The organism is Streptosporangium sp. NPDC053982 (genome assembly GCF_055585205.1).
In genome coordinates this window covers 394,192-438,356 of record NZ_JBVJKQ010000006.1, presented here as the reverse complement: position 1 = coordinate 438,356, position 44,165 = coordinate 394,192, and the positions used below count along the sequence as shown (strand labels likewise).

Sequence of the window (44,165 nt, the reverse complement as noted above, 5' to 3'; positions counted from 1 at the left end):
GTTGACGCGAAGGACCGCTCATACCCCGTTAGATATCCCGGCCGCCACCGACGACACAGACCGTGAATCCTCATGTGCGAAGAACAGGGCTAGAGGAGCGGACCGCCGGGGACCGCCGCCGTGGCGGGGACGGGTCCGGCGGGAACCCTCGGAACGGCGGGGCCCGGTTCGCCGGAGACCGCCGGGCCGGCGGGGACGGTCGCCGCGCCGGGTTGCGGTCCGCGGCCGGTCAGCCATTCGATGACCCCGCGGTGGCCGCGGCGGGCTTCCTCGAAGTGCCGCCACCGCCAGTAGCGGGGCTGGTCGCGCACCCCGGTGACCCACGTGCTGTAGGACACCGGGGCGGGCGTCCCGTCCCGGCCGACGGGCGAGGCCACGCCGTAGGTGCGGATCACGACGCGCCCGCCCGGTGCGAACAGCACGTCGTCGGCCACGGGATACAAGGTCATCTGGTCGAGCACGGTCGAAGCCCCCTATCAGCTGTGGGCCCCACTCTCGCCCCCCGGGCCGCGTCCCCGGTTACGCCTCCGGCGCGGCCGGGTTAACCAGATGAGCCGGGTGTAAAAACACTGTTACACGGTGAGGCTGTCGAACTCCCCGTCCTTCACCCCGAGTACCAGGGCGCGGATCTCGTCGCGTGTGTAGATCAGGGCCGGGCCGTCGGGGAAACGCGAGTTGCGGACGGCGATGCTGCCGTCCGACAGCTCGGCCAGCTCGACGCAGTTGCCCGTCGAGTTGCTGTAGCGGCTCTTGCGCCACCTGGCTCCCGCCAGATCGGTGGCGGGCATGCCGTTGTAGGTCTTCTCCATTTAGATCTCTCCGAGAAGGTCGCCGAGGATCTCGGCGGTGCCCCCGGGCGTGGTGCTTTCCACGCACAGCTGCTCCATGGCCGTGAGGTAGGGGTCGACGTCCTCACGCTTGTCCAGGTAGAGGGCACCCCAGAGCTGCTCGACGTAAACGACGTCCGACAGGTCGGACTCGGGAAACCGTAAGATGCTGAACGCGCCCCCCTCGGCCGCGTGCATGCCGAATCTGAAGGGCATCACCTGGAGGGTGATGTTGGGCAGCGCGGCCACCTCCAGCAGGTGCTGGACCTGCTCGCGCATGATCTCCTTGCCCCCGATGGGCCGGCGCAGAGCCGCCTCGTCGATGACCGCCCACAGACGCGGGCCGTCCTTGCGGGTGAAGCGCTCCTGCCGCTGCATGCGCATGTGCACACGACGCTCGATCTCCGCCTCCGGCGCGTCCGGGTAGCCGAGCCGGATCACGGTGCGCGCGTAGTCGGACGTCTGGAGCAGGCCGGGCACGAACTGCACCTCGTAGGTGCGGATCACCCTCGCCGCCTCCTCCAGCCCCACGTAGGTGGTGAACCAGTTCGGCAGCAGGTCGCCGTACTTGTGCCACCATCCGGGGGTGTTCGCCTCGCGGACCATCTCCAGCAGGCCGCGCCGTTCCGCGTCGTCGAGCACGCCGTACAGGGTGAGCAGGTCCTCCACGTCCCGGGTCTTGAAACCGACACGGCCGAGTTCCATCCGGCTGATCTTGGACTCCGAGGCGCGGATGTGGAATCCGGCGGCCTCGCGGGTGAGCCCCTTCTCCTCACGCAGGCGGCGCAGGCTGGCGCCGAGCATGATGCGCCGAACGGTGGAACCGGTACCGGGCGGGTCCATGGCCACGTGGTGCTCCTCGCTCGCTTTCCTGATCGACAGTTTGTCACTTCGCGGCCCGTGACTTCCTTGGCCGCGGAAAATCCCCTTTCCGCGTTGGTCGACCGACTTACGGGTAACCGTAGCGCTTGCACACGTCCAATGCACGTGCATTCGCTCTTGCACCTGCACAGGAGTTTGCATCATGATGATCCGTGTGCAGTCCGCCCGAACCGCTCCCCCCAGAACGTCGTGGACGGCGCTCGACTGGTGGCCGCCCGTGGGCTGGTGGCCCGAAGCCGCGCGCGACCTCCTGTCCGGCTCCCCGGCTCCGGCCAGCGCCACCTTTGTGCTTCCCCCGAGCGCGGAATCGGTCCACTCGGCGCGCAGCTTCGCCACCGGCACCCTGACCGGCTGGAACCTCGGCGACCTGAGCGAGAGCATGGAACTGGTCGTCTCGGAACTGGCGACCAACGCCTTCCGGCACGGCCTGCGGCTGGCCGAGACGCGCGCCAGGGAGCCCATCAGACTCTCCCTGCTGCGCAGGAACGGCCTCGTGGTCTGCGCGCTCAACGACCCCGGCGCCGGTTTCCCCTCGCTCCGCGATCCCTCCCCGCTGGACGTCGGCGGCCTCGGACTGCACATCGTCGACTCGCTCAGCCTCCGCTGGGGCTGGGCGCCGCTGGCCCCCTACGGCAAGATCGTCTGGGCCGTCCTCGGCTAGGTCCCCGTTTCCGTTGACCGCCCGCCGCGCCGCCCGGCCGGAGATCCACGGAGCGGAACCGGAACGGCCCGTCCCCGAAGCCCGCACACCCCGCACACCCCACAGACCTTCCTGGAAGGCGCCGCCTCTTCCCCTCATCTGGCGCCGGCCCGGTTCCGGGGCCGCCATCCGACTCCCCATCGGGCGGCCCCGGGACCCGGCCAGAGAACAGATGGTCACCGGCGGGGAACTCATTGCATTCTGCGCGGTGCATGCCTCCCGGGATGCCCTCTGCATTACCGTGGATGCCTATGGCTCACGGAGAGTCCCCGCGCGAGATTCCTGAGAGAGCTGCGAGATGGACGATGACCTGCTCGGCTGGCTGAAGACCCTCGACGAAGACCGGCTCACCCGGCTGCTGGCCAACCGGCCGGACGCCATCGCCCCGCCGTGGCCCCGCCGCCTGGACACCCTCGCCCAGCGACTGGGCAGCGGCTTCGCGGTGATCGGGGTCATGCGGGGCCTTCCGCTGCCCGCCGTCGAGGTGGCGCAGGCGTCACTCGCCCTCGGCGGCCGGGTCGGGCTGGAGGAGCTGGCCCGGTTCATGGGCGCGCCCGAGGCCGAGGTGGCCCCCTGGATCGATCGGCTCTTCGACCACGCCCTGGCCTGGCCCGACGCCGAGGGGCGCATCCGCGTCGCCGAGGGGGTGGCGCGGTGGTGGACCGCCCCCTGCGGGCTCGGCGAGCCGCTCACCCACTACCTGGACTCCTGGACGGTCAGCGCCGACGCGCTGCGGGCCCTGGCCAGGACGCTCGGCCTGCCGCAGGGCCCCAAGCGCCGCACCGTCACCCGGATCATCGAGATGCTGTCCGACCCCGGCCGGGTCACGTCCATGGCCGGGCGGGCGCCGGAGGGCACCCGGGCGCTGCTGGAGGAGTTCGCCTGGGACGGCCCGGTCCGCGACGTCGACGGCGGGCGGTTCGTCACGCCGGGCACTCCGGAGAAATGGGCCGGCGACCACGGGCTGCTCTTCCGGCCGAGCTGGAACGTCGCCGAGATGCCCCGGGAGGTGGCGCTCGCCGTGCGGGGGCCCGGCTACCACCCGCCCTTCACCCCCGTCCCGCCCGACCTCGCGGGTGTCCCGGTCGATCCCGAGACGGTCGACCACCTGATGACGCTCGCCGCCCCGCACGTGGTGGAGCGCTGCTCGGCGATGCTGGAGAACACCGCCAAGGTCCCGCTGCCGCTGCTGAAGGCCGGCGGGATCGGCGTGCGCGAGGTCAGGCGGCTGGCCAGGGACACCGGCTGCGACGAGGACGAGACCCGGCTGCTGCTGGAGGTCTGCGCGGTGGCCCGGCTGCTGTCCTGGGACGAGCCGGCCGGCGGCCTGGTGCCGACCGAGAAGTTCGACCGCTGGCGGCTGGACGACTCCGCCGCCCGGCTGCGGGTGCTGCTGTCGGCGTGGTGGCGCATGGAGCGCTCGTCGCTGCGCCGGGTGGACGGCAGGTACGGCACCGTGCTCGGCGACGACCTCGCCGGGGCCTCGGTCGCCCGTGCCCGGCGCGCCGTCCTCGGCGTGCTGGCCCGGCTGCCGGCGAGCACCGCGTGCACCGACATGGACGGGCTCGTCAGGGCGGCCCACTGGCACGCCCCGCTGCTCGACCTGCCGCTGCTCGCCGAGTGCGCCCCGGCCGTGCTGGAGGAGGCGCGGATGCTCGGGCTGGTCGCCTGCGACGCCGTCACCGACCTCGGCCGCGCTCTGGCCTCCCTGGACTCCGTCGCCGGGGACGAGAACGACGACTGCGCGCCGGCGGTGGAGCACGACCCGATGCTGGTGGAGTGCTCCGTCCGGGCGCTGGCCAGTGTGCGCCGCAGCGCGCTGTTCGGCGCCGACCTCACCGCCGTGGTGACCGGCCCGCCCTCCGCCGAACTGGCCGAGCTGCTGGACCGCGCCGCCGACCGCGAGTCGCGCGGCACCGCGTCGGTGTGGCGGTTCACCCCGGCGAGCGTGCGCCGGGCGATGGACGCCGGGCACACCGCCGACGAGCTGCTGGCCGACCTGGCCGGGGTGGGCTCGGTGCCGCAGCCCCTCGACTACCTCGTGCGCGACGTGGCCAGGCGGCACGGCGAGGTCACCGTCACCACGGTCGCCTGCATCGTGCAGGCGTCCGACCCCGGACTGCTGGCCGAGATCGCCGGGCACCGGAGGCTGTCCCGGCTGGGCCTCCGGCTGCTCGCGCCCACCGTGCTGGCGAGCGGGCAATCGGCCGACCGGACCCTCGCCGCACTCCGGGAGAGCGGCTACGCGCCGGTCCCCGTCGAGGACACCGGGGAGATCACCATCCGCCGCGCCCGCATCGACGAGCCGCAGAACGGGCGGCTGATCCTGCTGCCCGGTGGCCGGGTCGCCGAACTGGAGCAGCCGCACCCGCTGGTCGAGCCGCCGCCGGACCCCGGCGAGCACGCCCGGCGGCTGCTGTCCGCCGAGAACCACGTCGCCCAGGCCGGCGGCCGGACGTGGGCGGTCATCGGCCGGATGGCCTCCCGGCTGCCGACGGCCCAGCAGTCGCTGCTCGGCTTCGTGGTGGACCGCGGCGTCCGGGCCGCGATCACGCTCGCCGACGGCCTGACCGCCACCATCAGCCACGGGGAGCTGCGCAGCGGCGTGCTCGACGCGTGGTGCGAGGAGGCCGGCGACTACCTGGAGTTCCCGCTGGCCGACATCATCGAGGTCCGCGGCGCCTACGCCTGATCCCGCCTGCGGCAACAGCGAGGCGGTGGCCCGGCGGCTGACCGGCCTCGGCTACGGCAACGTCCGCAAGTACCGCGAGGGCATCCAGGACCGGGTCGAGGCGGGGCCGCCCGTCGAGTCGGGCGTCGCCGTCCGCTGACGACGGTCAGCCGCGCACCCCGCAGCGACGCACCGCCAGCAGGGCCAGCACCCGGGTGACGTCGCGCAGCTCGCGCAGGCCGACCAGCTCGCGCGGGGCGTGGGCGAGGCGGACGTCCCCGGGGCCGTAGTGCAGGGTCGGCACCCCGCCCGCGGCGTAGAGGCGCAGGTCGCTGCCGTACGGCGCCGCCGTCTCGGCCGGCCGGGCCCCGGTGACGTCGGCCACCGCCGCCGCGACCTGGGCCGGCAGCTCGTGCCCGGCGGGCATCCGGCCGCTCGCGAACCGCCCGCCGGGCCAGGTCACGACCGGCGGGTGCGCGCGCAGCCACGGGTCGTCGATCCCGGCGACCGCCTCCTCCAGGGCGCGGCGGGCCTCGGCCGGGTCCTCGTCCAGCCGCACGCCCATCCGGCCCTCGGCGACCAGCAGGTCGGGCACGCTGCTGGCCCAGTCGCCCGCGCGGACCGTGCCGACCTCGATCGGGTAGGGGAGCGGGTTGCCCGTGAAGATCGGATCGGGGTCGCGGTTGCGGCCGGCCTCCAGCCGCCGGAGCGCCACCAGGACGGGCCAGAACGCCTCCAGCGCGTTGACGCCCTCGTAGCGGGTCGCGCCGTGGGCGGCCCGGCCGGCGACCTCGACGCGGAACGTCAGCGCGCCCGCCGTGGCGGTGACGACGGCTCCGCCGGTCGGCTCGGTGATCACCGCCGCCTCGCCGCGGTGGCCGCGCGCCAGGGTGGCGAACGCGCCCAGGCCGCCGTCCTCCTCGCTCACGACGCAGTGCACGGCCAGCGGCCGGGCCAGCCGTACGCCCGAGCGGTGGACGGCGGCGGCGACCGCGAGGTTGGCCGCCAGGCCGGCCTTCATGTCGCAGGCGCCCCGGCCGTGCAGGACGTCACCGGTGATCCGGGCGCCGAAGGGGTCGCCGCCCTCCCACTTGGCCAGGTCGCCGGTGGGGACCACGTCCACGTGCCCCTGCAGGATCAGGGCGGGCTCGCCCTCGCCCCCGGTGACGGCCGCCACGCCGTAGCCCTCGGTGCGGGGGGCCTCGGTGCCGGGGAAGCCGGGGTCGGCGCGCAGGGCGTCCAGGTCGAGCTTCCAGACGTCGACGTCCATGCCCGCCTCGGCGAGCAGCCGCCCGCAGCGGTGCTGCAGCTCCGACTCGGCGTCGGTGCCGGTCACACTGGGCGTCCGCACCAGCTCGGCCAGCAGCCGGACCGTCTCCGCCTCGTCGATCGCAGCGAGCACCCTCGCTTCCTCGGAGGACACCCCGCCCGTCTCGCCCGCGCCCATGCCGTCAGCCCTCCATGGCGACCCGGCGAGCCAGCCCGAGGGGCAGGCCGCCGGACCCGGCGAGCGAGTCGTGGAAGGAACGCAGGTCACCGCGGCCCGCGGCGAGGTAGTCGGCGCGGATGCGGTCGATCTCCAGGGCGCCGGTGAGATACGACGGGGCCTGGGTGGGCCAGGCGCAGTAGCGGTTGACCTCCCCCTTGGCCGTGCCCGGGGTCAGCGAGGTCCGCTCCGTCATGAAGGTCTCGGCCTCCTCGACGGTCATCTCGCCGCAGTGCAGCGACACGTCCACGACGATGCGGGCCGCCCGGAAGAGACGGAACTCCAGGTGGGCGAGCTCCTGGGCGGGGGTGGTGAAGTATCCCTCCTCCCGCATGACCTTCTCCACGTACAGGGCCCACCCCTCGGTGAAGTACGGCGTGCGGAACAGCCTGCGGGCCCGGCGCGGGTTGCCCGCCATCCAGGACAGGTGCCAGTGGTGGCCCGGGTAGGCCTCGTGGACGGCGATGGAGGGCATCTGCGCCCTGGCATTGGTGCGCAGCCGCTGGCGCACCTGCTCGTCGGTGAACGAGTCGGGGGTGAACGGCACGAAGAAGTGCCCGAGCCGGGAGGCCGACAGCGGCGGGGGCATCATGTACGAGGCGACGGCGAGGATGGGCCGCTGGAACTCCGGCGACGGCACCACCCGGCACTCCTCGCCGTCGGCGAAGGTCACCAGGCCCCGCTCGCGCACGAACCTCCTGGCCCGCTCGGTCTCTGCCTCGTACTCGGCCCGCATGTCCTCGAGGGTCGGCGGGTGGTCATCCTGGAGGGCCGAGATGGCCGCGTGCCAGTCGCCGGAGCCGCCGGGCAGCCGCCGGGCGATCTCCCGCATCTCGGCGTCCAGCTCCTCGTACGCCTTCTGCCCCCGGCGCAGCAGCTCGTCGGCGCCGTAGCCGAGCATCTCCCGGTCGCGCAGCAGCGTGGAGTAGAGCTCCTCGCCCATCCGCCAGGTCCCGGTGGCCCGGAACCCCTCCAGGAAGGCGGCCAGCTCGTCGAAGGCCGCCGCCGCGGGCTCGGCCGCCGCCGCCAGCCCGGCCCGTAGCGCCTCGTCGGCGACCTGGCCGGGGATCGTCTCGGTGAGCAGGCGCCGGGCGGTCCGCGCCTGACCCAGGCCCCGCTCGATCAGCAGGGGGCTCGCCAGCTCCGGGTCGAGGTTGGCCCGGCAGGCGGCGAGGACGCCCGGCACCTCGGCGAGCCGGGCGACGGCGGCCTCGACCAGTTCGGCCTCGGGGGCCAGGCGGTGCATGAACGGGGTGAACATCGAGCTGAGGACGGGCCCCGTGTAGACCGACGGATCGCGCCGCCAGGCGGGCCAGGACTCCTGGGCCAGCCCGCCCCGCAACCCGGACATCACCAGCTCGCGGTCGATGCGCTCCTCGAAGCTCCCGCCGGGGACCGCCTGGAGGAGCTCCAGCCGGCGACGGGACTCGCGCTCGCGGGTGAGGATGCCTCCCTCGCTGAAGTCGCCGAGGGTCCTGTCATGGCCCTCGGCGCCCACGAGGGCGGCGAAGATGGGGTTGGCGTCGAGATACCAGTCGATGTAGTCGCCGACCGGGTCCGGGGAGAGCTCCGTCATGCTCCGTGAGCCTACTGCCGCGGACCGGCTCCGGGGTTCGACGGGCGCCGCCCCGCCCGTCCCATAAGCTTCATGCTGTGGGTGACCCGAAGTTCGAGATCCAGATGCTCCACGACCGCGTCATGGTGAGGGTGGAGCAGGAGTCGGAGGAGCGGCGCAGCACGGCGGGCATCGTCATCCCTGCGACGGTGAAGATGGCCAACCGGCTCGTCTGGGGCCAGGTCTGCGGCGCGGGCGCGAACGTCCGCGTGGTCAAGGTCGGGGACAAGGTCCTGTTCAATCCCGAGGACCAGTACGAGGTCGAGGTGCACGGCCAGGTCTACCTCGTCCTGCGCGAGCGCGACCTGCACGCCATCGCCACCCAGCAGACCGACAACGGCACCGGCCTGTACCTCTAGGCGCTTCCCGCCGCCCCCGAGGCGTTCTCCGCCGGTCCCGCTGACGCGTCCTCACCTCCGGCGCCGGCGGCGCTGACGGCTGCCCGCCCGCCTCGGCCGACCGTCCCGTCACGCGTCCGGCCGAACGCCGATACCCTCCGCACCCCTTTCCTCCTGGCACGTGCGCGAATCGGCAAGGAACCGGGCGCGTGACGTCAATGACGGCCTATGTCCGCCTCATTACTGTGATTTTCGGCCGCTGGCAACCCGGTCATAAGCCAGGCCGATTCGCCTCGGCCCACCGGTCCCGGCATCCGCCCGGACACGGTCACCCGCCGGAACGACCGGACACGGTCACCCGCCGGAACGAGAGGAGACGTCCCATGAGCATTCGCCGCGACGTCATCTGGGCCTGATCCCAGGATCCCTTGCCCCGCCGGACACGAGAGAGGCCGACACCCCGTGAGCATTCGCCGCGACGTCGTCTGGACCTGATCCCAGGATCCCTTCCCCGTCCGAAACGAGAGGAGGTGTCCCATGAGCATTCGCCGCGACGTCGTCTGGACCTGATCCCAGGATCCCTTCCCCGTCCGAAACGAGAGGAGGTGTCCCATGAGCATTCGCCGCGACGTCATCTGGAACTGATCCGCGCGTGATCGTCCAGGTGTCATGATCACAGCCGGTCACACCGCCGTCGGCGGCGTGGCCCGCCGTACGAGGGGCCGGCGGCGAACCCTCCCGTCGCCGGCCCCTCCACGCACCGGCGAGGAGAACGGTCAGGGGCGGGTGTAGCTGAGGTAGACCTTGGCCTTCCAGTCGGCGGCGGGGATGTCGGCCAGCACCCGGGTGCTCCTCCCGGTGAGGTCGGCGACGACCGCCCGGTAGGCGCCGCCGGACGGGACGACGGCGATGAGGTGCCTGTCGTCCCACCAGCCCAGCAGGGCCTGGGCGCGGATGTTCACCCTGGCCGACAGCCTTCCCGTGGCGCGGTCCCGGACGCAGACGGGCTCGGTGTAGGTCAGCGGGCACCAGGTCAGGAAGTCCTTCCCGGAGGGCGAGAAGGCGTCCTCTCCCCCGGCGGGCGCGCCCGTCCCGGCGAAGGTGCGCCGGAGACCGCCGTCGAGGCCGTAGAAGCGGGTGCCGCCCTGGTGCCCGGTCACCACCTCGGTTCCGCCGGGCCCCCAGCGGAACCTGGCGGCCCTGTCCGCCCCCTGCACGGTCACCGCCCGCGCGGTCTTCGCGGCGGCGTCGACGACCGCGAACCCGACGGTGTCCCAGCTCGTGCCGTTCTTCCGCTGGACGGTCAGCACCGCCTTGGCGCCGTCGCGCGACCAGTGGGCGAACTTGGCGATGAGCGGCCTGGCGACGGTCTGCACCTTCGAGCCGGTGTTCGCGGTGAGATCGGCGAGGAGCACCGAGTCGTGGTCGTTGACGTAGGTGGTGGGCACCGCGACGGCCCTGCGCCCCTTCGGGGCGACCGTGATCTCCTGGTAGCCGGTCTGCTTGGCGAACCGGCCGTCGCGGCGGAGGTAGGCGACGTTGCCGAGGGTGTAGGAGGTCACCTTGACCGGGTCGGCCGCCTTCTCGTGGACGGTCACGCCCGTCCCGGTCAGCTTGACGTCGACCACCACCGCCGCCGCGGCCGGCGCCGCGTGCGCGGCGGGCGCGAGGACGGCGGCCGGAGCCACGGCGGCGGCCAGGGCGGCGGCATGGCGGGCCGTACGGCGGACCGTTCCGCGGGCCGTACGGCGGGTCGTTCGGCGGAGACCAGCGATCATGGGCACGGCCGCAGCCTAAGCCGGATACACCTCATACTTCGTGATCTATAACGGATCGGTTGGCGTGACAAGGGTCGTCTCAGCGCTCCTCCCCGCCCCTGTCGGCATCTCCCTCGGTGTCTCTCAGTGCTCCTCCCCCACGAGCTCCCCGCACCGGGCGCACCCGGCGGCCGGCGCCGCGCGGTGCCGCCGCTCCTCGTAGAACCGGTGCCCGAGGGCCGCGACGACGAGGACGACGCCGAGCAGCACGAGCATCACCGGCCCGAACCTGTCGTGCCCGATCAATCCGATGACGAGATGGGCCATCCCCGCGGCGACGATGATCGCGCCGACGTTGGTCAGTTCTCTGTTGAGCGTCCACCGGGAGGCGGATCGTCTCCGTTCCGTCTCACTCATGTCCTCAAGGCTCGGCGGCGCCGATTACGGGCCGTGACCGAGCCTGTCACCGACATGTAAAAGATGGCGTGCCTCCGAGCACCGGGGTCCGGCGTCTCCCGGGCGCCGGAACCGGGACTCAGGGCAGGGACTCAGATCGGGGCTCAGGGCAGGATCGCGTCGACGTAGCCGCCGTCCACCCTGAGCGCGCCGCCGGTGGTCGCGGACGCCTGGGGCGAGCTGAGGTAGACGACCATGTTGGCGACCTCCTCGGGCTCGATGAGCCGCTGCAGGAGCGACTGCGGGCGGTGCAGGCGCATGAACTCGCGCTGCGCCTCCTCCCAGGGCAGGCTCCGGTCCACCAGTTCGTAGACGAAGTCCTCCACTCCCCCGGTGTGGGTCGGCCCGACGATCACGGAGTTCACGGTGACGCCGGTCCCGGCGGCGGCCTTGGCGAACCCACGGGACACGGCGAGCAGCGAGGTCTTCGACATGCCGTACTGGATCATCTCCGCCGGGATCGCGACGGCGGAGTCGCTGGCGATGTTCAGCACCCTCCCCCAGCCCCGCTCCATCATCCCGGGCAGGTAGCGGCGGGTCAGCCGTACGGCGCTGAGGACGTTCACGTCGAAGTAGGCGCGCCACTCGGCGTCGGTGATCTCCAGAGGCGGGCGGGAGCCGTAGATGCCGAGGTTGTTGACGAGGATGTCGGCGTCCGGGACCGCGTCGGCCAGCGCGGCCGCGCCCTCCTCGGTGGCGAGGTCCCCGACGACCGTGACGATCCCGGCGTCCGGCACCGTGCCGCGCAGCCGTCCGGCCGCGTCGTCCAGGGAGGAGGCGCCGCGTCCGGTGAGGACGACCCGCGCGCCGGACCGGGCGAGGCCGGTGGCGATGGCGTGGCCGATGCCCTGTGAGGAGCCGGTGACGATCGCGGTCCTGCCGGTGAGGTCGATGCGCACTCTGCCGCCTTCCCTTCGCTCTCGCTCCTCCGGGGCGGCGTCCCCGGACCTCCAGGGTGGCATCCGGCCGGAACGAGCCCTGGCCGGGGGTGGTTTTTCTCCGGTACGGCGAAGCGGGCGGGCGCCTGTGCCCCCGGGTCACGAGCCGGAGCGTACGGCGGGGCGCACGGCGAGGCGGGGACGGCCCTGCCGGCCGTCCCCGCCCCGTTCAGGTGTCACGTCGCCCGCGCCGTCCCGGAGACCGGCGCCCGGCGGCCGGGCGGACCGGCCGCCGGGCGCCGGTCCCGGACGGCGCGGGCGACGTGGGCGGCCGGCTAGAAGTAGCCGATGCCCTTGATGACCGCCGGGGTCTGGCCGAGGTTCTTGACCTTGAAGCGAAGGCAGGACTGGGCCAGGCGGGCCCGGGTGTTCGCCTGGACGTCCCGCGAGGCCGTCCGGGATGCGCCCTGGGTGTCCGTCTGGGTGGCGCCGCGGGTGTCGTCCGTCTGGGCGGGGCCGCTCTGGGCGGCGTCGTCCCGGTCCGTGCGGGCCAGGCTCCGGACGGCGCGCCGGGAGAGGGTCGCGGCGACCCGCGGCGCGTGGTCGTTGGGAGCGATCTCCACCTTGCCGATGGAGCGGCCCCGGCAGTTGGCGACCCGCACCTCGGTGGGCACGTCGTTGTTCTCCAGCTTGACCAGCACGTTGCCGCGGTAGGCGGCCGTGGGCACGAGCTCAGGTGTGAGCATCACCTCCTGGCCGGGCATGACCCTGGCGCGCAGGTTGACCGAGTCGGCGTGGGCCGCGGTGCCGGTCACCGCGACGATTCCGGCCGCCGCCAGGGCGATCATCGAAGACAGGGCACGCATCGAGTGTCACTCTCCTTTGTGTCCTTGGGGATCAGACTCAGCGAGACTACGGAGTGTGACGCATTGGAATCGTTACGTGACCGTCGGTTCAGGGTAAAGGCTGCCGGGAGATTCGCCGTCGCCCCGGGACCCCGTGCCCGGTCAGCGGGCGAGCAGGCGGCGGGCCTCCTCGACCAGGTCGATGCCCACGCTCAGTTTGAGGCCGTAGTAGACGATGGCGGCGGCGGCGACGGCCGCGGCCAGGACGACGAGGATCCTGACCGTCCAGCCCCGGCGGCCGAGCCAGGCGGTCCACGCTGCGAGGGTCCGCCGGCCGAACGCCAGCAGCCTGCGGGCCCAGTGGAACTCGGTGGCCAGGACGGCGAGGCCTGCGAAGACCACCAGCCAGCCGGGGCCGGGGAACGGGACCATGATGAGGCCGCCGATGACCAGCACGGCGCCGACGACGCCGATGACGAACTTCAGCGTGAGGTGGCCGGTGCGGGTGGACCGGATGCCGTCGAGCCACCCCTGGAGGCCGGAGCGGCGGGCCGGCGCGTCCACGCCGGGGCCGGGGTCCTCGTCCCCGGCCCCGGACGGGGCGCCGGTCCCGCCGCGGAGGTCCGCGGCCCTCGGCGGGCGGGCGGCTCCGCCCCGGGCGTCAGGCGTTCCACCGGAGATCGTCACGTACTCCCCCGTACGGTCGGTTTCGTTCAAGGATAGGGGGAGCTCCTCCGGCCGGGTCGCGCCGTTTCCCGGCCGGAGGCGCGGGGCCGGCCCGCCGCGGCTCTCCGGCCGGTCACCGTCGCCTTCCGACCGGAGAACCCGGAGAACCCGGAGTCGGCCCGCCACGCCTCTCCGGCCGGTCACCGTCGCGTTCCGGCCGGAGGGCGCGCGGGGTCAGCCCGTCGTGCAGGTGACGGTGGCGGGGACGCCGTTGGTCCCGGTCCAGGAGGCGCCGAACCCGAACGTGGTGGACGCGCCGCCCGCCAGGTTCGCGTTCCAGCCGGCGTCCTTGACGGTCACGTCCGCGCCGGTCTGGGTGTGGACTCCGCTCCAGAGCTGGGTGATCTTCTGGCCGTCGGGGAAGGTCCACTTGACCGTCCAGCCGTTGATCGCCGAGGTGCCGGTGTTCTTCACCGTGACCTCGCCCTGGAACCCGCCGGGCCAGGAGTTGGCGACCTTGTAGGCGGCGGTGCAGCCGCCGCCGGGCTGGCCGCCGCCGGGCGCCGTGGTGAACGTGACCGGGTCGGAGGCGGCGGAGACGTTGCCCGCCGCGTCCCGGGCGACCACGTAGTAGGTGTAGGAGGTCGCCGGGGACAGGCCGGTGAGGGTGAACGTCGCCGAGGACGGCGAGCCCGCCTTCACGTCGGTCGTCCCGGCCTCCCGGTAGACGTCGTATCCGGTGACGCCGGTGTCGTCGGTGGACGCCGTCCAGGTGAGCGTGGCGCCGGAGGAGGTGATCGACGAGGCGGCCGGCTTACCGGGCTTGGACGGCGGGGCGGTGTCGTCATCGGGCGGGACGGTCCCGGACGGGTCGGCGTACAGGACGCCCCGGCCGTTGGTGCCGAGGTAGACGCGCCCGTAGATCCGCGGGTCGCCGGTGATGGCGTCGCCCATGTTGCCGTACTGGTGCCGGTCGTCGTTGATCCGCACCCAGGTCGCGCCGGCGTCGTCGGAGCGGAACACCCCGGCGGTGCCGTCCACGGTGGCGGCGGTGTAGAGCGCCGGGTACGTCTTGCCCGGCGCGGCCTTGCCGAAGCCCACGCTGACGGCGTTCGTGACGGCGGAGAGCTTGGTGAAGGACGCGCCGCCGTTGACGGAGTGCCACAGGCCGCTCTCGCCGCCCGCGAGCCAGATGTCGCCCTTGACGCCCGGCAGGGCCTTGAACCTGACGTCGCCGGTGGCCGGCAGGCCGGTGGCGGCGGTGGCGGTGAAGGACGCGCCGCCGTTGACGCTGACGTAGAACTTCCCGGCGGCGAAGCCGTAGAAGGTGTTGGGATCCACCCGGTCGGACTCGACCACCGCGCCGGTGGGGATGCCGGTGGAGGCGGTCCAGGAGTTGCCGAAGCCCACCGAGTAGTGGACGGGTATGCCCTTGGGGGCCCAGACGAAGCGGGAGCCGTCGGCGGACGCCGCGACCGTGCCGCCCTCGTTGATCCCGCCCGGCTCGGTGCCCTGGAACCAGTTGGCGCCGCCGTCGGTGGAGAACGCGACGTGGCTGTCGTTCGGCCGGTCGGCGTCGGTGAAGCTGCCCGCCCGGACCATGATCGCCGGCTTGGCCTCGGCGTAGTCGAGGCTGGTCGTGGTGGTGAAGACGGGCGAGGTGAACATCATCGGCGGCACGGCGTCGAGGCTGGCGTGGCGGAAGCCGCCGATGTCGCCGAGCCCGCTGATCAGCGGCGCGCCGGTGGGCGGGCTGACCAGGTCGAGGACGGCGGTCTCCTCCAGCCCCTTGACCATGGGCTTGATGGTGAACTGGCCGCCGGTGTCCCACTTGAGGAGGTCCTCGGTGCCGTAGATGGTGGCGCCGGTGCCGTACATCATGCGGTTGGAGTCGAACGGGTCGATCTCCATGGACTCCGTCATCCAGCCGAGCTTGGGCGCGGTCTCCGGCGGCGCCGGGTTGCCGCCGAAGGTGAGCCAGGGGGACGAGGAGATGTCCATCTTGTAGCGGAGGGTGCGCTCGGGGTAGCTCGCCCAGTCCCAGATGCGGGTCCAGGTCGCGCCGCCGTCGGCGGAGCGGAAGAAGATCACGTCGGGCCACCAGGAGACCTGGGTGGCGACCATCAGGGTGCCGGGGTGCTGGCGGTCGAGGGTGAGCCCGCTGTAGCCGAAGTAGTCGTCGGACGAGCTGGAGGGGATCGGGCTGATCCGGGTCCACGCGCCGGTCGCGGTGTCGAGCTTCCAGACGTCGCCCTTGGCGCCGTCGTACGGCCCGCCGGTGTCGCTGGTGGCGATGTAGAGCGTGTGGTTCCCGGCGTCCAGGACGCCCTTGTGCGCGATGTACCCGGTGGGCTGTCCGGCGACCCGCGTCCAGGTGGCGCCGGCGTCGGCGGAGCTGTAGACGGTGTTGGCCTTGTCGGCGACGCCGACGTAGATCTTCTTCGTCGGGCTGCCCTTGGTTCCCGAGGAGGGGTCGAAGGTCACCCAGACCACGCCGGGCCGGTGGCTGAGGTAGCCGTTCGGGTCGTTCGGGTCCTGGGCGTAGTCGCCCGGGTTGGTGAAGGAGGTGACCTTGGCCCAGGTCACACCCTTGTCGGTGCTGCGCCACAGGCCGTTGCCGTCGGGCGCCCCGAGGTAGACGACCCGGTTGTCGTTGGGGTCGACGGTCAGGCGCTCGCCCATGCCGCGGCCGGGCATGTTGCCGCCGAGCTTGAACGGCAGCGGGGTGGCCTGCCAGGTCTTGCCCCGGTCGGCCGAGCGCAGGATCGCGCCGTTGTTGGGGTCCCAGCTGTTGGTGTACATCCCGGCGGCGACGTAGACGCGGTCGGGTTCGACAGGGTCGGTGGCGAGGCTGACCACGCCGTTGTAGCCCCACCGGTCGCGGCCCACCCAGTCGAGGAGGGGGATCCAGCTCTTGGTGGCCTGCTCCCAGCGGTAGGCGCCGCCGATGTCGGTGCGGGCGTAGATCAGGTTCTTCTCGGTCTGGTTGAAGATGATCCCCGGCACGAACCCGCCGCCGTCGATCCGGACGTTCTTCCAGTCGTACGGCTGGGCCGCGGCCGCGGCGGCGTTCGCCCGCGCCCCGGCGGGCGCGGAGAGCGCGCCGGCGGACGCCGCGGCTCCCCCGGCTCCCCCGGCGACGGCCGCGCAGGCCACCGAGACGGCGGCGAGCACGCTGAACAGACTTCTTCGCATGTACGGCTTCCCTTCGCTGAGCAATGGTCAGACCGCCATGCACGGTCAGGGGGCGGGGACCCTGACCTTCGACCGCCCATGATGCACGTGCATGAACGCCCAGAGGGTCACACAGCAGCACACATCCCGTCAATAGTTTGGAAGCACAACTAAAAGCGGAAAGGTAAAGCCCTGAGGCTTTCTTCGATTTTCACACTAAATATGGGCTAATGTCCGTTCATGCATGAGGCAAATCTCGTGATGACCGTCAACGGCCCGCGCCCCTCGCCGGACATCGAGGGGGCGGTCCTCCCCCGCGAGCATCTCCGCAGCGACCTGCGGTGCGCGGCGGGCGCGGCCTCCGACCCCAACCGCTGGCTGGACGAGGAGGACGCCGTCGTCGAGGAGCTGCGCGACCTCCGCCGGTACGACGCCCTCGGCCTGGTCGTCGAGCTGAGCTGCATCGGCGCCGGGCGCGACGCCGCGACGCTGGCCAAGGTCGCGGCGTGCAGCCGCGTCGGCGTGGTGGCCGGGACCGGCTTCTTCGCCGGCCCGTTCACGCCCGCCTGGGCGCTCGACGCCGACGTGGACACGCTCACCGCCCACCTGCTGGCCGAGATCCGCGACGGCCTGGACGGCACCGGGGTCCGGCCCGGCGTGATCGGCGAGATCGGCGCCTGGGACGGCGACCCGTCTCCCGCCGAGGAGCGCTGCGCGGCCGCCGCCGCCCGGGCGTCCCTGGCCTCCGGCCTGCCGGTCGCGGTCCACCACCGCGGCGCCCTGCCGCTGCTGGAGATCCTGCTCGGCGAGGGGCTGCCCGCCGATCGCGTCAGCGTCGCCGACGCCGGGACCGACCGCGCGCTCCCCCGCAAGGTCGCCGAGGCCGGCGGCTACGTCTGCCTCTCCTCCCTCGGCTCCTCTCCCGGGTCCGACCGGCTCAGGCACGCCCTCGCCCTCGTCGAGGAGGGACACGCCCACCGGTTGCTGCTCAGCAGCGGCCTGTCGAGGGTCTCGGAGATAGAGCGGTACGGCGGAGCCGGTTACGGCCATCTGTTCCGCACGTTCCTGCCCAGGATGCGCGAAGCTGGGATCACCGAGGACACCATCCGCCTGATCACCCGTGACAACCCCCTCCGCTGGCTGGCCCGTCTGGAACAGTGACACCTGGAGCAGTGATGTCGATCAAGGTCGCGAACGCCCCCGTCAACTTCGGGATCTACCGGGCCGACGACGCGCCGATAGGCCCCGCGACCATGCTCGGCGCGCTGGCCGGCGCCGGATACGACGGGGTCGACTCCGGGCCGATCGGCTACCTCGGCATCGGCGCGGAGCTTCGGGAGCGGCTGGAGCGGGCCGGGATGGGCCTGGCCGGCGGCTGGGTGGACCTGCGCTACGAGGACGCCGGGGCGTTCTCGGCCGGCCTGCCGGGGCTGGAGGCCGCCCTGGCGGTGTTCGCCGGCGCGGCGCCCGCCGACGGCCGGTTCGCGCCGCGGCCCACGCTCGCCTGCCCCGGCCATCCGCCGCGGGTCGCCCGCGACGGCGCCCCGGGCCTGCCCGCCGGCGAATGGACGGGCTTCGCCGCCCGGGTCCAGGAGGCCGCCGACCGCTGCCGCGACCGGGGCCTGGAGCCCGTCTTCCACCACCACCTCGGCACCCTGGTGGAGACCGCCGAGGAGGTCGAGCGGCTGCTGGAGCTCACCGACGTCTCCCTCTGCCTGGACACCGGGCACCTGTGGCTGGCGGGCGGCGACCCGGTGGCGGCGCTGCGCGACTGGGGCGGCCGGATCCGGCAGGTCCACATCAAGGACGCCAGCCGCGCGGCGCGCGACGGGGTGCGGGCGTCCGGCGGCGACCTGGCCGCGGTGGTCGCGGGCGGCGGCTTCCCCGCCCTGGGGGCCGGCGAGGTCGATCTGGCGGGGGTCCTCGCCGGGCTGGACGGCTACGAGGGCTGGCTGGTCGTCGAGCAGGACGCGCCCGGCTCCGGCCAGGACGTCCGCCGCATCCTGGACGACCAGCGCGCCAACCGCGACTGGCTGCGCGCCCACGGCGTCTGATCCGCACGATCGTACGGCGGGCCGCGCCGTACGGCGGACGTCCCGGATCCTGCCCGCACGCGACTCCGGCGGCCCGTTCGGCCGGGACGCGCCCTGCGCCGCGCGGGCCGTACGGCGGGCGGAGCCGTACGGCGGGCGGAGCCGTACGGCGGGCCGCTCAGACCGCGGGCTCGCACACCTCGCCGGCGCACGGGCGCGGGTTCGGACGGCCGACCATCAGCCGCGAGCCCGGCCCCCGGGCCGCCTCCGCGTCGCCGGGGTTGGCCAGCGCACAGCGGTCCAGGGACAGGCAGCCGCAGCCGATGCACTCGGTCAGGCCGTCACGGAGCCGCTGGAGCTGCTTGATCCGGTCGTCCAGCTCCGACCGCCACGTCGCCGACAGCCTCGCCCAGTCGTCGCGGGTGGGGGTGCGCTCCTCGGGCAGCGCCGACAGCGCGGCCTGGATCGTCTTCAGCGGGATGCCCACCCGCTGGGAGACCCGGATGAAGGCGATCCTGCGCAGCGTGTCACGGGCGAAGCGGCGCTGGTTGCCGGCCGTGCGGCGGCTGCGGATCAGCCCTTTGGCCTCGTAGAAGTGCAGCGCCGAGACGGCGACGCCGCTGCGGGCCGCGAGCTGGCCGACGGTGAGTTCGAAGTTGGGCACGGGCCCATCGTAACTCGACCTCCACCATTCTTGAGGTTTCGCCCGGAGCCACGGCGTCCGCGCGGGAGCGGCGGGGCCCTCCTGAGGTTTCGCCCGGAGCCACGGCGTCCGCGCGGGAGCGGCGGGGCCCTCCTGAGGTTTCGCCCGGAGCCACGGCGTCCGCGTGGGAGCGGCGGGGCCCTCACCTGCCCAGGGTGCTCTCCCTGGGCACGAGCCGGTAGCCGGCCCGCGCCTCGCGAGGGGGCTGGCCCGGCCGGCCGTCGATGCGCTGCCGGAGCAGGTCGACCGCGATACGGGCCAGCTCCGCCTTGTCGGGGGCGACGGTGGTGAGGGTCGGCGTGCTGTAGCGGCCGTCCTCGATGTCGTCGAGCCCGGCCAGCGCGATGTCCTCGGGCACCCGGAGTCCCGCGGCGAGGATCGTGCGCATCGCGCCGAGCGCCAGCAGGTCGTTGAAGCAGAACACCGCGTCGGGCCGCGGGTCCAGGGCCAGCAGGCCGGCCATCGCCGCCGCGCCCTCCGCCCGGTGGTAGCGCTCCACCTTCGCGACCGTCTCGGGCAGCCCGCGGGCGGCCAGCGCCTGGCGGTACCCGGCCAGGCGGAGCGGGGCCGTACCGCTGGCGGAGTTGTCCTGCGCGCCGAGGGCGGCGATGCGGGTGCGGCCGAGGCCGATCAGGTGCTCGGTGACGTCGCGGGCCGCCCGTACGTTGTCGATGGCGACGTGGTCGGCCGGGCCGTCGTGGATCCGCTCGCCGAGCAGGACGAGGGCGGTGTCGTCGGTGCGGGCCGCCAGTTCCTCGGCGCCGATCGCGAAGGGGGTCAGGATGAGCCCGTCGACCCGGTGGTCGCGGACCCCGTCGAGGGCCCGCCGCTCCCGGTCGAGGCCGCCGTCGGTCTGCTCGATGACGACCAGCCACCGGTGCTCGGCCGCGGCGTCGATGACGAACCGGGACAGTTCCGCGAAGTAGGGCGCGTCGAGCTCCGGCAGGGCCAGGGCGATCACGCCGGTGCGGCCGCGCCGCAGGTTCCGCGCCGACAGGTTGGGGCGGTAGTCGAGTTCGGTGAGCGCCTTCTCCACCTTCGCCCGGGTCTCCGGGGAGACGTGGGCGTACCCGTTGACGACGTTGGAGACGGTCTTCACCGACACCCCCGCCAGGCGCGCGATGTCGCGCAGGCTCACTCCCACGGCGTCTTCCGTCCTCCCCGGCCGCGCGGCCCTCCAGGCTCGCGCGAGATGCGAACCCGTCGATCGTAACGCCCGGGTATCGCTGCGGCGGCGACTGTTTACAACGTTGAAACAACGTTGTACAAACGTCCCTATTCACGCAAGCCCCCGTAAAAGAGGTCTGCCTTGCCCCCCTCCGCCCGCCTCACCCTGGACCCCGCCTTCCGGATCGGCCCGGTGGAACCCCGGCTCTTCGGCTCGTTCGTCGAGCACATGGGCCGCTGCGTCTACACCGGCGTCTTCGAGCCCGGCCACCCCCTGGCCGACGCCGACGGCTTCCGCACCGACGTGCTGGAGCTGACCCGTGAGCTCGGGATCACCGTGGTCCGCTATCCCGGCGGCAACTTCGTCTCCAACTACCGCTGGGAGGACGGCGTCGGCCCCGTCCAGGAGCGGCCCGCGCGCCTGGACCTGGCGTGGCGGAGCCTGGAGGGCAACCGCTTCGGCCTCAACGAGTTCATGGCGTGGGCCGCCAAGGCCGGGGTGGAGCCGATGATGGCGCTCAACCTGGGCACCCGCGGCGTGGCCGAGGCGCTGGAGCTGGTGGAGTACGCCAATTACCCCGGCGGCACCGCCCTGTCGGAGCTGCGCCGCTCGCACGGCGTGGACGAGCCGCACGACGTGCGGCTGTGGTGCCTGGGCAACGAGCTGGACGGCCCCTGGCAGATGGGGCACAAGACCGCCGCCGAGTACGGCCGGCTCGCCGCCGAGACCGCGCGGGCGCTCAAGCGGTTCGACCCCGGGCTGTCCCTGGTGGCCTGCGGCAGCTCCAACAGCGGCATGCCGACGTTCGGCTCGTGGGAGGCCGAGGTGCTGGAGGCCACCTACGAGATGGTCGACCACATCTCGCTGCACGCCTACTACGACCCGTCCGACGGCGACGTCGACTCCTTCCTGGCAAGCGGCGCCGACATGGAACACATGATCCGCTCCATCGCCGCCACCGCCGACCACGTCGGCGCGAAGCTGCGCAGCAGGAAGAAGATCATGCTCTCCTTCGACGAGTGGAACGTCTGGTACCAGAGCCGGTTCGGCGGCGAGTCGTCGCTGGACTGGACCGAGCACCCCCGGCTGATCGAGGACACCTACGACGTCACCGACGCGGTCGTCGTCGGCAGCCTGCTGATCACGCTGCTGCGCAACGCCGACCGGGTGAGCGTCGCCTGCCAGGCCCAGCTCGCCAACGTCATCGCCCCGATCAGGACCGAGCCCGGCGGCCCGGCCTGGCGGCAGACCATCTTCCACCCGTTCGCGCTGACCGCCCGGCACGCCCGCGGCCAGGTGCTGCGGGTGGAACCCGAGTGCGCGGTGATCCCCACCGCCAGGTACGGCGACGTCCCGGCGATCTGGGCCACCGCCACGCACGACGAGGCGACCGGCGACACGACGCTCCTCGCCGTCAACCGCGACCGGAACTCCCCGTGCGACCTGGAGGTCACCCTTCCCGAGGGGATGCGGGCGGTTGCGCACCTGGAGCTCGCCGACGACGACCCCTCGGCCGTCAACTCCGCCGAGACGCCCGGCCGCGTCGTCCCCCGTCCCGGCTCCGGCGCCCGCGTCGAGGGCCGCCACGCCTCGCTGCGTCTCTCCCCCGCCTCGTGGAACATCGTCCGCTTCGCCCCCGCTTCCCCCCAGGAGTGACAATGACCAGTCCGCTTTCCCGCCGTTCCTTCCTCAGCATCTCGGGGGCCGCCGGGCTCACCGCCGCGCTCGCCGCCTGCGGAGGCGGCACGAAGATCGGGGCGGACTCCTCCGCGCCCGCCTCGGCCGCGCCGACGTTCTCCGGCGGCGAGTACACCGGGCCCAAGGTGACGCTCGACTACTGGAACGGCTTCACCGGCGGCGACGGCCCGCACATGCGGAAGATGCTGGACGAGTTCAACAAGCAGTTCGCCGGCCGCATCGAGGTCCGCAACGTCACCCGGCGCTGGGAGGACCTGTACCCGGCGATGCCGACGGCCATCTCCGCGGGCAAGGGCCCGGACGTGGCGGTCATCCACATCGACTGGGTCGGCACCATGGCGGCCCGCAAGACGCTCCTGCCGCTGGACGACGTGGTGAACTCGCTCGGGCTGACCGAGTCCGACTACATCCCCGCCATCTGGAAGGCCGGCGTCTACAAGGACCAGCGCTACAGCGTGCCGCTGGACGTGCACTGCCTGGCCGACTACTGGAACACCGAGCACCTGGACAAGATCGGTCTGAAGGAGGCGCCCGCCGACCGGGAGGGCTACGAGAAGGCACTGACGGAGCTGAAGAAGGCCGGTGTCGCCAGCCCGTTCTGGATGCCGAACAAGTGGCCGGCGCACCTGATGTTCATGAGCCTGCTGTGGCAGTTCGGCGGCGACCTCTACAGCGAGGACGGCGTCAAGGCGCTGTGGGGCGGGCCGGAGGGCGAGAAGGCCCTGGCCTGGATGGTCGAGCAGATCGACAAGGGCTACAGCCCCGCCGAGGTCGCCCAGGACAGCCAGTACGCCGCCTTCAAGAACGGCAAGGTCAGCCTCACCTGGGACGGCATCTGGCAGATCAACGACCTCAAGACCAACGCCCCGTCGCTGAAGTGGGGCATGTCCCCGATCCCGAACATCGGCGGCACCGCCGCCATGTGGAGCTCCTCGCACAACTTCGTGATGACCTCCCAGGCCGGCAAGGACCCGAACAAGGTCCAGGCCGCGAAGTTCTTCATCGACCACATGGGCCGCCTGTCGGCCGAGTGGGCCAAGGCCGGCATGATCCCCGCCCGCAACTCCGCCCGCCAGGACGCGGAGATCGCCGACCTGCCGCAGATCAAGCTGGCCGCCGACCCCGAGGTGTTCCACTTCATCCCCGCCATCCCGGGCGTCGGCGACGTGCAGAGCAAGGCCCTGGAGCTGGCCGTCGCCAAGGCCGTGCTGAAGCAGTCGTCCCCCGCCGACGCGCTGAAGGAGGGCGTGGCGGCGGCGGACAAGCTGCTGGCCGACAACAAGCGGAAGTACGGTCAGTGAGCGGCCCGCCTGCCAGGGTGGAGGACCTGTCCGGGGCGGCGTCCCCGGGCGGGTCCCCCCGGACCGCGGGCAGGATGCGGTCCTGGACGCCGTACGCGTTCTGCGCCCCCTACCTCGTGCTGTTCGCCGTCTTCATGATCCTGCCGATCGGCTTCGGGTTCTGGACGAGCCTGCACGAGTGGGACATCAACCTGCCGGCCAAGCCGTTCGTCGGGCTGGAGAACTACACCGACCTGTTCGACCCGGCGAGCGTCGACGGGTCGCGGTTCTGGTCGGCGATGCGGGCCACCGGGATCTTCACCGTCTTCTCCGTCCCACTGCTGATCGTGCTGCCGCTGCTGGTGGCGCTGCTGATGAACGGCCGGTTCGCCGGGCGCAACCTCTACCGGGCCGTCTACTTCGCCCCCTACGTGCTGGGCGTCGTGGTCGTCGGCGTCGTCTGGCAGTTCCTGCTGGACGGCAACATCGGCCTGGTCAACCACTATCTCGGCCTGGACGTGCAGTGGACCACCGCCGTGCCGCCCGCCTGGATCGCCCTCGTCGGGGTGACGGTGTGGTGGACGCTCGGCCTGAACGCGGTGATCTTCCTCGCCGGGCTGCAGGACATCCCCCGGGAGCTGCACGAGGCGGCGATGGTGGACGGCGCCTCGGCCTGGGACCGGTTCCGCGCGGTGACCCTGCCGGGCCTGCGGCCGGTCATGCTGTTCGTGGTCAACACCACGATCCTGGCCTCGGCCAACATGTTCGGCCAGTCCTACCTCATCACCCGGGGCGCCCCCGCCGACCAGACCAAGACCGCGATCTACCTGATCGCCGAGACCGGTCTGCGCCAGTTCGACATGGGCACCGCCTCGGCGATGAGCTTCATCCTGGCCGCCTTCCTGATGGTGGCCAGCGGGCTGGTCTTCGGCGCGTTCCGGGACAGGAGGAAGGCATGATCCGGGCCTTCGCCGGGGGAACCGCGACCGGGGGTCCCACGATCTCCGCGAAGGGGAGGAAGCCGTGACCGGGGACATCCGCCGGCTGCGCCGTACGCTGCTGCACCTGGTCCTGGCGGTGATCGCGGCGCTCTACCTGAGCCCGCTCGTCTACATGGTCGTCACCTCCTTCAAGACCCGTGAGGCCGCCGGCTCGACGGAGCCGCAGTGGATCCCCTCCCCGGTCACGATCGACGCCTACCGGGAGATCCTCGGCAGCGCCGACAGCCCGGCGATGCGCTGGTTCCTCAACAGCCTGGCCGCCGCCACCGGGCACGCGGTGCTCGTCCTGGTCACCGCCACGCCCGCCGCCTACGCGCTGGCCCGGCTCCGCTTCCGCGGCCGGAACCTGCTCTTCGGGACGATCGTGGCCACGCTGTTCGTGCCGCCGGTGGTGCTGCTGATCCCCAACTTCCTGATCGTCAACGAGCTGGCGTGGGTGGACAGCCTGCCCGCGGTGATCGTCCCGGCCGCGGCCGGCGCGTTCGGGGTGTTCTTCCTGCGGCAGTTCTTCATCACGCTGCCCGGGGAGCTGGAGGAGGCCGCGGAGCTGGACGGCTGCAACCGGTGGCAGATCTTCACCTCCATCGCGCTGCCGCTGGCCCGCCCCGCGCTGGTGACGCTGTTCCTGCTGTCGTTCCTGACGAACTGGAACGACTTCCTGTGGCCGCTGTACGTGCTGCTCAGCCCGGAGTCGCTGACCCTGCCCGCCGGCCTGGGCAACTTCCAGAGCGCCAACAGCGTCCGCTACGACCTGCTGATGGCCGGCGCGGTGATCGCCAGCGCCCCGGTGATCGTCATCTACCTCGCCGCCCAGCGCTGGGTGATCGAGGGCATCTCCCGCTCCGGCCTGAAGGGGTGAGGGACGCCCCCGCCGTACGGCCGGCCGGGCCGGGTCCCCCGGGCCGGGTCCCCCGGGCCGGATTCCCCGGGCCGGGAGGACGGGCCGTACGGCGGCGCGGCGTCAGGGCAGGCAGCCGCGCACGCCGTACCTAGCGCCGCGGTTGAAGGAGGAGGTGCGCTGGGCGGCGGTGCCGTGGTCGGTCACGTCGGTCCAGGACGTCTCGTCGCCCAGCCTCCGGTGGATCTCGGCGATCTCCTCCACGTCGCCCCGCTCGAACCGCAGCACGCCGTCGGCCGCGGCGCCGTACAGCACGGCGCCGGCCAGGCAGTCGGCCTGGAGCTCGTAGGTGGACATCACCAGCGAGTCGCGCAGCCGCGCCTGCACGGCGTGCCCCCACTCGTGGGCGACGACGAGGTACACCCACGCGTCGCCGATGCGGTAGCCCTGCGCCATGAGGTCGAGGTCCCAGGCGATGAAGTCGTCCTCGATGCAGTACCAGGCGTTGTCGTAGCCGAGACGCCGGCCGCCGCACAGCGGCGGCTTCTTCACGCCCCTGCGGTAGCCGCCGTACACGGCCGGGGGGACGTACTTCCCGGTGAAGAACCGCGACCAGTGGGTCCGCCAGTAGTTGTCGACGACGTAGACCGCCGTGGAGACGTCCCGGCCCATGTCGTCCGCGCTCCGCGCCGCCGCGGCCGGGCCCGCCGGGACGGCCACCGCGGCCAGGGCCGACCAGGCGACCACGAGGCAGAGCGCCTTCCATCGCCGCACGCGCACAGAAGCCTCCCGCGGACCGGATCCTGCCTCGAAAGTAGGCGCGGATCGGGCGCGGCGGAAGACCGCTGAGCCGTATGGACGAAAGTTCTGCGAAGGGGCCGGGGGCCGGGCACGCCACCGGCCCCCGCCGCGGACGCGCGTCCGCGGCGGGGCCGGCCGTACGGTCACCGCCGGACGACGGCCACCGCGACCGGCCGTACGGTCACCGGCGGCGGGCGACGGCTACCGCTGCCGGGCGCCCTCGCGCAGCCGCTCCGGATCGACGTCCCGCTCGGGGTGGCGGCGCAGGTACTCCTGCTCAAGCTCCCCGGTCCGCGTGGTGTGGTTCGCCAGCGCGTCGTCGGATCCGTGCAGGAGCGTCTCGGTCCGCGTCTCGTGCATGTGCCGCAGCTCGCGGAACAGGTCTTCCTCGGAGAGGTCCTTGGGGTCGATTCCCATCGTCATGGGGACTCGCCTACCCCGTCACCGCCCTCCCTCACCTCCCGTTCGTCTCCGCCGTGCCGCACGAACGACCTCGCCCGTCACTTGATTTCACCAAATTCCGTCAGATTTCATGACTCGGCTACATTGCGGGCATACCGCCGCCGCTTTACCTTCCCGGTATGGACCTCGAGCTTCGACACCTCAGGATCGTGCGCGCGGTCGCCGAGGCCGGGAGCGTCACCAAGGCCGCCACCCACCTCGGGCTGGCCCAGCCGGCGCTGACCGCCCAGCTCAAGCGGATAGAGCGAGGACTCGGGGGAGCCCTGTTCCGGCGCGACCACACCGGCGCGCGGCCCACGCCTCTCGGGGAACTGGTGCTGGCCAGGGCGAAGGTGCTGCTGCCCGCCGCCCGCGAACTCCAGGAGGAGGCGGTGCGGTTCGCCAACACCGGCGGCGCCGCGCCCAGTTACCGCCTGGGCGCCACCAACGGGCCGATCCTGGGCGGCCTGGTCGACCGGCTGGCCGGAGAGTGGCCCTCCACGCCGGTCAGCACCTGCACCTCCTGGTCGGCCAGGGAACTCGCCACGATGGTCACGCTCGGCCGCATCGACTTCGCGGTCGTCGGTGCCTGCGGCGAGAGCCCGCCGCCCCTGGAGGGGCCGGTGATGTGGCAGACGATCGGGCTGGACCCCGTCTTCGTGCTGCTCAGCGAGGACCACCCGCTCGCCGGGCGCGAGGAGGCGGAGCTCTCCGAACTGGCCGGCGAGCGGTGGGCCGTCACCCCCGGCGACGGCTGCTTCGGCGACTGCTTCGCCGCCGCCTGCGCCCGCGCCGGCTTCACTCCCCTGACCATCTACGAGACCGACGTGGCCACGTGCCTGCACCTGGCCTCCGTCGGCCGCGCCGCCGTACTGTGCCAGGCGACCTTCCAGCCGACCCCGGGGCTGACCACGGTGCCGCTCGCCGGCGCGCCGCTGCGCTGGCAGCATATCCTCGGCTGGCACCCGGAGGCGGGCACCGCGCGGGTCGCGGACTCGGTCGCCGAGCACGCCAAGTCGGCCCACGCCGACGCGGTACGGCGCAACGCCCGCTACGCCTCCTGGCTGAGCCGCAACCCGCGCTTCGGCACCAGTCCCTGACGGGGCGCGTCACGGCCCCGACCGCCGTCGACCACAATGGTCGGATGAGCGAGGTTCTGACGCTGTGCGAGGGCACGGTGCTGACACACCTGGCCACCCGGGCCGAACTGGCGGCCGGCCGGCTGGCGGCCTCAGACGACCTGCGGCTGTGGGCGCGGCTGGCCGACGGCGAGGGGCTGCCGCTGACCGGCGGCGGCCGGGTGCGCACCGTGACCGAGGAGGGCGAGCCGTTCCTGGCCGGGCCCGCGGGCTGGCTGGCGGACGTGGCGGCAGAGGACGTCGTCGCGCTGCGCCTGCGCGACGGCCGGCTGGAGCCGTCCGTCGTGAAGCTCGACGCCTTCCCCGCCGACCGGGCGATGCTCGTCGTCCAGGAGTTCGGCGAGCGGGCGCTCGACGCGCTGCGCGGCTTCGCCGAGGGGATCGACCCCTCCCCCGGCGTCCCGATCGACGCGGCGGTGCTGGAGCTGCTGGCCAGGGCGCCGGACACCTTCGCCGACCCGCTGCCGCCGCTGGCCCCGCTGCTGCGGGGGGCCTCGCTGGAGGTGCGGGGCGGCCGGGTGGGCGTCGTGGGCACCCCCTGGGACCCCGGGTCGGTCGCGGGCCTGTCGCCGCTGGACATCATGCGGCTGACCCTGTCGCGCAGCGCGCTGCGCACCTACGACGAGGGGGCCGACCTGTCGAGGGCCGTCACGTACCTGTCGCGCTCGCCGGAGGTGCTGGAGCGGATCGCCGACGAGGTCGAGCGCGAGCCTCTCTCCCCCCGGGTGCTGGAGGCGCTCCCCCGCACCGAGCCGGCGGCGCTGCTGCTGGCCGCCAGGTCCGCCGAGGGCGAGGGACGGTCGTTCGAGGCGTCCGGGCTCGTCGGGGAGGCGCTGTCCCTGGCGCCCGGCCTCGCCCCGGCCGAGCGGGACGCGGCCGAGTACGCCGCCTGCCGCACCGACCCCGGCGACCCGCTGCCCGCGCGGGCGGAGCACCTGTTCCGGCAGCTCGCCGTGTACGGCGCCCGCCCGGCCCGCCGCCGGCTGACCGACGACCTGGTGGCGCTGAGCGTCCGGGTGGCCGAGCCCGCCCTGGCCGACCTCGCCCTGTTCGAGAACGACGTGGTGGGAGAGTTCCTGGACGCGCGGGGCGTGTGGCTGCGCGACGACGAGGTGGAGCTGCTGGAGTCCTGGCGGCGCACGCCGCTGCGCCTGTGGGAGGTCCTGGAGGTCGAGGGGGAGGAGGTCGCCCTGCGCGACTCCGGGTCCGGGGGGACCGGGACGGTCACGGTGACCGACGAGCTGCTGTCGCGCCAGGCCGTGCCCGGAGACCTGATGCTGACCCGGCTGCTGGGCGACGGCCGGGGGCCGCGGGTGTTCGGCCACCCGTTCAAGGTGGCGCCGGAGCGCCGGGAGGAGATGCTGGCGCTGCTGACCGACCCGGTCGACCCCTACGCGGTGGCGGCCTTCTTCCGCCGGGTCCCGCGCCCGCCCGGCGCCACCTGACGCGGGGACCGCCCGCCCGGGGCCCTTCGGCGCGGGGACGGCTCGGCCGACGCCTTCCGGCGCGGGGACCGCGCGGCCGGCCGGACCGGCCGCGCGGTCGCGAGGAGCACGTCGTCAGTCGTCGTAGCCGTCGTCGTCGTTCCAGCCGCGGTTGCCGTACCCGCCGCCGCCACCGTCGTCGCCGTCGTCGTCTCCGGCGACGTACCCCTGGAAGGGCTGTTCGACGGCGACGCGGGCGGCCGTGTCCGCCGTGGCGGGCTGCGCCGCCAGCGCGGCGGGGACGACGAGGCCGGAGCCCGCCACTACGCCGGCGGCGAGAGCGTACCTGATCCTGATCATGTGACCCCCAGGTCCGATCGGTCACGCCCGGGCGGCACCCGGGCCGACGGGGCGCCGGACCGGCCACCCGGGTGTCCCGGCCGGCACGGAGACGGCGTACAACTGGGATTCCACCCGGGCCGGAACGGAAATCACCGCCCTTCCCAGGAAAGGGGAAAACCATCGGCCCGGCCGACCTACCATCCGGTGGCGGAGAATGACCGGCGGAGCCGTTTCCGTCACCCTCGGTCACCGGCTCCGGGGAAGCCCTGTTCTCCCGCGCCTCGCGACGTCTCCCCGAACAGAACGGGCCGGTAGATCACCGTCGTCTCCCGGCCCGCCGTACGGGTCGCATAGCGCCCCGCTTATGGCGACAGCCGTACAAAAGTAGCGATCATTTGGGCATAATGACCGGAAGAGCTGGCCTAAGTCGCCGTGGCCACGCGTGAACGAGGAGTGTTGACTGTGCGCATGCCGAGCGAGGCGAACGGACCCGACGCGGGCGCGGGGGCGCTGCTGAAGATCCTGCGCGACGGTCGGGCCCGCACCCGGGCGGAGCTGGTGCAGCTCACCGGCCTGGCGAGATCGACGCTCGGGCAGCGCCTCGACGCGCTGGTGAGCCAGCGGTGGGTCGTCCCGACCGAGGAGGCCATCTCCTCCGGGGGCCGCCCGGCCGTCGCCTTCACCTTCAACCGCTCGGCCCGCGTCGTCCTCGCCGCCGACCTCGGCGCGACCCACGCCCGGGTCGCGGTCACCGACCTCGGCACAGAGATCCTCGCCGAGCACGCCGCGGAGGTGCCGATAGACCGCGGCCCCGAGGAGACGCTCCGCTGGCTCCAGCGGACCTTCGAGGAACTGCTCGCCGAGAGCGGCCACACCGTCGAGGAGGTCTGCGGCATCGGGGTCGGCCTGCCCGGTCCGGTGGAGCACAGCTCCGGACGGCCGGTCAACCCGCCGATAATGCCGGGCTGGGACGGCTTCCCCGTCCCGGAGTGGCTCGGGGAACGGCTGGGCGCGCCCGTCCTGGTGGACAACGACGTCAACATCATGGCCCTGGGCGAGCACTGGGCCGCCCGCCCCGAGGCCGACCACCTCATCTTCGTCAAGGTCGGCACCGGGATCGGCTGCGGCATCATCAGCGACCGCCGCCTGCACCGGGGCGCCCAGGGCGCGGCCGGCGACATCGGCCACATCCAGGTCTCCCCCGTCCTCGACGTCGTCTGCCGCTGCGGCAACCGCGGCTGCCTGGAGGCCGTGGCGAGCGGCGCGGCCGTGGCGGCCCGGCTGCGCGACGCCGGAGTGGAGGCGACCGGGGGGCGCGACATCGTCCGGCTCGTCCGGAGCGGCAACACCCGGGCCGTCCAGCTCATCCGCCAGGCCGGCCGCGAGATCGGCGAGGTCCTCGCCTCGATCGTGAACTTCTTCAACCCCTCGGTGATCGTGGTCGGCGGCGACATGGCCGAGGCCGGGGAGCAGATCCTCGCCGGTCTGCGCGAGGTCATCTACAGCAGGTCCCTGCCCCTGGCCACCCAGCACCTGACGATCACCGCCAGCGACCTGGGGGACCGGGCCGGGGTGGTCGGCGCCGCCGTCATGGTCATCGAGCACGTCCTGGCCCCCGGCGCGGCCGAGCACGCGGCCGGCCGCCCATGAACCCCGAACCGATCGAGACCGCGCGCCTCACCCTCCTCCCGCTGGCGGTCGAGCACGCCGCCGAGATGGCCGAGGCGCTGGACGACCCCGCCCTGCACGAGTTCACCGGCGGCTCCCCCTCGACCTCCGGGGAGCTGCGGGACCGCTACGCCCGCATGATCGCCGGGCCGGCCGGCGGTGACGACCTCTGGCTCAACTGGGTGATCCGCGTGACGGAGACCGGCCGCCTGGCCGGCTACGTCCAGGCCACCGTGACCTCCGGCCGGGCCTGGGTGGCCTGGGTCGTCGGCACCCCGTGGCAGGGCCGCGGCATGGCGACCGAGGCCACGACCGCCATGGTCGCCTGGCTGCGGGAGCGCGGCGTGCGCTCCTTCGCCGCCGCCGTCCATCCCGCCCACGCCGCCTCCGCGGCCGTGGCCCGCCGCGCGGGCCTCACCCCGACCCCCGCCACCGAGGACGGCGAGACCATCTGGGAGTCGGCCCCCTGACATCCATCACGGACGGTAGGCGTCTCGACGGTGTTTGATCGCCTGGATCGTCACGGTCCTTTTTTTCCTCGTCGATGAGGTGGGTCACCCGGTAGGTTCCCCGGCGGGCGACGTGCATCCCCTCGTACGGCTCCTGTAGCGGTTTACCCACCCGCCACGGCTCGTCGGCGATCGCGCCGGTGATCAGTTCCCACGCCGCACCGGCCACCGACTCGGGCAGACCTGTCGCGAGGGCACGCCGGGCCGGTGGTGCGAGAAAGATGGTGTACCGATCGCTCACGCGCTCGCCCTGCCGAGGCGCGCCGCCATGACAGCGGCCATCTCCTCCTCGGTCGTCACGTCGCCTCTCGCCGTGGCGGCCGCCGCCTCCATCAGATCGGCCCGCATCTCAGGGTCAGCGAGGATCTCCAGCGTTTCCTGCAGGGATTCCCATTCGGCCACAGACATGATCACTGCGTGGGGGCGCCCGTTACGAGTGATCGTGAAGTGATCATGCTCCCTGGCGGCTCGGTCGGCCAGTTCGGTCAACCGGTCCTTCGCTTCGCTGATCGGAATCATCTCCATGAAGAACCGATACCTTCTGGCCTGAAGACCGGCCAGAATTCCAGCCATTAACGCCTGAGCCTTTCATCGGGCTGACTGGGCGCGTTCCTCAGCCGACCAGTTCCTCGGTGCGGCGGAGTTCGGTCTCGAACCAGGCGATGGTGCGGCGCAGGCCGTCGGTGACGCCGACCTCGGCCCGCCAGCCCAGGCGGGCCGCGGCCAGGGTGGTGTCGGGGCGGCGCACGGCCGGATCGTCGGCGGGGCGGTCGATGAAGCGGATCCCGGAGGACGAGCCGGTCAGCTCGATGACGGTGCGGGCCAGGTCGAGCATGGTGACCTCGGTGGGGTTGCCGATGTTGACCGGGCCGGAGAAGTCGCTGCCCGCCAGGGCGAGGATGCCCTCGACGGTGTCGTCGACGTAGCAGATGGACCGGGTCTGGGAGCCGTCGCCGGTGACGGTGAGAGGTTCGCCGCGCAGGGCCTGGCGGATGAAGGTGGGGATGGCGCGGCCGTCGTGGGGCCGCATGCGCGGGCCGTAGGTGTTGAAGATCCGCACGATGCCGGTGTCGGCGCCGTGAGTGTTGCGGTAGGCGGTGGTGAGGGACTCGGCGAAGCGTTTGGCCTCGTCGTAGACGCTGCGGGGACCGACGGGATTGACGTTGCCCCAGTAGGACTCCGTCTGCGGGTGCTGCTGGGGGTCGCCGTAGACCTCGCTGGTGGAGGTCAGGACGAAGCGGGCGTTCTTCTCCCGGGCCAGACCCAGGGCGTGCAGGGTGCCCAGGCTGCCGACCTTGAGGGTCTCTATGGGGTGACGCAGGTAGTCGGCCGGGGAGGCGGCCGACGCCAGGTGCAGGACGAGGTCCACGTCGCCGGGGACGTGGACGAACCCGGTCAGGTCGCATTCCAGCAGGCGGAAGGCGGGACGGCCCAGGAGGTGGTCGACGTTGCGCGGCGAGCCGGTCAGGAAGTTGTCCATGCAGATCACGGCGGCACCACGGGCCAGCAGGCGTTCACACAGGTAGGAGCCGAGGAAGCCAGCGCCTCCGGTGACCACTGCGCGTCGGATGTTCATCGGACGGTCACCTCCAGCAGGTCGGTCGCGGCGCCGAGGACCTCTTCGACGCCGATTCTCAGCAGGCCGGGGCCGGGACGGCCGGCGTGCGGGTCACCGGGGACACCGGCCCACAGGGCCACGTGGGGCCCCGGGGGCGGCCCCCACAGCTCGGGAGGCGTCGGCCCGAACAGCACGACCGAGGGCGTGCCGAACGCGCTCGCCAGGTGCGCCACGCCCGTGTCCCCGCAGACGACGAGGCGGGCCCGTGCCACCAGCGCGGCCAGCCCGGTGACGTCCGTACGGCCCGCCGTCACCGCCTCGTCCGGCAGGCCGGCCGCGGCGGCCACCCGCAGGGCGAGACCGCGTTCGGCGGCGCCTCCGGTGACGAGCACGTCGTGTCCGGCGCGGCGCAGCGCGGCGGCGACCGCGGCGAAGCGGTCCGGCGGCCAGCGCCGGGCGGGGCGGGCGGCTCCGGGGTGGACGAGGACGGGGGCCGGGCCGGAGTGAGACTCCCGCTCCGGAGCGCCGGAGCCCGCGGACGGCGGCGTCAGGGTCAGGTCGGCGGGGTCGGCGGGGATGCCGTGCCAGGTCAGCAGGTCGCACCAGCGGACGCGTTCGTGCACCTGGGCGGGCCAGGGCGGGCCGGGCAGACCGGGGCGGGCGTGGCCGATCAGCCGGGCGGGGCGGGTGGCCAGCAGGGCGGCGGTGCTCTGCGGGCCGCGGCCGTGGAGGTTGACGGCCACGTCGGGACGGCGCAGGGGGACGGGGCCCGTCCCGCTGACGTCGAGCAGGTCGTCGCAGGCGCCGATGAGGGGCAGCAGACCGGCCAGCGGAGCGGGGGCGGCCAGGGTGACGCGGTGGCCGGGGAAGGCGCGGCGCAGGGCCCGCAGTGCGGGCACGGCGGTGAGCAGGTCGCCCAGGCCGAGGCCGCGCAGCACGACCATGACCGGCCGCCCGCCCCCGGCGGCCCCGGGGACGCCGGCGGCGCGGCTTCGGCCGGTCACGGCCATGAGGTCTCCGTGGCGGGGCAGACGACGAGTTCGCGGATCTCACAGCCGGCGGGCTGGGACAGGGCGAAGACCACGGCGGCGGCGACGTCCTCGGGCTGGTTGAGTCCCGCGTCGGGGCCGGGCCTGTACCGGTCCGGACGGTCGTCGAAGAAGTGGGTGCGCATGCCGCCGGGGACGAGCAGGGTGACGCCGACCCGTCCGGCGAGTTCGGCGGCCAGGGCGCGGGTGAGGCCGACCACGCCGAACTTGGAGGCGCAGTAGGCGGTGGCGTCGCTGAGGGCGCGCAGCCCCAGGGTGGAGGCGCAGGTGACGATCCGGCCGCCGGAGGCGGTCAGGTGGGGCAGGGCCGCGCGGATCGTGGCGGCGGTGCCGAGCAGGTTGACCGCGACGACCTTCTCCCACGCGGCGGCGGGCACGTCCGCGAGACGGCCGCAGGCGTCGATGCCCGCGGCGGTGACGACCCCGTCGAGACCGCCTGCCCTCCCGGCCAGCTCGGTCACCGCCCGCTCCACCCGGTCGCGGTCCGCCACGTCGGCGAGGACGTGGTCCACGCCGCCGGTGGGCGGGCGGACGTCGACGACCAGCGGCCGGCCGCCCTCCTTGGCCACGGCCTCGGCCACCGCCCGGCCCAGCCCGGACGATCCGCCGGTGATCAGGATGTTTCCCAGCATGGATGTTCCCCCTCGCTCACCTGGCCGCCCGCGCGGCCTCGATCAGACCGGTCGTGGACCTTCCGGACACCAACGGGAGGATCACGCTCTCTCCCCCGGTCCGGCGTACGGTCTCGGCCTCCGGCAGGTCCGGCGCCGTGTAGTCGCCGCCCTTGACCCACACGTCGGGGCGGAGCCGTTCGATCATCGCCGCCGGGGTGTCCTCGTCGAACACGGCCACGGCGTCGACGCACTGCAGCGCGCGCAGCACCTCCACCCGGTCCCGCTGGCCGACCACGGGCCGTCCCGGGCCCTTCAGCCGCCGCACCGAGGCGTCGGAGTTGACGCACACGATCAGCGCGTCGCCCAGCGCACGGGCCCGGCGCAGCAGGCTGACGTGCCCGGCGTGCAGCAGGTCGAAGCAGCCGCCGGTGGCGATCAGCCGTCCGCCGGTGGCCCGGACCACCTCGGCCACCTCCAGGGCGGTGCGCGGCCGGTCCCCGGGAGCGGGCGCGGGCGTCCGCACCGCCGCCGCCCCGCCGTTCTCCACGAAACGGGCGGCCTCGGCGACACCGGTCCCGACGGCCTCCTCCACCGGCGCGCCGGAGGCCAGCGCGAGCGCGGCGGCCCCGGAGAACCGGTCGCCCGCGCCGCAGGCGTCCGGGCCCGCCGAGCACACCGGCGGCGGGATCCGGGTGGACCTGCCGCCCCGCCGGGCCAGCACGGCGCCCTCCCCGCCCAGCGTGACGGCCACCGCCTCGGCGCGCAGCGCGCGGACGAGGTGGCGGGCCATCCGGTCGGGCGACAGCCGCGGCTGGGCGCTCAGCGTCCGGGCCTCGGACTCGCTCGGGGTGACCAGCGTGCAGCCGGGCGGGGGCAGCGGCCCCCGCGGATGCGGGTCCCACACCAGCGGCCCGGCCGCCCGGCGCAGGCAGGGGCCCAGGACCTCGGCGACGCCGCGGCCGTAGTCGGACACCAGGACCGCGCCCGCACCGCGGAGCAGCGACTCGACCTGCCCGGCCCGGCGGATGTCGAGGGCCGGGTCCGCCCGGCCGTCGCCGGTGTCGACGCGCAGCAGGGTCTGGCCCCTGGCCCGCACCCGGGTCTTGGTGATCGTGGTGCCCTGCAGCGGCAGCCGTACCACCTCGACCCGGCCGGCCAGCAGGCCCAGCAGGCAGCGGCCGGGGTGGTCGTCGCCGAAGGCGGCGACCAGGACCACCTCCGCGCCGCCCTCGGCGGCCAGCACCGCGGCGAGTCCCGCCCCGCCGGGGCGGCGGTGCTCGCGGCCGCCCGCCACGACCGGCACGGGGGCGTCGGGGCACAGCCTCTCGGCGTCGCCCTCGACGTCCACGTCCAGCAGGGTGTCCCCGATGACGACGATCGGACCCGCGCTCATCCGGTCACCTCCTCCATCGCGCCCTCGACCGCGTCGCAGAGCATGTGGATCACCGCGAGGTGCACCTCCTGCACCGTCGCGGTGTCCCCGGCGGGCACCGCCAGGACCTCGTCGCACAGCACGGCCAGCGGGTTGGGCGCCGGACCGGTCAGCGCCCAGGCCGCGATGCCCGTCCGGCGGGCGGCGCGCGCCGCCGCGAGCACGTTCGGGCTGCGCCCGCTGGTGGACAGGCACATCAGCACGTCGCCGGGCCGGCCGTGCGCCCGCACCTGGCGGGCGTAGACCTCCTCGGCTCCGAAGTCGTTGCCGATCGCGGTCACCGCCGAGGTGTCGGCGTGCAGCGGGATCGCCGCGTACGGCTCCCGGTCGGAGCGGTAGCGGCCGACCAGCTCGGCCGTCAGGTGCTGGGCCTCGGCAGCCGAGCCGCCGTTTCCGCAGGCCAGCAGCCGGCCGCCGCCGCCCAGCACGGCCGCGAGCTTGCGGCCCCAGACGGAGATCGTCGCCGCCTCGGCGTCCACCGCGCGCAGCGCGGCGCGCAGACGGGTCAGGTGCGGGTGCACGGTCATCCCCCCGCCACGGCGACCCGGGCCCCGCGCTCGGCGAGGACGTCCAGGTATACCGACTCGGTGCGGGCCGCCACCCGCGGCCAGCCGTACCGGGTGACGGCTCGCCGCCGGCCCGCCTCGGCGAGGGCCGCGCGCAGCTCGGGCCGGTCCAGCACGTCGAGCAGGGCCCGCGACAGGGCGCGCGGGTCGCGGGGCGGCACCAGCACGCCGCAGCCGGCGACGGTGTCGAGGTGACCGCCGACCGAGGAGGCGACCACCGGCACGCCGCAGGCCATCGCCTCGACCGGGACCATCCCGAACGGCTCGTACCACGGCACGGTCACCAGCACGTCCGCCGAGCGCATCAGCGCCGGCACCTCGGCGCGGCCGACGCTGCCCAGCAGGTGGACCCGGCCGGTCAGCCCGCAGGCCGCGGCCAGGCCGGCCAGCCGTACCGCCTCGTCGTCGCGCGGCGTGCCGCCGACGACGAGCAGTTCGGCGTCCGGCAGCCGGGACAGCGCCCGCACGACGGTGTCCAGCCCCTTGCGGGGCACCATGCGGCCGACGCAGAGCACCCGGGGCGACGGGCCCCGCGGGGCGACCGGCCCGTCGGGGCGGAACAGCTCCAGGTCCACCCCGCACGGCACCACGGCGATCCGCTCGTGGCCGACGCCCATGCGCAGCAGCTCGCTCACCTCGTCGCGGCAGGTCGCCACGATCGCCTGCGCCCGGCGCGCGATGTCGGCCTCGGCGGCGACGCGTCCCGGCGGGCTGGTGTCGGCCGGACCCTGCCAGCGCCGCTTGACCACCCCCAGGGCGTGGAAGGTCTGCACGACCGGCACCCCGAGGTCCCGCGCCGCGGCGAGGGCGGCCAGCCCGCTCATCCAGAAGTGGGCGTGGACCACGTCGGGTGGCCGTCCGGCCCAGCGACGCGCCAGATGGGCGCCGAACGCGGGCATGTACGGCAGCAGCTCGTCCTTGGGCAGGTCCTCGGCGGGCCCGGCCGGGACGTGCTCGACGATCAGCCCGGGTCCCGCTGAGACCTGCTCCGGCTGGCCGGACGCGGTGCGGCGGGTGTGGACGACCACCTCGTGGCCCCGCTCGGCGAGGGCGGCCGCCAGGGCGGCGACGTGGACGTTCTGCCCGCCCGCGTCCACTCCGCCGACGGCCGCGAGGGGGTTGGCGTGCTCCGACACCAGGGCGATCCTCATGACACGATCTCCTTCACGCCTCATGCCACTGACTTCCACGCGGGCGCCTTCAGGCCACGGTCCTCGCGGGCGCCCTCACGGCACGGCCTCCTTCACGGACGCTCCCCTCCCGCGCGCGCCCACGGCACGGTCTCCCTCACGGACGCCCCCTCCCGTGGGCGCCCTCACGACACGGTCTCCCTCACGGACGCCAGGCGGCCGACGGCCTCGGCGACCCGCGCCGGTGACACCGACGACAGGCACGGGTGGCCGGGGACCGGGCAGATGCGGGCCCTGCTCCCCGCGCACGGGGCGTCCTGGTCGCCGAGCAGCACCGACGGCACGCCGTACGGGGCCCAGCGGGCCGCCGGGACCACCGGGGCGAACAGGGTGACCACCGGCGTGCCGACCGCCGCCGCCAGGTGGGCGGGGCCGGTGTTGGCCACCACGACCGCGCTCGCCCTGGCGAGCACGGCGGCCAGCTCGGCGAGGGACGTCCGGCCTCCGAGGTCCCGGACGGCCTCCGAGGTGCTCGGGACGGCCTTCTCCGCACCGGAGCCGTCCGTCCCGATGGGCCCGGCGCCGCCCGCCACCCGCCGGGTCAGCTCGCACTCGCCGGGCCCGCCGGTGACGACGACCCGCCGGCCCGCGCGGACCAGTTCCCGGACCGCCTCGGCGCAGTGGCCCTCCGGCCAGGCCCGGGCCGGCGCGGAGGCCCCGGGGTGGACCACGACGTAGCCGGGTGGCCCGGTGATGTGCCCGACCGGCGGCAGCGGACGCCGTACGGCGAGCCGGCCGTCGTCGCCGGGCGGCGGGCGGAAACCTGCGGCGCGGGCCACCGCGAGCATCCGCTCGGGTTCGGGCACGTCCACGGTCTCGTCCACGATGTGACGGACGTCCAGCAACGAGCCGGGGTAGTCCTCGCTGATCGCGGCGATCCGGGGGACCCCGGCCAGCCGCAGCAGCAGCGCCGGCGGCAGTGACGACTGGTGGAAGGAGGTGAGGATGAGCGCCTGGTCGGGGGCCGCCTCCCGGACGAGCCGGAGCAGGCCGACGACGTGTGAGCCGGTCACCGGCCGCGGGTCGGGGTCGATCCACGGGGCCCGCCATTCCAGCACGCGGTCCACGCCGGGCAGCAGCTCGGCCGCGGCCCGGCCATTGGGCCCGGCCAGCAGCACCACCCGGCGGGCCGACGCCGCCACGGCGCGGACGGCCGGACCGGCGAGCAGCACGTCACCGGCGTTGTCGAGGCGGACGACCAGGACGGTTCCGGCCGGAGCGCCGTCCGCGGAACGGGCCGGGGCGTGGGTCACGGCGGGCGCGGGGCGGGCCGCGCCGTTCACCGCACCGCTCGCCAGGCCGTTCGACGCGCCGTTCACCGCGCCGCTCGCCAGGCCGTTCGACGCGCCGTTCACGGGGCCCGCCACAGCCGGACCCGCAACTCGCCGCGCAGCCGGTGCGCGCAGGCCGCCGGTGGGATGAGGACGCTGGTGAGCAGCATCCGGCCGATCTCGGCGGGGGTGCGCGGCCCCGGGGCGATCCTGGCCCAGGCGAACTCGGCGGTCAGCGCCAGCCAGCCCGCCCCGGCCGCCGCCGCGACCCCCCTGGCCAGCGTGCGTGCCGGACCCCGGCCCCGTTCCGGGAGGACCGGAGTCAGGACCCGCCGGCCATGCGCCCGTCCTGGGACGCCCGGCAGTCCGCGGTTCCACACCGGTCCGGCCGCCCGGCCTCGGCCCCGTGCCGGCCCGGACGCCCGGCCGCGGGCCGGCGCGCCGGGACCGGCGATCCCGGCGATCACGGGCAGCGCGCCCGCGAGGACCGCCAGTCCGCCGAGGCAGGTGATCAGCGCGTGGCGGCGCAGCCGTCCCGCCCCGCCGCCGACGGCCATCCTCCAGGCCGGGCCGTGCAGGCGGCGCATCAGCGCGTCGTCGGCGTTGCCGCGCTGGCGTCGCACGCTCGCCCACGGCCCGTCGTCGCGGAACGGATGGCTGGTGACGCGCTCGCCCCTGACCAGGCGGTAGCCGGCGGCCGTCACCCGCAGCGCCAGGTCGGCGTCCTCGCGGTAGGCGCGCGGGAAGCGCTCGTCGAATCCGCCGACCCGCTCCAGCGCCTCCCGCTGATAGGCCATGTCGGCGGTGATCCAGCGGGAGCGGGCGAGTCCGGCGGTGGCGCGCTCGTCGTCGGTGGGCCGCCCGCCCTCGGGCGGCGGCACGTGGATGCGGCCCTGGCTGCCCGCCACCTCGGCCGGCAGGCCGTCCAGGTCGGCGTGGAGCGTCTTCGCCCAGCCGGGGGCGGGGATCACGTCGTCGTCCAGGAAGGCGATCCAGGGGGTGTCCGCGGCCCGCCAGCCGGCGTTGCGGGCGGCGGCCGGCCCCCTGCCGCCCGAGCGCACCGTCCGCACCCCGTCCGGCACCGGCAGGGGTGCGGTGCGGGCGCCCGCCGGGCGGTCGTCGACGACGATGACGTCCAGGCCCGGGTCCAGCGCGGCGAGCGTCGCGGCGAGGCTCGGCCGGCCCACGGTCGGGACCACCACGGTGATCATGCGGTGAACACCCCCGCCCGGCGCACCAGGAACGGTCCCAGGGCCAGCACGTCCACCGGAGCCGACCCGAAGCACTCCAGCGCGTCCCGCGGATCGTCGACCATCGGACGGCCCGCGGTGTTCAGGCTGGTGTTGACCAGCACCGGAAGCCCGGTCCGCGCCTCGAACTCCTCCAGCAGCCGCGCCAGCAGCGGCTCACTCTCCCGCTCGACGGTCTGGACGCGGGCGGTGCCGTCCACGTGGACCACCGCCGGGATCCGGCCGCGCCACTCGGGCGCCACGTCGTGGACGAACAGCATGTACGGGCTCGGCACCGGTCCCCGGCTGAAGATCCGCCCCGCCCGCTCGGCCAGCACCATCGGCGCGATCGGACGGAACCGCTCGCGGCCCTTGACGTCGTTGAGCCGCTCGGTGTTGGCCACGTGTCCCGGATGCGCCAGCAGGGACCGGCGCCCCAGCGCGCGGGGACCGTACTCGCTGCGGCCCTGGAACCACGCCACGATCCGGTCGGCGGCCAGCTCGGCGGCCACAGCCGCGGCCAGGTCCGCCGGCCGCTCGCAGGAGACGTTCGCCGTCCGCAGCCAGGCCGCCAGCTCCGCCTCGCTCCAGGACCGGCCCAGATCCGCGCCCGGCATGGGCGCGGCCGGCTCCCCCGCCGCCGCGGCCAGGTGCAGCGCGCCGCCCAGCGCGGTGCCGGCGTCCCCGGCGGCCGGCTGCACCCAGACCCGCTCGAACGGGGTGGCCTCGCTGATGCGGGTGTTGGCCACGCAGTTCAGCGCCACCCCGCCGGCCATCGTCAGCGTCCGCAGCCCGGTGCGGCCGTGCAACCACCGCGCGAGGTCCACCAGCACCTCCTCCAGCCTGGCCTGGACGCTCGCGGCGAGGTCGGCGTGCTCGCCCGTCCACTCGCGGTGCGGGCGCAGGGGCTTGGCGAAGGCGCTCCAGTCCACCGGCTCGGTGCGGAACCCGCCGTCCCCGGTGGGGTGGACGAGGGCGCGCAGCTCGGGCAGGAACCGGGGGCGGCCGTAGGAGGCGAGCGCCATCACCTTGTACTCGTCGCTGGAGCGCAGGAATCCCAGGTGTGTGGTCAGGCTCTCGTACAGCAGGCCGAGCGAGTGCGGCAGCTCCTGGGCGGCGAGGATCTCCAGGGCGCCGTTCCGGTAGGCGCCGGCCAGGTGGGAGACCGCCTCGCCCCGGCCGTCGCAGACCAGGACGGCCGAGTCGGTGAACGGCGCGGCCAGGCCCGCGGAGGCGGCGTGCGCGATGTGGTGGGGCACGAAGCGCACCCGTGCCGCGTCCAGTCCGGGCAGCGCGGCGGCCAGGAAGGATGGGGCGCGCCGGGCGTAGGCGGTGCGCAGCTCCTCCCAGCCGGCGTCCTGGCCCGGCCCGCCGGGCACCACGAGGTCGGGGTCGTAGGAGTAGGCCACCGCGTCCAGGTCCTCGGGGCGCAGCCCGGCGCGGTCCAGGCACCAGGCCGCCGCCTGCTCGGGCAGCTCCCACGCCGAGAACGGCACCGGGCGCTTGCCGTGCTTCCGCCGGTTGAAGCGTTCCTCCTCGGCCGCCGCGACCACTTCCCCGTCCACGACCAACGCGGCAGACGGATCATGAAAAATCGCATTTATCCCGAGAAATCTCATTGAGTCGCCTCTCGTGGTGTAGTTACTTAACTACCGAGAGCAGCGCTTCTCAAAACGAACATTCCGGGAAAAGAGGCACCAAGGGCCGCAAACATCACTCTATGTGATTTCGGCCGGGGAGGTTCGGCGGGTCCGCACCCGGACCCGCCGAACCGTCAGCGCCCCTCGGTCTCGTCCGGGTCCCACGCCCCGGACCCGGCGGCGCCCTTGCGATCGTCGATCATCTGCGGCTCGGGACCCTCGTCGTCGACGCCCTCCGGGGCCCCGGCTCCGGCCGTGTCCACCCGGTCGTCGGGCACCTGCGCCGGCGGGTCGTCGCGCTCGGGATCGGTCTCGGTCATGGGTGCTCTCCTGCCCCCTCGGAAGATCCCCCCGAAGCCCGGACGCGGCGTCCGGTCCCCGGGAGGGCGTGGCCGTTCGCACGCGGAGACTTACCTATCCACCCGGTGGGTCCTTATAGCCGGCGGCCGGAGGGAATCGCCGCACCGGCCGGGAGAAACCCGCGACCGCGATCCTGCGGATCACCACCGTGAGCGCCGCGGTGGCGATCGCCGCCCAGGTCTGCGCCTGTGACAGGCGCAGCAGTCCCGCGGCGAGGAGGAAGTCCAGCAGCACCGCGACCGCGGTCCGGGGCCCGCCGGCGGGCAGAACCGCCAGCGCGGCGACCACCCCGGCGGCGACGATCAGGTTGACGGCGGCCTGGACGATCTCCCCCACCCCTGCCTCCCCGTCCTCCCGATCCGTCCCGGCGGCGCCGGCGACGCCGTGCCTCACCGGCTGGACCCCCCGGCGGCGCCGCCGGACGCGACGGGCCGGGCGGAGTCGACCACGCGCCCCTCCCGCTCGATCTCCTTGCCGAGGAAGAAGTTCAGCGCCGTCCGGATGGTCGCGATCGCGGCGAGCTGGCCTATCTGGCCGAAACTCGGTGCCACGGCCGTGCGCAGCACGTCCCCGGCAAGCTGGAACTCCAGCCCGAGGACGAGGAACCGCCCCAGGAACAGGCGCACGCCCACGAACCCCTGCCCCTCCCGCCGTCCCACCGCGGCCAGCAGGAACCGTACGAACGCCACGGCCGCGCCGGAGAAGATGACCAGCGCGCCGGCCGCCTCGACGAGGCGGACGAACAGGTTCACGACCTCCCGAAGCGTCTCCTCGGGCAGGATTTCCGGCATGTGATGCTGTTACCCGCCGCCGGGCGCGCGGACCCCTCGGCACCGGTACGGCGAGGCGGCCCCGGCCTCCCCGCGCGGCGCGGCCGGCCGGCCTGCCGGCCTCGGAGCGTGAGTTCGCCGTCGCCCCGGGAGGCGTGAGATCGTTGCGCCCCATGAGCGGTTCGTTGACGATGCCCCGTTTCCTCCTGCCGGCCGTGCTCGCCGCCGGGCTCACCGCCTGTTCGGCGGGCGGCGGCACGGCCGCTCCCCCGCCGTCCCCGGCGGTCTCCTCTCCCGCCGCGGCGGAGAGCACCCCGGCCGGTGAGCCCTCGGCCTCCGCGTCCGCCGAGCCCACCGCCCCCGACGGCTCCGGGGAGACGGACTCGCCCGGGAAGCCGACGGAGGACCCCGGCGTGGCCGCCCGGGACGACGACGCCGGCGACGCGGAGCCGGCCGTCTACCTGCTCGGCGACCTCGGCCTGAACGCGGCGCAGCCGGACACGCTGGACGTGCTGACCGGCGCCGGCGACACCCAGTCCGTCCCGCTCAGCCCGCACGCCGAGGTGCTCGACCAGCGGGGCCGGATCTGCGACAAGGGGAAGGCGCCGCACCGCTGCACCGTGGACCAGCTCAAGAAGGCGCTGGGCGCCCGCAAGGCGATCCGCGCCAAGGTGACGCTCAGGAAGGGCACCGCCGTACTGGTCGAAGAGGTCACCGGGGGCTGAGGACTCCTCGGGCCCGGTGCCGCGGGACGTCCCGCGGCACCGGTTCCTCAGGCCGGACGAAGCGGGACGTCCCGGGGCCCCGGGTTCCTCAGGCCAGGCAGCGCAGGGCGTCCCGCAGCGCCGGGTCGAGACGCCCCTCGGGCAGTCTGCCGACCGTGGCGTCCACGAACTCCGCCACGGGCAGCCGCTCGCGCCGGCCGTCCATCCGCACCGCGACCAGGTCGCCGCCCGGCTCGGCCCGGGCCGGGGAGCCCCGCTCGGTGAGGACGAACGCGCCCACCGCCGCCCGCCACCGGGCGCGCCCGCCGTTCTCGCCGTCCCCCACGGGCGCTCCGACGTCGTCGGCGTGGGTGGCGTACTCGGAGTCGTAGTGGAACGCCTGCAGGCCCACCGGGTACGGCCCGGCCATGGTCGGCAGTTC

44 protein-coding genes (1 of these 44 running past the window's edge) are annotated in these 44,165 nt (G+C 74.0%); 14 read left to right on the top strand and 30 right to left on the bottom strand.

Annotation, left to right across the window (positions count from 1 at the left end; translation table 11 throughout):
* Positions 1-89: 89 nt before the first annotated feature.
* The 3 genes from ACZ6W9_RS13670 to ACZ6W9_RS13660 all read right to left on the bottom strand — a co-directional run bounded on the left by ACZ6W9_RS13670 (position 90) and on the right by ACZ6W9_RS13660 (position 1,670).
* Positions 90-449 (bottom strand): hypothetical protein, encoded by a 360-nt coding sequence (locus ACZ6W9_RS13670; RefSeq protein WP_389955352.1) that lies wholly within the window; start codon positions 447-449, stop codon positions 90-92.
* Positions 450-572: 123 nt separating this feature from the next.
* Positions 573-809: a DUF397 domain-containing protein gene (locus ACZ6W9_RS13665; protein WP_346020519.1), complete on the bottom strand. Its 237-nt coding sequence runs from the start codon at positions 807-809 to the stop codon at positions 573-575.
* Positions 810-1,670 carry a helix-turn-helix domain-containing protein gene (locus ACZ6W9_RS13660; protein ID WP_389956308.1) on the bottom strand — a complete coding sequence of 287 codons (861 nt, stop codon included), beginning with the start codon at positions 1,668-1,670 and terminating at the stop codon, positions 810-812. It abuts the gene before it with no gap.
* 184 nt (positions 1,671-1,854) lie between these two features.
* Between ACZ6W9_RS13660 and ACZ6W9_RS13655 the strand changes: the two genes are divergently transcribed.
* Entirely contained in the window at positions 1,855-2,370 is a 516-nt protein-coding gene (locus tag ACZ6W9_RS13655) for an ATP-binding protein (protein ID WP_362928766.1), read from the top strand.
* A 337-nt stretch (positions 2,371-2,707) separates the two neighbouring features.
* Complete coding sequence (locus ACZ6W9_RS13650; protein WP_470117917.1) at positions 2,708-5,101, top strand: helicase-associated domain-containing protein; 2,394 nt, start codon at positions 2,708-2,710, stop codon at positions 5,099-5,101.
* A gap of 145 nt (positions 5,102-5,246) precedes the next feature.
* Here ACZ6W9_RS13650 and ACZ6W9_RS13645 read toward each other — a convergent pair whose 3' ends face one another.
* Entirely contained in the window at positions 5,247-6,482 is a 1,236-nt protein-coding gene (locus ACZ6W9_RS13645; protein ID WP_389955359.1) for an ArgE/DapE family deacylase, read from the bottom strand.
* 49 nt (positions 6,483-6,531) lie between these two features.
* A complete protein-coding gene (locus tag ACZ6W9_RS13640; RefSeq protein WP_470117915.1) occupies positions 6,532-8,142 on the bottom strand; it encodes a DUF885 domain-containing protein in 1,611 nt (536 codons plus the stop codon).
* A gap of 77 nt (positions 8,143-8,219) precedes the next feature.
* Here ACZ6W9_RS13640 and ACZ6W9_RS13635 point away from each other — a divergent pair, with 77 nt between their 5' ends.
* Positions 8,220-8,540 (top strand): GroES family chaperonin, encoded by a 321-nt coding sequence (locus ACZ6W9_RS13635; protein WP_362928637.1) that lies wholly within the window; start codon positions 8,220-8,222, stop codon positions 8,538-8,540.
* 755 nt (positions 8,541-9,295) lie between these two features.
* On the opposite strand, the gene ACZ6W9_RS13630 is transcribed toward ACZ6W9_RS13635, so the two are convergent.
* The 6 genes from ACZ6W9_RS13630 to ACZ6W9_RS13605 form a co-directional block, all read right to left on the bottom strand.
* Complete coding sequence (locus ACZ6W9_RS13630) at positions 9,296-10,303, bottom strand: hypothetical protein (RefSeq protein ID WP_362928635.1); 1,008 nt, start codon at positions 10,301-10,303, stop codon at positions 9,296-9,298.
* 117 nt (positions 10,304-10,420) lie between these two features.
* Positions 10,421-10,693 (bottom strand): hypothetical protein, encoded by a 273-nt coding sequence (locus ACZ6W9_RS13625; protein ID WP_389955366.1) that lies wholly within the window; start codon positions 10,691-10,693, stop codon positions 10,421-10,423.
* Positions 10,694-10,836: 143 nt separating this feature from the next.
* Positions 10,837-11,631 (bottom strand): SDR family NAD(P)-dependent oxidoreductase, encoded by a 795-nt coding sequence (locus ACZ6W9_RS13620; protein WP_470117912.1) that lies wholly within the window; start codon positions 11,629-11,631, stop codon positions 10,837-10,839.
* Positions 11,632-11,945: 314 nt separating this feature from the next.
* Positions 11,946-12,476 (bottom strand): hypothetical protein, encoded by a 531-nt coding sequence (locus ACZ6W9_RS13615; RefSeq protein WP_362928629.1) that lies wholly within the window; start codon positions 12,474-12,476, stop codon positions 11,946-11,948.
* Positions 12,477-12,617: 141 nt separating this feature from the next.
* Positions 12,618-13,172, bottom strand: a complete 555-nt coding sequence (locus ACZ6W9_RS13610) for a TIGR02611 family protein (RefSeq protein ID WP_362928627.1) — start codon at positions 13,170-13,172, stop codon at positions 12,618-12,620.
* Between the two features lie 183 nt (positions 13,173-13,355).
* Complete coding sequence (locus ACZ6W9_RS13605) at positions 13,356-16,316, bottom strand: cellulose binding domain-containing protein (RefSeq protein WP_470117910.1); 2,961 nt, start codon at positions 16,314-16,316, stop codon at positions 13,356-13,358.
* Positions 16,317-16,535: 219 nt separating this feature from the next.
* On the opposite strand from ACZ6W9_RS13605, the gene ACZ6W9_RS13600 reads away from it, so the two are divergent.
* On the top strand, positions 16,536-17,456 hold the full coding sequence (locus ACZ6W9_RS13600; RefSeq protein WP_470117908.1) for a phosphotriesterase family protein: 921 nt from the start codon (positions 16,536-16,538) through the stop codon (positions 17,454-17,456).
* A gap of 14 nt (positions 17,457-17,470) precedes the next feature.
* A complete protein-coding gene (locus ACZ6W9_RS13595; RefSeq protein ID WP_389955380.1) occupies positions 17,471-18,349 on the top strand; it encodes a sugar phosphate isomerase/epimerase family protein in 879 nt (292 codons plus the stop codon).
* A 157-nt stretch (positions 18,350-18,506) separates the two neighbouring features.
* Here ACZ6W9_RS13595 and soxR read toward each other — a convergent pair whose 3' ends face one another.
* Both soxR and ACZ6W9_RS13585 read right to left on the bottom strand, forming a co-directional pair.
* On the bottom strand, positions 18,507-18,992 hold the full coding sequence (soxR, locus tag ACZ6W9_RS13590; protein WP_362928619.1) for a redox-sensitive transcriptional activator SoxR: 486 nt from the start codon (positions 18,990-18,992) through the stop codon (positions 18,507-18,509).
* A 181-nt stretch (positions 18,993-19,173) separates the two neighbouring features.
* Complete coding sequence (locus tag ACZ6W9_RS13585; RefSeq protein ID WP_470117905.1) at positions 19,174-20,175, bottom strand: LacI family DNA-binding transcriptional regulator; 1,002 nt, start codon at positions 20,173-20,175, stop codon at positions 19,174-19,176.
* A gap of 165 nt (positions 20,176-20,340) precedes the next feature.
* Between ACZ6W9_RS13585 and arfA the strand changes: the two genes are divergently transcribed.
* The 4 genes from arfA to ACZ6W9_RS13565 all read left to right on the top strand — a co-directional run bounded on the left by arfA (position 20,341) and on the right by ACZ6W9_RS13565 (position 25,037).
* Positions 20,341-21,855: an arabinosylfuranosidase ArfA gene (gene arfA / locus ACZ6W9_RS13580; RefSeq protein ID WP_389955386.1), complete on the top strand. Its 1,515-nt coding sequence runs from the start codon at positions 20,341-20,343 to the stop codon at positions 21,853-21,855.
* Positions 21,856-21,857: 2 nt separating this feature from the next.
* Complete coding sequence (locus ACZ6W9_RS13575) at positions 21,858-23,198, top strand: ABC transporter substrate-binding protein (protein WP_389955388.1); 1,341 nt, start codon at positions 21,858-21,860, stop codon at positions 23,196-23,198.
* Positions 23,195-24,136, top strand: a complete 942-nt coding sequence (locus tag ACZ6W9_RS13570; RefSeq protein WP_470117903.1) for a carbohydrate ABC transporter permease — start codon at positions 23,195-23,197, stop codon at positions 24,134-24,136. The genes ACZ6W9_RS13575 and ACZ6W9_RS13570 overlap by 4 nt, the downstream gene beginning before the upstream one ends.
* A gap of 64 nt (positions 24,137-24,200) precedes the next feature.
* Positions 24,201-25,037, top strand: a complete 837-nt coding sequence (locus ACZ6W9_RS13565) for a carbohydrate ABC transporter permease (RefSeq protein WP_362928608.1) — start codon at positions 24,201-24,203, stop codon at positions 25,035-25,037.
* 102 nt (positions 25,038-25,139) lie between these two features.
* On the opposite strand, the gene ACZ6W9_RS13560 is transcribed toward ACZ6W9_RS13565, so the two are convergent.
* Both ACZ6W9_RS13560 and ACZ6W9_RS13555 read right to left on the bottom strand, forming a co-directional pair.
* Positions 25,140-25,796: a neutral zinc metallopeptidase gene (locus ACZ6W9_RS13560; protein WP_470117901.1), complete on the bottom strand. Its 657-nt coding sequence runs from the start codon at positions 25,794-25,796 to the stop codon at positions 25,140-25,142.
* A 222-nt stretch (positions 25,797-26,018) separates the two neighbouring features.
* Positions 26,019-26,240, bottom strand: a complete 222-nt coding sequence (locus tag ACZ6W9_RS13555) for a DUF6158 family protein (RefSeq protein ID WP_362928604.1) — start codon at positions 26,238-26,240, stop codon at positions 26,019-26,021.
* A gap of 158 nt (positions 26,241-26,398) precedes the next feature.
* Between ACZ6W9_RS13555 and ACZ6W9_RS13550 the strand changes: the two genes are divergently transcribed.
* On the top strand, positions 26,399-27,358 hold the full coding sequence (locus ACZ6W9_RS13550; RefSeq protein ID WP_470117899.1) for a LysR family transcriptional regulator: 960 nt from the start codon (positions 26,399-26,401) through the stop codon (positions 27,356-27,358).
* 44 nt (positions 27,359-27,402) lie between these two features.
* Positions 27,403-28,842, top strand: coding sequence for a hypothetical protein (locus tag ACZ6W9_RS13545; RefSeq protein ID WP_470117897.1), 1,440 nt, complete (start codon positions 27,403-27,405; stop codon positions 28,840-28,842).
* Between the two features lie 114 nt (positions 28,843-28,956).
* On the opposite strand, the gene ACZ6W9_RS13540 is transcribed toward ACZ6W9_RS13545, so the two are convergent.
* On the bottom strand, positions 28,957-29,181 hold the full coding sequence (locus tag ACZ6W9_RS13540) for a hypothetical protein (protein WP_470117895.1): 225 nt from the start codon (positions 29,179-29,181) through the stop codon (positions 28,957-28,959).
* 450 nt (positions 29,182-29,631) lie between these two features.
* Here ACZ6W9_RS13540 and ACZ6W9_RS13535 point away from each other — a divergent pair, with 450 nt between their 5' ends.
* On the top strand, positions 29,632-30,813 hold the full coding sequence (locus ACZ6W9_RS13535) for an ROK family transcriptional regulator (RefSeq protein ID WP_362928764.1): 1,182 nt from the start codon (positions 29,632-29,634) through the stop codon (positions 30,811-30,813).
* Positions 30,810-31,301 carry a GNAT family N-acetyltransferase gene (locus ACZ6W9_RS13530; protein ID WP_389955409.1) on the top strand — a complete coding sequence of 164 codons (492 nt, stop codon included), beginning with the start codon at positions 30,810-30,812 and terminating at the stop codon, positions 31,299-31,301. The genes ACZ6W9_RS13535 and ACZ6W9_RS13530 overlap by 4 nt, the downstream gene beginning before the upstream one ends.
* Positions 31,302-31,577: 276 nt before the next feature.
* Here ACZ6W9_RS13530 and ACZ6W9_RS13525 read toward each other — a convergent pair whose 3' ends face one another.
* The 13 genes from ACZ6W9_RS13525 to ACZ6W9_RS13465 form a co-directional block, all read right to left on the bottom strand.
* Positions 31,578-31,913: a type II toxin-antitoxin system Phd/YefM family antitoxin gene (locus ACZ6W9_RS13525; protein WP_389955416.1), complete on the bottom strand. Its 336-nt coding sequence runs from the start codon at positions 31,911-31,913 to the stop codon at positions 31,578-31,580.
* Positions 31,914-31,953: 40 nt separating this feature from the next.
* Positions 31,954-32,916, bottom strand: coding sequence for a UDP-glucuronic acid decarboxylase family protein (locus ACZ6W9_RS13520; protein WP_389955419.1), 963 nt, complete (start codon positions 32,914-32,916; stop codon positions 31,954-31,956).
* A complete protein-coding gene (locus ACZ6W9_RS13515; RefSeq protein WP_470117892.1) occupies positions 32,913-33,908 on the bottom strand; it encodes a glycosyltransferase family 9 protein in 996 nt (331 codons plus the stop codon). Before ACZ6W9_RS13515 ends, ACZ6W9_RS13520 begins: the two co-directional genes overlap by 4 nt.
* Positions 33,899-34,579 (bottom strand): SDR family oxidoreductase, encoded by a 681-nt coding sequence (locus ACZ6W9_RS13510; protein WP_389955425.1) that lies wholly within the window; start codon positions 34,577-34,579, stop codon positions 33,899-33,901. Before ACZ6W9_RS13510 ends, ACZ6W9_RS13515 begins: the two co-directional genes overlap by 10 nt.
* A 16-nt stretch (positions 34,580-34,595) precedes the next feature.
* Complete coding sequence (rfaE2, locus tag ACZ6W9_RS13505; protein ID WP_389955427.1) at positions 34,596-35,954, bottom strand: D-glycero-beta-D-manno-heptose 1-phosphate adenylyltransferase; 1,359 nt, start codon at positions 35,952-35,954, stop codon at positions 34,596-34,598.
* Positions 35,951-36,514: a D-sedoheptulose-7-phosphate isomerase gene (locus tag ACZ6W9_RS13500; RefSeq protein ID WP_470117929.1), complete on the bottom strand. Its 564-nt coding sequence runs from the start codon at positions 36,512-36,514 to the stop codon at positions 35,951-35,953. Before ACZ6W9_RS13500 ends, rfaE2 begins: the two co-directional genes overlap by 4 nt.
* A 2-nt stretch (positions 36,515-36,516) precedes the next feature.
* Positions 36,517-37,710 (bottom strand): glycosyltransferase, encoded by a 1,194-nt coding sequence (locus tag ACZ6W9_RS13495; RefSeq protein ID WP_389955430.1) that lies wholly within the window; start codon positions 37,708-37,710, stop codon positions 36,517-36,519.
* Positions 37,711-37,874: 164 nt separating this feature from the next.
* A complete protein-coding gene (locus tag ACZ6W9_RS13490; RefSeq protein WP_470117927.1) occupies positions 37,875-39,002 on the bottom strand; it encodes a glycosyltransferase family 9 protein in 1,128 nt (375 codons plus the stop codon).
* A 98-nt stretch (positions 39,003-39,100) separates the two neighbouring features.
* Positions 39,101-40,231, bottom strand: coding sequence for a glycosyltransferase family 2 protein (locus tag ACZ6W9_RS13485; protein WP_389955433.1), 1,131 nt, complete (start codon positions 40,229-40,231; stop codon positions 39,101-39,103).
* Positions 40,228-41,868 (bottom strand): carbamoyltransferase family protein, encoded by a 1,641-nt coding sequence (locus tag ACZ6W9_RS13480; protein WP_389955436.1) that lies wholly within the window; start codon positions 41,866-41,868, stop codon positions 40,228-40,230. The genes ACZ6W9_RS13485 and ACZ6W9_RS13480 overlap by 4 nt, the downstream gene beginning before the upstream one ends.
* 155 nt (positions 41,869-42,023) lie before the next feature.
* A complete protein-coding gene (locus ACZ6W9_RS13475) occupies positions 42,024-42,209 on the bottom strand; it encodes a hypothetical protein (RefSeq protein WP_389955438.1) in 186 nt (61 codons plus the stop codon).
* 94 nt (positions 42,210-42,303) lie between these two features.
* Positions 42,304-42,585, bottom strand: a complete 282-nt coding sequence (locus ACZ6W9_RS13470; RefSeq protein WP_389955441.1) for a hypothetical protein — start codon at positions 42,583-42,585, stop codon at positions 42,304-42,306.
* A 53-nt stretch (positions 42,586-42,638) separates the two neighbouring features.
* Positions 42,639-43,040, bottom strand: coding sequence for a DUF1622 domain-containing protein (locus ACZ6W9_RS13465; protein ID WP_389955444.1), 402 nt, complete (start codon positions 43,038-43,040; stop codon positions 42,639-42,641).
* A 152-nt stretch (positions 43,041-43,192) separates the two neighbouring features.
* Here ACZ6W9_RS13465 and ACZ6W9_RS13460 point away from each other — a divergent pair, with 152 nt between their 5' ends.
* Positions 43,193-43,744: a hypothetical protein gene (locus ACZ6W9_RS13460; RefSeq protein ID WP_470117888.1), complete on the top strand. Its 552-nt coding sequence runs from the start codon at positions 43,193-43,195 to the stop codon at positions 43,742-43,744.
* Positions 43,745-43,832: 88 nt separating this feature from the next.
* Here the strand turns inward: ACZ6W9_RS13460 and ACZ6W9_RS13455 are convergent, their stop codons facing one another.
* Positions 43,833-44,165: the end of a maleylpyruvate isomerase family mycothiol-dependent enzyme gene (locus ACZ6W9_RS13455; protein ID WP_470117886.1), read on the bottom strand. 411 nt of this gene lie beyond the right edge of the window; 333 of the gene's 744 nt are visible here — the last part of the coding sequence; the start codon falls outside the window, past its right edge — the gene reads right to left on this strand; the stop codon is at positions 43,833-43,835.

What these genes read in the sequence shown, in the direction of transcription:
- ACZ6W9_RS13670 (WP_389955352.1), bottom strand. Translation starts at nt 449, where the DNA reads ATGACCTTGTATCCCGTGGCCGACGACGTGCTGTTCGCACCGGGCGGG.
- ACZ6W9_RS13665 (WP_346020519.1), bottom strand. Translation starts at nt 809, where the DNA reads ATGGAGAAGACCTACAACGGCATGCCCGCCACCGATCTGGCGGGAGCC.
- ACZ6W9_RS13660 (WP_389956308.1), bottom strand. Translation starts at nt 1,670, where the DNA reads ATGGACCCGCCCGGTACCGGTTCCACCGTTCGGCGCATCATGCTCGGC.
- ACZ6W9_RS13655 (WP_362928766.1), top strand. Translation starts at nt 1,855, where the DNA reads ATGATCCGTGTGCAGTCCGCCCGAACCGCTCCCCCCAGAACGTCGTGG.
- ACZ6W9_RS13650 (WP_470117917.1), top strand. Translation starts at nt 2,708, where the DNA reads ATGGACGATGACCTGCTCGGCTGGCTGAAGACCCTCGACGAAGACCGG.
- ACZ6W9_RS13640 (WP_470117915.1), bottom strand. Translation starts at nt 8,142, where the DNA reads ATGACGGAGCTCTCCCCGGACCCGGTCGGCGACTACATCGACTGGTAT.
- ACZ6W9_RS13625 (WP_389955366.1), bottom strand. Translation starts at nt 10,693, where the DNA reads ATGAGTGAGACGGAACGGAGACGATCCGCCTCCCGGTGGACGCTCAAC.
- ACZ6W9_RS13615 (WP_362928629.1), bottom strand. Translation starts at nt 12,476, where the DNA reads ATGCGTGCCCTGTCTTCGATGATCGCCCTGGCGGCGGCCGGAATCGTC.
- ACZ6W9_RS13605 (WP_470117910.1), bottom strand. Translation starts at nt 16,316, where the DNA reads ATGCGAAGAAGTCTGTTCAGCGTGCTCGCCGCCGTCTCGGTGGCCTGC.
- ACZ6W9_RS13600 (WP_470117908.1), top strand. Translation starts at nt 16,536, where the DNA reads ATGCATGAGGCAAATCTCGTGATGACCGTCAACGGCCCGCGCCCCTCG.
- ACZ6W9_RS13595 (WP_389955380.1), top strand. Translation starts at nt 17,471, where the DNA reads ATGTCGATCAAGGTCGCGAACGCCCCCGTCAACTTCGGGATCTACCGG.
- ACZ6W9_RS13575 (WP_389955388.1), top strand. Translation starts at nt 21,858, where the DNA reads ATGACCAGTCCGCTTTCCCGCCGTTCCTTCCTCAGCATCTCGGGGGCC.
- ACZ6W9_RS13555 (WP_362928604.1), bottom strand. Translation starts at nt 26,240, where the DNA reads ATGACGATGGGAATCGACCCCAAGGACCTCTCCGAGGAAGACCTGTTC.
- ACZ6W9_RS13550 (WP_470117899.1), top strand. Translation starts at nt 26,399, where the DNA reads ATGGACCTCGAGCTTCGACACCTCAGGATCGTGCGCGCGGTCGCCGAG.
- ACZ6W9_RS13545 (WP_470117897.1), top strand. Translation starts at nt 27,403, where the DNA reads ATGAGCGAGGTTCTGACGCTGTGCGAGGGCACGGTGCTGACACACCTG.
- ACZ6W9_RS13540 (WP_470117895.1), bottom strand. Translation starts at nt 29,181, where the DNA reads ATGATCAGGATCAGGTACGCTCTCGCCGCCGGCGTAGTGGCGGGCTCC.
- ACZ6W9_RS13535 (WP_362928764.1), top strand. Translation starts at nt 29,632, where the DNA reads ATGCCGAGCGAGGCGAACGGACCCGACGCGGGCGCGGGGGCGCTGCTG.
- ACZ6W9_RS13530 (WP_389955409.1), top strand. Translation starts at nt 30,810, where the DNA reads ATGAACCCCGAACCGATCGAGACCGCGCGCCTCACCCTCCTCCCGCTG.
- ACZ6W9_RS13525 (WP_389955416.1), bottom strand. Translation starts at nt 31,913, where the DNA reads ATGGCTGGAATTCTGGCCGGTCTTCAGGCCAGAAGGTATCGGTTCTTC.
- ACZ6W9_RS13520 (WP_389955419.1), bottom strand. Translation starts at nt 32,916, where the DNA reads ATGAACATCCGACGCGCAGTGGTCACCGGAGGCGCTGGCTTCCTCGGC.
- ACZ6W9_RS13515 (WP_470117892.1), bottom strand. Translation starts at nt 33,908, where the DNA reads ATGGCCGTGACCGGCCGAAGCCGCGCCGCCGGCGTCCCCGGGGCCGCC.
- ACZ6W9_RS13510 (WP_389955425.1), bottom strand. Translation starts at nt 34,579, where the DNA reads ATGCTGGGAAACATCCTGATCACCGGCGGATCGTCCGGGCTGGGCCGG.
- rfaE2 (WP_389955427.1), bottom strand. Translation starts at nt 35,954, where the DNA reads ATGAGCGCGGGTCCGATCGTCGTCATCGGGGACACCCTGCTGGACGTG.
- ACZ6W9_RS13495 (WP_389955430.1), bottom strand. Translation starts at nt 37,710, where the DNA reads ATGAGGATCGCCCTGGTGTCGGAGCACGCCAACCCCCTCGCGGCCGTC.
- ACZ6W9_RS13485 (WP_389955433.1), bottom strand. Translation starts at nt 40,231, where the DNA reads ATGATCACCGTGGTGGTCCCGACCGTGGGCCGGCCGAGCCTCGCCGCG.
- ACZ6W9_RS13480 (WP_389955436.1), bottom strand. Translation starts at nt 41,868, where the DNA reads ATGAGATTTCTCGGGATAAATGCGATTTTTCATGATCCGTCTGCCGCG.
- ACZ6W9_RS13475 (WP_389955438.1), bottom strand. Translation starts at nt 42,209, where the DNA reads ATGACCGAGACCGATCCCGAGCGCGACGACCCGCCGGCGCAGGTGCCC.
- ACZ6W9_RS13465 (WP_389955444.1), bottom strand. Translation starts at nt 43,040, where the DNA reads ATGCCGGAAATCCTGCCCGAGGAGACGCTTCGGGAGGTCGTGAACCTG.
- ACZ6W9_RS13460 (WP_470117888.1), top strand. Translation starts at nt 43,193, where the DNA reads ATGAGCGGTTCGTTGACGATGCCCCGTTTCCTCCTGCCGGCCGTGCTC.